Raw genomic sequence first — 57,531 nt, forward strand, 5'->3', positions numbered from 1 at the left:
TATATTATCTAAACATTCTTTATTTTCTTGCTTTGCTTGATATAAAAAATATTTAGAAAATTGTGTTGCATTATGACTTAAAATTTGAGCTTGAAGGTAGTAATAACTATCTTGGATTATTTTTGGAGTGTAGCTGGATATGTTTAAGGTTAAGCTCATCCATAGACTTATTAGTAATATTAAAAAAATTGTCCAAATTAAAACATAAGCTTTTTTCATAGTAAAATTCTTTTTTCAAGGCAAAATGTTGTTTGTCTTTTTAGGCAAATTTTTAATTTATTGTTTTGCAGGTTAAATGAGCTTATGTTTTTAGAAATTAATCCTTGTTGGTTTAATTGTTCATTAAATTTTGGCTTTATTTCATATATAAGTCCTTCATTTTGCAATTTGATAACTAATTGAGCTTGCAAAGGAATAAAACTACCTGTAAAATTTGCAGATATACCATTTTCCAAGATGGATATTTTTTCAATCTTATTAATTTTATAAGCATAGCCAATATGTTCATTGTCGTTATATAAATCTTTTCTGTTTTGGAGTTGTGTTTTAAAATCAGAATGAGGTGAATAAAGTGTATGATTATTTTCTAAAATAAGAGCAGAGTTAATAAGATAAAGTTTATTATCTTTTAGGCTAATTAACTCATCTTTTAAAAGACATTTTAATGTATTTTGTGAAAATGTAATATTAATACAGTTTTGTATTAATTTTTCTATTTTAAGCAAGTTTAAATGTGTTTGAGTGATAAGATTGTTTGTATGTAAAGCAGTGAAATTTAAATGATAAAAATCCATTAAAGGTTTTGAAAGTAAGCTAGTTATAAAAGTAAAAAGTATTAGTGATATTATAAGTTCAAAAAGTGTAAAAGCTTTGCTCATTCTTTAAAATAAACGCTATAATTTTGATCTTGAAAGTATAATTTTTGAAATTGAAATATACCATCATTAACAAACTGTTCTTGTAAAACTATAGGTTTTAAGGCTGAAGTTTGAAGTATGATGGTTTTAAAAATGGGCTTTTCATATAATTCTTCTTGAAGTTTATAGAGTCTTTCAAAAATATTTAAATTTTCATAGTTTTTGTAAAGTTGAGTATAGTAATAAAAAATACCAATGAAAATTAAAGATATGATCGTTATAGCACTAATACTTTCTATAAGTATGAAAGCCTTTTTCATTTAGCGCTGCTAGCATTTATGGCTTCAAAAAAACTTCCGCGAATTCCTTTTTGTTCGAGTATTTTTATGCCTTTTATTGTAACTCCGCCAGGGGAGCAAATATTTTCTTTGATAATAGCTGGATGTTCATGTTCTAGTAAAGTACTAGAGCTTTTAAATAAAGAGCGCGTAAGATTGAGACTAAGTTCTTTTGACAAACCTTCATAAACTCCAGCATTAGCAATACTTTCTGCTATAAGTGCTAAAAAAGCAGGAGCGCAGCCGCTAATCGCCATAGCTGCATTCATTTGTATTTCATTATCTAATTTATAAGCCGAGCCAAAAGTTTTTAAAATGTCTAAAATTTCATTTTCAAAATGAGAGTTTTTAAGTATATATGGTGTGGTTGAAGCCTTGTATTTAGCTGCTGTATTAGGCATTATTCTAACATAATTTTGAGCTTTGATGGTTTGTAGTTTTTCAAAATCAACATTGGCTAAAACAGAGATTAAGATACGTGCTTGTCCTTTTAGTATTTGAGCAATATTTTCTAAAGCATAGGGTTTAAATGCTAAAATAACATCTTTACCTTCTATGTTAAAATCTTTGTAAAGTAAGGTTTTAAAGCCTTCTTTGGTGAGGGCTTGAAGTTTTTCTATACTTCTTCCTACTATACAAATTTCATAATCATCTTTTAATCCATAGGCTAAGGCTGTTGCCATAGCTCCATTTGCAAGTATATAGAGCATTATTTTTTAATATAATTAGCAATTTGATCAGCTTGAAAAAAGTCCGGATAATTAACTGTATCTAGTATCACTTGTACCATAGTATTATTATCAAGATTAATGACTACTGGAGCTAGAAAATTCACTGTCGATTCTTCAATGCTTTTTGCTATGGCTACTATATTAAAAATTTTCATATTAGATTCAGGTGTTAAAGAAAGAAGCTCTTGATAATAAGTTGGTATATCAAATTCATAATCAGGTCTAATTAAATAAGGATTAATTAAAACAAAAGAAAAGTCTTTACCATCAAGACTTTTAAGTCTTACAAATACTTCATCGATAGTTGAAAATTCCATATTTTTGGTTTCTTCAAAACCTAAGATAGGGCATTTAACAGCTAGGGTCATGTTTTCTCCTCAAGTTATAATGTTTAATATTTTAACATAAAATAAGCAATAATCATTCCAAAATTTTAAATTATTTAATTAATTTTATTATAATTTTAGAAGAACATAATTATAAAATCGTTAAAATATAGATTTTTGAGAATATAAATCAAGGTGAAGTATGAAAAAAGGTATTTTTTTATTGGTTTTTTTATTGGTTTTTTTTAATGCGTGTAGTACGAAAAATGATGAAGGTTTATACAATCTTAGTGCTAGTGAGTGGTATAAGCAAATTATTAAAGATTTGCAGGACAAGGATTTGGAAAAAGCCGATGATCATTATAATGGTATGGCAAGTGAGCACGTTGCCGATCCTTTATTGGAAACTACTTTAATTATTTTAGCACAAGCTCATATGGATGAAGAGGAATATAAGTTAGCTGAATTTTATTTAGATGAATATAATAAAAAATTTGGAAATTCACGCAATGCTGATTATATTCGCTATCTTAAAATTAAAGCAAAATTTGATGCATTTGCAGTGCCAAATCGTAATCAGGCTTTAATGCTTGAAAGCCAAAAAGAAATAGATACTTTTTTGAAAGATTATCCTTATACAGAATATGAACCTTTGGTTCAGACAATGCTTACAAAATTTAATTTAGCGGTTTTTTATCTTAATAGTACTATAGAAAATCTATACCAGCGCATAGGGCATGATGAAAGTGCACAAATTTATAAACAAAGACTTCAAGAAAGTGAATTTTATCAGCAAAGTATTATCAAACCTGAGCTTCCTTGGTATAGAAGTATATTTGAAAGATTTTAATAAACAAGGAAAATAAATGCAGATTGAAGAGATACAAAATTATCCAGCAAATTTACCAGTATTGGTTGAAGATGAATTATTTTTATATCCTTTTATGATAACTCCTATTTTTATTAACGATTCATCCAATATGAAAGCTTTAGATCTTGCGATTAAAAATGATAGTATGCTTTTTGTTGCACCTTCAAGGTTGGAAAATGGAAGAAATTTTGATGAAATCTATAATTGTGGAGTGATTGGGACTATCATGCGAAAAGTTCCTTTACCTGATGGAAGAGTGAAAATACTTTTTCAAGGATATGCTAAGGGTAAAATTATAGAGCAAGTTTCTAATAAACCTTTGGAAGCCAAGATAGAACTTATAAAAGAAGACTTTTTAGAAGGAACTAAAAAAGAAGCACTTCTTGAAGTTTTAAAAGAGAAGGTAAAAAATTTGGCAAATATTAGTCATTATTTTTCTCCGGATCTTTTAAGAACAATTGAAGAAGGCTTTGATGCATCTAGGATTTGTGATTTGATTTTAAATACTGTGCGTATTAAAAAACAAGTTGCTTATGAGTTTTTTGTTTTAACAGATCTTGAGCAAAAATTAGTAAAATTAATAGATTTAATTGCTCAAGAAATAGAAGCCAATAAAATTCAAAAAGAAATTAAAAACAAAGTACATTCTCGTATTGACAAGGTAAATAAAGAATATTTTTTAAAAGAACAATTAAGACAAATTCAAAAAGAGCTTGGTTCTGATACACAAAAAGAAGATGAGGTTAGAGAATATCAAAAGCGTCTGGAGTTAAAGAAGAAATTTATGCACGAAGACGCTTATAAAGAAATCAAAAAACAAATTGAAAAATTCGAACGCATTCATCAAGATAATTCCGAAGCATCGATGATTCAAACTTACATAGAAACAGCATTAGATATTCCTTTTGAAAAAATTTCTAAGAAAAAACTTGATATTAAAGAAGTTTCAAAACAGCTCAACCATGATCATTATGCATTAAATAAACCAAAAGAACGCATAGAAGAATATTTTGCAGTTAGGGAACTTTTAGAAAAAAGAAAAATAGCAGAAAAAGATGGTGCTAAAGTTATACTTTGTCTTTATGGGCCTCCTGGCGTGGGTAAAACTTCACTGGCAAATTCTGTTTCAAAAGCTTTAAAAAGAGAGCTTATTCGTATAGCCTTAGGTGGACTTGAAGATGTTAATGAGCTGCGTGGTCATCGTAGAACTTATATAGGCGCTATGCCTGGACGTATTACCCAAGGACTTATAGAGGCAAAACAAATTAATCCTGTAATTGTATTGGATGAAATTGATAAATTAAATCGCAGTTTTAGAGGAGATCCAAGTGCGGTGCTTTTAGAAATTTTAGATCCAGAGCAAAATTCTAAATTTAGGGATTATTATTTAAATTTTAATATTGATTTAAGTAAAGTCATTTTTATAGCAACGGCAAATGATATTAGCAATATTCCTGCACCTTTAAGAGATAGAATGGAATTTATAGAACTTAGCTCTTATACTCCAAGTGAAAAATTTCATATAATGAAAAAATATTTAATTCCAGATGAGCTTAAAAAACATGGCTTAAAATCCAATGAATTATCTATTGGTGATGAAACTATAGAGTTAATCATTAGTGATTATACTCGTGAATCAGGAGTTAGAAATTTGCGTCGCAAAGTGGCAGAGTTGTGTCGTAAGAGTGCTAAAAAACTACTTTTAGAAAATATTAAAAAAGTCATTATTAATACAAAAAATTTGAATGAATTTTTAGATAAAAAAGTTTTTGAAATAGAAAAAAATAATGGAGAAAATCAAGTAGGTCAGGTTAATGGTTTGGCTTGGACAAGTGTAGGTGGAGATGTTTTAAAAGTAGAGGCTGTAAAAATTAAAGGTAAAGGAGAATTAACGCTCACGGGAAGTTTGGGTGATGTAATGAAAGAATCAGCTAGAATTGCTTTTAGCATGATAAAAGTTTTAATCGATGAAGGAAAAATAAAAATACCTAAAAAAATAATTATCGATCCTAAAGTTAATGTTTATGATAGTTATAATATTCATATACATGTGCCAGATGGAGCTACTCCAAAAGATGGCCCAAGTGCAGGCATTACGATAAGCACAGCTATTGCTTCTATTTTTAGTGATAGAAAGGTTAAAGCAGATATTGCAATGACAGGTGAAATAGATTTAAAAGGAAAAGTTTTACCAATAGGTGGATTAAAAGAAAAATTAATTGCAGCTTATAAAGCAGATATAAAAATAGCTTTAATCCCAAGAAAAAATTACGAAAGGGATTTAAAAGATATTCCTAGTGAGGTTAGAGACAATATGGAAATCATTGCTGTTGATACTTTTAGTGATGTTTTAGAATATACTTTGGTTTAATTTTATTTTGAGAATAAATGTATATAAAAGCAAACTTTTTACAAGTTTGCTTTTAAAAGATTATAGTCCTTCAAAAGGATTATTGATTACTTCTTTTCTATCCACTATATAAGGGATAAGAGCTACATGTCTTGCACGTTTGATTGCAACTTCTACCATTTCTTGGTATTTTTTGCTTGTACCTGTTAAACGGCGTGGCATGATTTTAAATCTTTCAGATAAAGCATGTTTTAACATTGCTGTATCTTTATAATCAATAAATTCAACTTTTGCTTCAGTGTATTTGCAATATTTGCGAGAGTATTTTCTTTTTTCTGCCATAGTTTATCCTTTAAAATGGTAAATTAGTATCATCGCTATCATAAGCATCGATATCAATTTCTTTTAATTTTTCTTCGTGTTGTGGGTTTTGGTTTCTTTGTGGAGCAGGGTTTGTTTTTGCTTTATTAAAATTTTGATTTTCACTCATATAAGGATCATAGCTTTGATTTTCATAGTTTCCACTATAATTGTTGTTTGAAAAGCTATTATTGCCAATTCCACCTTGTTGTGGAGCATTGGAATTGCCAAGCATTTCCATATTTTCAACTTGAATGCTATGTTTAGAGCGATTTTGTCCATTTTGATCACTCCATTGTTCAAATCTTAAACGTCCTTCTATGAGTACTTTTGAACCTTTTGTAAGGTATTGGTTTGCAACTTCTGCGGTGCGACCATAAAAGCTTATATCAATAAAGCAAGTTTCTTCTCTTTTTTCTCCATTTGTGGTAAATCTTCTTGTTACTGCTATAGCGGAAGCTCCAATAGCACTACCGCTTTGTGCATAACGCATTTCTATATCACGTGTAAGATTTCCAACCAAAACAACTTTGTTAAACATCTTTTTCCTTATTGAATTTCAGGAGCATCTAAAGGTTTGATTTCTTTTTTAGATTGCTTAATCCCGTGGCTTAGTTTTTCCCAAGCTGCAATTTCTTTTTTGCTTTCATATTTTACGATTAAAAATCTTATTACTTCTTCAGTGATTCTTAACACCCTTTCAAGCTCAGCGATCAAATTTGTAGGAGCTTTGAAATAAATCACAAAATAAGTTCCTCTTTCGTATTTTTTGATTTTATACGCTAATTTTCTAGTGCCCATTGGAACAACAGTTTCAATTTCTGCACCATTTTTGGTTAGGACTTCTTTAACGAATTCCAACTTCGCATTCACTTCCTCTTCGGTAAGTGTTGGTTTTAAGATAAATAAAACCTCATAATGTTTCATCTTTTCTCCTTATGGATATTAAAGCCCATTTTCATGAGCAAGGATTTTGCATAAAGCAAGATTAAATTATATCAAAATATACTTAATTTATACTTCAATAAGTGTTGTAACTTTTTGTAATTACTGTTTATAATTTAAAGGTGAAATTTTAACCTTTTATCTTAATCCGTGATATAATTAATTTAAGTTGCGAATTGTTAAAAAAGGAGGGTGGATATGAATAGTACGAAACCTATTCGTTGGTTTACTTTTATGTTTTAGTTATTGGCGGAGGAACTGTTTTTAAACTTTCCTCTTTAAAAGATGCCTTTTATGTGCCTATGCAAGAATTTATGAATCTTAGCAATACACAAATTGGACTCGCGCTCTCAGTTTATGGCATAGTGCAAACGGTAGGAAATTTTGCATCTATTTATATAGCAGATAGATTTTCTAAAAAAATACTCATTCCTTTTTCATTGGTTTGTGTGGGTTTGGTTGGAATTTATATTTCTACTTTTCCTTCTTTTTATGGAATTTTAATAGCTTGGGGTTTGCTTTCTTTATTTGGAGAAGTTGTGTATTGGCCTGTTTTGCTTAAAGCCATTCGCTTGCTTGGAGATTCTACTCAACAAGGAAGACTTTTTGGATTTTTAGAAGCAGGACGTGGTGTTATAGATACTATAGTTGCTTTTAGTGCTTTGGGAATTTTTTTACTTTTAGGGTCTGGCGCAGGTGGACTTAAGGCTGCTATATTATTTTATAGCGCTTGTGTGATTATAGCAGGTATTTTGGCATATTTTCTACTTGAAGATGACAAAATTAATACCCAAGATGAGCAAGGAAATGAAATCAGTAAAAACAAAGTCGCTTGGAATGGAGTTATCAAAGCGATTAAAACTCCTGAAATTTGGGTGGTATCTTTGACCATTTTTACTATTTATTCTGTGTATTGTGGTTTGACTTATTTTATTCCATTTTTAAAAGATATTTATGGTATGCCTGTGGCTTTGGTCGGTGCTTATGGTATTATCAATCAATACACTTTAAAATTAGTAGGTGGGCCAATTGGGGGATATTTAGCAGATAAAACCTTTAAATCTTCAACAAGATATTTGCGTTTTGCTTTGATTTTAGGAGCCTTGGCCATATTAATTTTTGTTTTTATGCCTCATGAGAAATTAAATATTTATTTTGGTATGAGTTTAACCTTAGGTTTTGCCGCTCTTGTTTTTACTATGCGTGCGACATTTTTTGCACCTGTGGATGAGATAGAAGTACCTAGAGAAATTAGCGGAGCTGCTATGAGTATAGCTTGTATTTTTGGTTATTCTCCACAACTTTTTTGTTTTGCACTTTATGGTTTTATGATCGATCGTTTTAAAGGTTTATTAGGCTATCAAATTGTTTTTGCGTTAATGGGGATTTTTGCTATTTGTGGTGTGATTGTAACTACGATTTTGCTTAAGATGATAGCTAGAAAAAAAGCATTAAAAGGAGTGGTATCATGAAAATAGGTTTAGAAACTGAAAGCATGCATTTATGGTTTCAAAATGGTAGGATGGATATATTTTCTTATATCGATTTTGCTAAAAATTTGGGCTGTGAGGGTGTGATTATAAATATCATTAAAGATTTTGGTTTGGATGAAGAATGGGGATGCTTAGGAAGCGATGACGAAAATCATCTTAAAAAAATTAAAGCCAAATTGGATGAATACAATATGTATTGTGAGATTGACTCTAAGGGTTTTAATAAAGATAAATTTGAAAAAATTGCTAAAGTAGCTTCTATTTTAGGTGCTAAAATTATACGCTCTTATGTGCCCTTAACCGATAAAAATAAAAAAGTTAAACATGCTAGCGATGGGGCTTATGATGATTCTAAAATTACTACTAGATTCGATAAAGAAGATTTTTTAGCTACAAAGGATGAAATAAAAGCTTTGATACCGATTTTGGAAAAATATGATTTAAAACTTGCTATAGAAAATCATGAGTATCAAACTTCAGAGGATTTGCTTGATTTGTTGAAATTGATCAGTCATCCTAAAATAGGATTTTTATATGATTTTGGAAATTCTATGATGGCCTATGAAGATCCTATAAAAGCTTGCAAAGACATGGCTAAATATACTTTTAGCACGCATTGTAAAGATCATATAGTTTTCATTGAAGAGGGTGTAGAATATGTTTGCGGCGTTCCTTTGGGAGAAGGAAATTTAGACATTAAAACTTGTGTAGAAATTCTTAAAAAAGAAGGACTTGACCGTATTAATGTAGAGCAATGTTATCCTTATTGTGCGACTTTTAAAAGAGAAAAAGGAACAGGCGGGGTTAAAGAATTAGGTAAAGGGGCTTTTAAGATAGAAAAATCTTTGTTTGAAGATTTAAAAGCTATGCAGTATTATTATCCTCAAGAAGTATCTCAAGAATGCTTAGAGAGGCTTTTAAAACTTCAAAAAAAAGGTTGCGAGAAAAGTGTAGAATATTTAAAAAGTATTATTTAGATAAAATTTGGAATAAATTTTGTTTAATATTTTCAAGCATGGCAAAACGTTTTTTATACATGGAGCGTTTTTGTGAAGGGATTTCTTCTAGGTTTTTTTGCGAGTGGTGGAGCTTGTAGTATTTGTGTTTATCGATTTTTATCAATTCTCCACCATTTTCTAGCCAAATTTTTTGATAATCTACAAAATAGCCTTTTTCTTTTCCTTTTTGAGAACGGATTTGATTTTTTTCATGTACACCTAAAGTAGCTTGAAGTTTTAAAATTTCACAAAGCATCTTAGAGCATTCTATAAGCAAAGCAACAGGGCGCAAACCATGACATTTTTTAGTTAAAATTTTATTAATTTCTAAAATATTAAAATCTTTGTATTTATATCCTTGTATGCAAGAAAGTAGAAGATTATTTTCTAAAGTAAAGCAAAAATTACATTGTGAAATAGTGTATTTTTTAAATTTTAAAGAAAAAGCCCAAAAACCTTCTTCGTAAACATTATGATTATATCCTAAAAAAAGCTCAAAATCTTCATCAAAAGAAAAAATCATTTGTTCTTCGGGAAGAAATTTAAAACAAGTAAGTCCCTTATCAACATCATAAATAAGTGTTTTAACGCGTTCATTTGCTTTAAAACTTTTATCGCAAAATCTTCTTATAGCATTGTAGCAAGCATAGGGTCTTTGAGAGAAAAAGTCTTTTAAATGTTTATTTTTTTCCTCATTAAGCGTTTTTTCTAGAAGCCTTACTTGAGGAAAATATAGAATTTTTCTTGCTTGAAAACGTAAATAGCGCCAAAAGATGATACTTTTTCTTCTATCAGTAAAATTTGGAATAGGGTAGGAAAATTTTTTATTCACCTGCAATCCTTGATATATCGTTATAAGTTGCAAAGAGCATCAAGCTTAAAAGTATTGCCATGCCTGCATAACTTAGATATTCAAAAGCACGCTGTGGAACCTTGCGTCTAAAAATCATTTCATAAATATTAAAAAGTATATGTCCTCCATCAAGCATAGGAATAGGCAAAAGATTTAAAATGCCTAAATTTATAGAAATTAAAGCAGTGATAAATAAAAGTAAAGTAAAGCTATTTTGTGCAGCCTTTGAGGTAATTTCAGTCATGGTAATAATACCACCTAAATTTTTTGCTTCAACTTCACCACTTATGAGTTTTACTATACCCTTGATGATGAGTGTAGAAGCTTGAAAACTTTCTTGTGCGGCATATTTAAAACTTTCTAAACCTTGATGTTTTACAAGAGTGCTTGTACCATTTGGACTGATTCCAAGTTGAGGTTTTTCAATAATTTGCCCAAAGTCATTATATCCTTGTCCTATTTTTGGAGTTAAAATAAATTCTAAATTTTTTCCTTCTCTATTGGTTAATATTTTCAAAGGCTCTAAACTTAAATGTTTTGAAATTTCATCAAAGCTTTGAATTTTTACACCGTTGATTTCTAAGATAGTATCATTTTTTTGAAGTCCTATGTCTTGTGCAGCAGAGTTTGGCGCTATGTTTCCTATTTGTGGAGCAAGTTTGTTTAGACCTAAATTTCCTATGATAATATAAAGAAAAAAAGCTAAAATCAGGTTGAAAAATGGTCCAGCAAAAAGAATATAAATCTTTTTTAAGGGGCTTAAAATGCTATAGCTATCTTTGTCTAGATTTTCAAAACCAGGACGCATATCATCTTGTCCTTTAAGTTTAACATATCCTCCAAGTGGTAAAGTGCTTAAGCGATAGTTTGTGCCTTTAAATTCACGTTCTATAAGACTTTTTCCAAATCCTATGCTAAAGACTTCAACTTTTACACCCAAAGATCTTGCAGCTAAAAAATGTCCTAATTCGTGAAAGAAGATTAAAAATGAGATGACTAAAACAGTTGCTAAAAATTCAATAGAATAAAATTTAATTCCTAAAATCAAAATAATAATTAAAAACAATAAAGATCTCATTTTTCTCCTTTTTTTTGAGCTTTTGTATAAGTATAGATGTATTCAAATCCAGAATAAAGAGTTAAAATCAAAGCTATGTAAAGTAGAATTTCTCCGCCTATCCACTCCATGATTAAAAATCCTATCGCAGTCATTTGAAAAGCGGTTTTAAGTTTGCCTGCAAAAGAAGCATTGACATTTAAATTTTCACTGATCATTACAACTCTAAAACCCGTGATAAAAAATTCCCTTACTAATATAATATAAATTACCCATTCATTAGCTTTTCCTGTGAGTAAAAGCCCTAAAAAAGCTGCTAAAACAAGCATTTTATCAGCTAATGGATCTAAGATTCCGCCCAGTTTTGTAGTTTGTTTCCAAGTTCTTGCGATGTATCCGTCAAAAAAATCACTTAAAGCTGCTAATGAAAAAGTTAAAGCAGCAAAATAGTTAATCCAACTTTGATGAATGTTTTCAAATTTATGAATTAGTAAAAAAAATAATAAAGGCGCTAAAACCATTCTAAAAATCGCCAAGATATTGGGTAAATTCATAACAAGCCTTGTGAAATTAAATGTAAAATTATAATCAAAATTGTATAAAATTTAAGCAAAGACTTAGTAAAAATACAAAAAAGAATCAGTTTATTTTTATTTAAATTTTGCTTAAAAGCAAAATTTAAATAAATTTTACAACTTCATCAAAACTAAAACGATTTTTTTGAGGATTTTTTTTATCGTTGCAATATCCTAAAGCCACCACCAAACTTGATCTTTCTTTTTGAATATCAAGTGATAAATAAGAATCAAGCTTTTCTTTATCAAAACCACCTATAGTGCAGCTTGCTATATTTAAAGCATTAGCACTGTAAAGTATGCTAGCTAGAGCTATATGAGCTTGTTCTCTTGCATAAGATATTTTTTGTTCTTGATTTAGAGATTTTAAAAAAGGCATATAAGTATCTAAGCGTTTTTGAATTTCTGTTTCGCTCATATCTCTTTTTCTAAGTTTTTCTTCAAAATAATCCAAAAAATCAAGTCTTGAAATGATGATAATTAATGCAGCACAATCTTTTACATGTTTTTGTTGGTTGCAAATTTTAGAAAGTTCTTCTTTTCTTTTCTCATCTTGCACTACTATAAATTTCCAAGGTTCCAGTCCTAAGGAGCTGGGGCTTAATCTTGCTATTTCTAAAATAGAATTTAAATCCTCTTTTTTGAGTTTTTCATTTTTAAAATTTCTACAAGAATATCTTGAGCTAAAAATTTCAAGTTCTTTTTTCATTATTTTTCCTTGTAAAATTCGACGACTTCATTAAAATTTAAGCGTTGAGTAGAATATTTTGGTTCGTGGGCTTTATATCCTAAGGATAAAATTACAGCAGTTTCAAAAGGATAAGTTAAATGAAGAAAATCATCAACCCTAGCTTTTTCAAAGCCACCTATCATACAAGAATCAATACCTAAGCTCATTGCAGCTAGCGACATTTGCATCATAGAAAGATAGCATTGAAGTTGTGCGTAATGATAGAGTTCATTATCATTCATTGCATTGGTTTTATGGGTGTAAATTTCTAAAATTTTTTGAAAATTTTCTTCGCTAGAACCTGAGAAACGACGCACTTGTTTTTGTGCAAATTCATCTTTGCTTTGAAGATCTTTTCTTGCTAGAAAAATGATATTATGACTCGCACTTGCTACATTTTGTTGATTGTAACATAGAGTTGAGAGTTTAAGATTGTGTTCTTTTTGTTCTAATACTACAAATTTCCAAGGCTCAAATCCATGTGAGCTTGGGGTTAAGACTCCACTTTCTAAGATAAAATGCAAATCCTTTTCATTGATTTTTTTATCATTAAAAAGTTTACAAGCTCTGCGTTTTGAAATTAGTTCTTTAAAATTCATTTTATTCCTTAAAATCAAAAAATAATAATATTAATTATAAAATGCAAAGCTTAATCAAAAAATATTATAGTTTGATATTTTTCTTAAAAACAAAACCGGATTTTTCAAAACCCATTTTTTGGATATAAAATTCATGAGCTTGTGTTCTAAAAAACTTGAACTTAGTTCTAATTCTTCATATCCTTGATTTCTTACTCAAATTTGGATTTTTTAAGAAAGCTTGACACCCATGCCTTTTCCTCTTAAAGTTTCATCTACGACAAAATCACAAATATAAAGACAATGGTTATGATAAAGTACATTAAAAGGCATGATTCCACAAGCTGCTTTGTAGCTTCCCTCATTTTCATAGGCAAAAAGTTTATAATGTTGAGTTTGTGTAGCAAGTTGGATTTTGTCTAAAAAATCTTTCAGAGATAGGTTATTTCTTAATTGTTTTATCAAGGGATAAATTTTTTCCAAGTCTTCTTTTAGCTTAATTTCTTTCATTTTTAAATCCCTTAAATTTCAAAAATCTCAGGTTTTAATTTTAAAAGTAGGCAAAAAGTTGCCAAAACAGCTTGTTCTTGCATAAATTCACGATCTCCATCTAAATAAAGCGTTTCTTGGATAAAAGTTCCATCTCTAAACATTGCACCTATATAAATAGTGCCTGATTTTATTTTTCCCTCATCTTTTTCGCCAACTACTCCGCTAATAGCTAAGGCAAAATCAGGATTAGCTGTTTTAAAAATACCTTTTAGCATAAAATAAACACAACGTTCACTGTATTCGCCATTATTTTCTAAGACGCTTTCGCTAATTCCAAGCCATTCGTGTTTGATGCGGTTGGAATAACTTACAATAGAACCTTCAAAAATTTCACTTACACCTGAAATTTTGGTTAAGGTGCTTGCACAAAGTCCACCTGTGCAACTTTCAGCAAAAGAAATTTTTAATTTTTTTTCTAAAAGTTTAGAGCTTATAAAATGTATAGGATCTTTACCCAAAAACACCTTTTGTCCAAAAAGATTTTTTACGCTATTTAAAAAACCATCAAGTTTTCCAAAATTAGCGCAAGTGGCCTTAATAAGCACAAGATTATCTAAAAGCTTGGTTGATTTTATACTTATCTCATAAGATTTTGTTAGGGTTTGCAGTAGCAATATAGCGCTTTCATCATCCATACCAAAAATGCAAAAATATGCAAAATTTAATTTTATATGCCCAAGAAGATTGGGTAATTTTTCGCTTGGATTTATTTTAACGACATTGATTTTTGAATTTGAAAAATTACACACAAAGCTATTTTTACTAAATTCTGCTTTATCTGGAACCAAGGTATCATCTTTTAAGATAAGATTATCATCATTTAAAGTTGCTAAAATTTTAGCAACAGTCGCATAATGCAAAGGGCTTGTAAATAAAGTGATAAAATCATACTGATTTAAGAGGTTTTCAAGCAAAAAGGGTAAATCTTTATCGGTTTTATTTTGTATGCGAATTTCGTTAATTTCTTTAAATTTTTCTTCATAAGTTCTATAAATATAATTTTTGAATTTTTCGTTTATAGTAAGCTCATCTCCTATAAGATAAAGCAAATGTTTCATAAATTTTCCTTTTTTTCTTATAATTATAGCCAAAAACAAAGTAGAAATTAAAGCTAATTTGAGTAGAATTTAAGATTATTAAAAATTAGGTGGAAAAAATGGACTACAAAGAAACTCTACTTTTGCCCAGCACTACTTTTGCTATGCGGGCGAATTTAGCGGAACTTGAACCGCAAAGATTTAAAAAATGGTTTGAGCAAAGTTATGCTTATGAAAAAATGAAAGAAAATCGCAAAAATGCGAAAAAAAGTTTTACCTTACACGATGGCCCCCCTTATGCTAACGGACATATCCATATAGGACATGCTTTAAATAAAATTTTAAAAGAAACTATTATCAAAACGCATTATTTTAAAGGTGAGAGTGTGCGTTTTACTCCAGGGTGGGATTGTCATGGTTTACCTATAGAGCAACAAGTAGAAGTAAAGCTTGGAGAAAAGAAAAAAAGCTTAAGTAAAAAAGAAATTCGTGAGTTTTGCAGACAACATGCGAGTGAATTTGTAGATATCCAAAGAGAAGAATTTAAAAATTTAGGCATTATTGCAGATTGGGATAAGCCTTATTTGACTATGAAATTTGAGTTTGAAGCAGCGATTTATAGAACTTTATGCGAGATTGCTAAAAAAGGCTTACTTTGTGAGCGTTCTAAACCTGTTTTTTGGAGTTGGGCGGCAAAGTCAGCTTTAGCAGAAGCTGAAGTAGAATATCAAGATAAAGAGGATTATTCTATTTTTGTGGCTTTTGATTTGGATATAAAAGCTTGTGAAAAATTAGGCGTTTCAAAAGCAAGTGCAGTGATATGGACAACTACGCCTTGGACTTTGGTGGCTAATCAAGCTATAGCCTTAAATCCTAACGAAAATTATGTGATCACTAAAGAAGGTTTGATTTTTGCAAGTGCTTTACTTAAAAGTATGGTAGAAAAAGGACTTACAAGTGGAGAAATTCAAAAAGAATTAAACGCAAAAGAATTTGAAAAACTTGAAGCTATCAATCCTTTAAATGGAAGAAAATCTGTTTTAATTATGGGCGAGCATGTATTGATGGATGGTGGAAGTGGACTTGTACATACTGCACCAGGACATGGCGAAGATGATTACTATGCTTGTTTGAAATATGACATTGAGGTTTTAATGCCTGTTGATGATAGCGGATGTTATGATGAAACTTTAAGAGCTAAAGGGCTTTTGCCTTCTCATTTGCTTGAAGAGTTTATAGGTCTTCATATTTTTAAGGCCAATGAAAAAATTTTAGAACTTTTAGGCGAAAAACTTTTACATTCTTCTAAATTTATACACTCTTATCCATTTTGTTGGAGAACGCATAAGCCTGTGATTTATAGAGCTACTAAACAATGGTTTATTTTAATGGATGAACCAAAACTTCAAGGAAAAACTTTAAGAGAGTGTGCAAAAGAACAACTTTTAAAAACAACCTTTTATCCGCAAAGCGGAGTAAAAAGAATAGGTTCTATGGTGGAAAATCGACCAGATTGGTGTATTTCAAGACAAAGGGACTGGGGAACGCCTATAGCCTTTTTTAGAGATAAAAACACTAAAGAAGTGATTTTTGATGATGAACTTTTTGACTTTGTAGTAGCTATTTTTGAAAAACACGGTGCTGATGCGTGGTGGGAGTTTGAAATCAAAGATTTAATTCCTGAAAATTCAAAATATAAAGCTGAAAATTTAGAAAAAGTATATGATATTTTAGATGTTTGGTTTGATAGTGGAAGTACTTTTAATGCAGTTTTAAATAGCGGACTTTATGATGCAGGAGAAAAAAGAGCAAGTATGTATTTAGAAGGAAGCGATCAGCATCGGGGTTGGTTTCAAAGCTCTTTGCTTGTAGGTACAGCGATCAATGAAAGCGCGCCTTATGAAAGTATTTTAACTCATGGTTTTACTACGGATGAAAAAGGGCAAAAAATGTCTAAATCTAAAGGCAATGTGATTGCTCCTGAATATGTAGCAAAAACCTATGGAGTTGAAATTTTAAGACTTTGGATACTTTTAAGTGATTATTCAAGTGATTTAAAAATTTCAGACAATATCTTAAAACAAGTGGGTGAACAATACCGCAAAATAAGAAATACTATAAGATTTTTACTTGCTAATACAAATGACTTAAAAGATTTAGAAGTTAAAGAATTTAGTTTTATTGATAAATGGATATTAAGCCGTGCAACTAAAGTTTTTAAAGCAAGCAAAGAGGCATTTTTTGCTTATGAATTTGCTAAAGGTTTTAGTTTGCTTTTAAATTTCTTAAGTGCGGATTTAAGTGGGATTTATCTTGATATTAGTAAAGATAGGCTTTATTGCGATAATGAAAATGCTCAAAGAAGAAAATCCGCTCAAGTGGCTATGGCTTTGATAACAAAAGAGCTTTTAAATTTACTTGCTCCAAATTTAAGCTATAGCGTAGATGAGGCTTTAGAACATGCCAATGTTTTAATCAAAGGCGATGCAAAAGATGTATTTGATCTAAGTTTAACTCAAGATTTTGATTATGATTTTGGTATAGATGATACATTTTTAATGAGTGCTAGAGAGAAATTTTTTGAACAAATTGATATGCTTAAAAAAGATAAAATCATTAAATCTACTTTGGAATTAAATTTAAACATCAGTTTTAATAAATTCCCAAATGAGGAATTAGCCGATTGGTTTATGGTAAGTCAAATCAGTAATGAAAATGAAGAAATTTTGGCTGAATTTGAAGTAGAGAATGAGAAATTTAAAATCACCAAAGCTTCACTTTGTAAATGCCCAAGATGTTGGAAACTTCAAAGTAAAGATGAAGAAACGCCTTGTTTAAGATGTGAAGAAGTTTTAAAAGGGATTCAATGCTAGAAAATCCTATTTCAAATAGTATTATCATCACAACTATAGCGGTGGTTTTGGCTTTTAGTGCTTTAGCGGTATTTTTGATCAAAAAAACAAAGGAAAATAAATGACAACTTTAAAAGAAGCTTTAAAATACTCCAAAGAAGAACTTGAAAATTTAAAAAAAGAACTCAATGAAAAAGCAAAAAAAGAAAAAAAAATAGGTGCTTATATCGAACAATTTTTAGATAAGGACTTAAGTGTTTCAGGTGAAGGTGTGCCTGTAGCTATAAAAGATAATATCAGTGTAAAAGGTTGGGAGCTTACTAGTGCGAGTAAGATTTTACAAGGTTATATCGCTCCTTATGATGCAAGTGCGATTGTTAATTTAAAGGCTAACGGTTTTTCTCCTTTTGGGCGTTGTAATATGGATGAATTTGCTATGGGAAGTTCAACAGCGAGTTCTTGTTATGGAAAAACTTTAAATCCTTTAAATTTTGAGCGTGTTCCAGGTGGGTCAAGTGGTGGAAGTGCTGCTGCGGTAGTGGGTGGCTTGGCTTTAGCAAGTTTAGGTTCTGATACAGGAGGATCTGTACGCCAACCTGCGGCTTTTTGTGGTTGTGTAGGATTTAAACCGAGTTATGGAAGAGTAAGTCGCTATGGTTTGGCTTCTTATTCTTCAAGTTTGGATCAAATCGGGGTTTTAACGCAAAATGTAGAAGATGCGGCAATTTTATATGATGCGATCGCAGGATATGATAAAATGGATAGCACGAGTGCAAATATCGAGTTTATCAAAACCGCTCCAAATTTAAATGCAAATAAAAAATTAAAAATTGCAGTGATTGAAAATTATGTCAATGATGCAGATAGCGAAGTAAAAAACGCACTTTTAAAAACCATAGATATATTAAAAGCTAATGGACATGAGATTGTATATAAAAATTTGCTTGATTCTAAGTTTGATATCGCAGCGTATTATATCATCGCAACAGCTGAAGCAAGTGCAAATTTAAGTCGTTATGATGGGGTGCGTTATGGCAAGCGTTCTGAAAATATCCAAAATTTAAAAGAAATGTATGTAAATACACGCAGCGAAGGTTTTGGCGAAGAAGTAAAAAGAAGAATTTTGTTAGGAACTTTTGTTTTAAGTAGTGGATATTATGATGCGTATTATATCAAAGCACAAAAAGCTAGAGCTTTTATCAAGGCAAAATATGAAGAAATTTTGCAAGATTGTGATCTTATTTTTATGCCTGTAACTCCTACAACGGCTTTTAAATTTGATACTCAAAAAAGCCCTATGCAAACTTATTTAGAAGATGTTTATACTATCTCTGTAAATTTAGCAGGACTTGGAGGCATTAGTGTGCCTGTTGCAAAAGATAAAGAAGGGCTTAATATATCAGCACAACTGATTTGCAAAGCTTATGATGAACAAACCTTGTTAGATGGGGCTTTAAGTTTAGAACAAATGATTAAAAATTAAGGATGAAAGATGAAAATTGTAAAAAGAGCTTTAACTTTTGAAGATGTATTACTGCGTCCTGGGTATTCTGAAGTTCTACCTAAGGAAGTAAAAATTCACACTAAACTAACAAAAAATATCACTTTAAATATGCCTTTAATCTCTGCGGCTATGGATACAGTTACTGAACACAGAGCTGCTATCATGATGGCAAGACTTGGAGGACTTGGGGTAATTCATAAAAATATGGATATAGCTTCACAAGTTAGAGAAGTAAAAAGAGTGAAAAAAAGTGAAAGTGGAGTGATTATCGATCCTATTTTTGTAAGTCCTAAAGCAAGTGTTGCAGAGGCTTTAGAAATCATGGCAGAGTATAGAATTTCAGGTGTTCCTGTAGTAGATGAAGATAAGAAACTAATAGGCATACTTACCAATCGTGATTTAAGATTTGAGAGTGATTTTTCAAATTTGGTTGAAAATGTTATGACTAAAATGCCTTTAATTACTGCTCCAAAGGGTTGTACTTTAGATGATGCAGAAAAAATTTTCAGCACCAACAAAGTAGAAAAACTTCCTATAGTTGATGAACAAGGACGCTTGGAAGGACTTATCACTATAAAAGATCTTAAAAAACGCAAAGAATATCCTGATGCCAATAAAGATAATTTTGGAAGATTACGCGTGGGTGCGGCTATAGGAGTAGGGCAAATGGATCGTGTGGATGCTTTAGTTGAAGCAGGCGTTGATGTTGTTGTGCTTGATTCTGCGCATGGACATTCTAAGGGTATTATTGATACGATAAAAGCAATTAAAACTAAATATCCAAATTTAGATCTTATCGCAGGAAATATCGCTACTGCAGCCGCAGCAAAAGCACTTTGTGAAGCAGGAGTAGATGCGGTTAAAGTAGGTATTGGGCCAGGAAGTATTTGTACTACGCGTATTGTTTCAGGTGTGGGTGTGCCTCAAATTTCGGCCATTGATGAGTGCGTGGAAGAAGCAAATAAATTTGGCGTTCCTGTCATAGCTGATGGCGGGATTAAATATTCAGGTGATATTGCAAAAGCTTTAGCTGTGGGTGCGAGTTCTGTTATGATAGGATCGCTTTTAGCTGGAACGGATGAAAGTCCAGGAGAGCTTTTTACTTATCAAGGAAGACAATATAAGTCTTATCGTGGTATGGGTTCGCTTGGGGCTATGCAAAAGGGAAGTTCGGATAGATACTTTCAGCAAGGTACCGCTCAAGATAAACTCGTTCCTGAAGGTATAGAAGGGCGTGTTCCTTATGTGGGAAGTATAAGAAGCGTGGTGCATCAACTTTTAGGAGGTTTGCGTTCTTCTATGGGTTATGTTGGGGCTAAAGATATAGAAGATTTTCAAAAAAGAGCTGAATTTGTTGAAATTACCACTGCAGGGCTTAAAGAAAGTCATGTACATGATGTTACTATCACTCATGAAGCACCAAATTACAAGGTTAATCATCAATGAGTTTTGAAGAAAATTTAAAACACGCTAATGAATCTTTGGAAAAATTAAACAATCAAGAGCTTGCCTTAGATGAAAGTGTAAAAATTTACAAAGAAGGTTTAGAGAGTATCAAAAAAGCAAGACTTGAGCTTGAAAAAGCAAAATTAGAAGTGGAGCAAATCGATGAGTAAAATAGCGGCTTTACAGTTTCCAACTTTAGCTTTAAGTGAATCAAGGCTCGATTATTATCTTAAAGCTTCAAAAGACAATGGGGCAAATTTGGTAGTTTTGGGCGAATATGTGATCAATAGTTTTTTTACAGAACTTTTACACATGCCAAGAAATATGATAAAAGAACAAAGCGAAGCCAAAAAAGAAAGTTTAATTAAATTTGCTAAAAAATATGAATTAGAAATCATCGCTCCTTATGTAAGCGTTGAAGCTAAAAATTATAAAAAACTTTGCTTAAAAGTTGCTCCAAATGGTGTTAAAAGCTATGAACAGCAAATTTTAATGCCTTATGAACATTGGAATGAAGAAAAATTTTTCAGCAACAAAACTCCATCAGAATTAAAAATTTTTACTTTTAATTATGAAAAATTAAAATGTGCTTTGCTTTTTGGTTTTGAGACGTATTTTGATATTTTTTGGCAACAGATTATGGCGAAAAAAATTGATTTGGTTATCGTTCCTAGTGCTTGTACCTTTGAAAGCAAACAAAGATGGGAAGAACTTTTAAAAACAAGAGCTTTTTTAAATTCTACAAGCATTTTAAGAGTAAATCGCATAGGCAAAACAAAAGATGAGTGGAATTTTTACGGTGATACTCTGTTTATCAACGCTTTTGGTGAGATAGAAAGTAGATTAGGTTCTGAAGAAGAAATGCTTATTATAGAGCCTAAAAAAAGTGATGAAGCAAGAAAACTTTGGGGTTTTGATAAAATTCTTAAGAATTTTTAAAGAAGGTAAATATGAGAAAAATTTTACTTCAAATTTTTATTTTTAGTGTATTATTTATAGTAATTTTTACCATTAATCGTATTTTAATGCAAAATTCTTTTATCCCTACTGGTTTAATTAGTGATAAAAATGAAATCTTTTTAATGTTTCTTTTAGGTATTTTTCATGATATAAGATTTTTAAGCGCAGCATTTTTGCCACTTTTACTTTGTGGTTTTTTAAGTTTAATTTTTTCTAATATAAAAATAAATAATAAGTTAGTAATATATAGTAAAAATTTTTATTTCATTTTTTCAAGCATTTATATAATTGTTCTTTCTTGTCTTTGTATAGGATTTTCTTATGCAAAATACTATTATTACGAAATTTATAAGACTAAATTTGATATTTTTATGTTTACTCTAAAAGATGATAATACAAAAACTATTTTAAGTATTATTTATCATGATTATCCAATTTTAAAAATTTTAGCTTTAATGTTGATTTTTGGAATTTTTTGTATTTTTTTAAATTTGAAAATATTAAATTTAAAGTTAAAACCTATTAATTTAAGATTGTTTCCCTTGATAGCTTTAAATTTAATATTAATTATTGTTTATGTTATAGCCTTAAGGGGTCCATTTAAGCACGTGGCTATAAATGTACAAAATTATTCTTTTAGTGAGTATAGTGTTGTAAATGATACAATGTTAAATCCAATTATGGCATTTTCTTGGGCTTTAAAACAATATAAAGAAGAAGCGGCTTTGAAGGTTATCACACCTTTGAAAGCACAAGAACTTAAAGAAAAACTTTTTGATTATTTGCATCAAAGTCCTATAAATCTAAAAGCTGAAAAGAATCATCCTAGTGTATTTGTTAACTTAATGGAAAGTTTTGGGCTTAATTTGGCTGATTTTACAAATACAGAACATAATTTTTTGGGTTCGTTAGATAAACATTTTAAGCAAGATTTTTTATTCAAACGTTTTTTGAGTTCTAGTAATGGAACTATACCAAGTTTTGCAAACTTATTTTTTGTAAGTCCATTTTCTAATATTTCTACAAGTAAATTTCAGAAAACTTATTTAGATTTAACACCTATTGCTGTTTATAAGAAAGCAGGATATAAGGTGATTTTTGTAAGTGCAGGTAATGGATCTTGGCAAAATATTAAAAATTATCTCAGTATTTTGGGAGTAGATGAGATTATAGATGAAAATATTTTAATGAAAGAGTATAATGGAGCAAAAGATAGCGAAAATGGTTATGGGATTGCTGATGAGTTTTTATATAAAAAAGTTTATGACTTACTTCAAAAAAATCCACACAACACCCTTATAATTGCTCTTACTATTTCTAATCATCCACCTTATAAAATTCCGCAAAATGATTTGCCAAAATTACAAAACATTCCACAAACTTTGCTTAATATGCTTCCTTATGAAAAAGATAAACAAGACAATATTATCAAAGCTTATGTTTATGCAAACAATGAATTTGGAAAATTTCTAGATAAAATAAAACAGAGTTCTTTTAAAGATAGTGTCATTATAGCAGCAACTGGAGATCATAGAGTACGCGAAATGAGTATGGATTTAAATTCCCAAAAAGCTTTTGCTTATAGCGTGCCTTTTTATCTTTATATTCCTAAGGATTTGCAAGATAATATTTATTATGATAAGAATCGTATAGGATCTCATAAGGATATTTTTCCAACTCTTTATGCTTTAAGTTTAAATAATGTTAAGTATTTAAGCGTAGGCGGAAGAAATATATTAGCAAGACCAAGTGATGAGAAATTTGAATTTGGGATCAACGATGCTGTATGGATTGATAAAAATGGAGTATATAGCGGTGCTAAGGGGTATTATTTTGAAAATAATAATACCTTAAAAGATACAATCATGCCTTTGAGCTTGATGAATACCATAAAAATTTCGCTCAATTTTATAAAGAATTAAATCTTTATCAATTAAGTCAGCGTCTAGGCATTTCAAAATAGGATTTATATTTTCTTTTTAGTAAAAAAGTGCTAAAATTTAGCCTTTAAAGTATAAAGGTTTAAATGATGCAAAATATCCATTTTATCGGCATAGGTGGTATAGGAATTTCCGCTTTAGCAAGATTTTTAAAAGAAAAAGGCTTTAAGATTAGTGGGAGTGATCTTAAGGAAAGTAAAATTACTAAAGAACTTGAAAAAGAAGGGGTTAAGGTCAGCATCCCTCATCATAAAGACAATATTTTAAACAAAGATTTAGTTATTTACTCTGCTGCAATTAAAGAAGAAAATCCTGAATTTAAACACGCTAAAGAATTAGGCATTAAATGTCTTTCACGCAAGGAGGCCTTGCCTCTTATTTTAGAAGATAAGTGTGTTTTTGCAGTTGCAGGAGCACATGGAAAAAGCACAACTTCAAGCATTTTAGCTTCTTTGCTCGATGATGCTTCTGTGATTATCGGAGCGATTTTAAAAGAATTTGGTTCAAATATGATTTATAAAGAAAGCCAAAACCTTGTTTTTGAAGCTGATGAGAGCGATAGTTCTTTTTTAAATTCAAATCCTTATTTGGCTATAGTTACCAATGCAGAAGCAGAGCATTTAGATCATTATGGCAATGAAGTTTCAAAACTCCATCATGCTTATGTGGAGTTTTTAGATACGGCTAAAATTCGTGTGATTAATGCTGAAGATGAGTTTTTGAAAAATTATAAAAATGAGTCAATCAAGCTTTATCCGAGCAAAGATATCAAAAACTGCACCATGTGTATAGAAAATTTCAAACCTTTTACAAGTTTTGAGTTGAAAGATTTAGGTGAATTTAAGGTTTTTGGTATGGGATATCATTTAGCCCTTGATGCGTCTTTGGCGATTTTGGCGGCTTTAAATTTCTTAGATATAGAAACGATAAGAACCAGGCTTAAAAATTATCAAGGTATTAAAAAGCGTTTTGATATTTTACATGCTGATGAAAATTTGGTTTTAATTGACGATTATGGTCATCATCCTACCGAAATAAAAGCGACTTTAAGTGCAGCACAAGAATACGCAAAATTAGGTGGATATAAAAAAATCACAGCCATTTTTGAACCTCACCGCTACACGCGTTTGGCCGCAAATTTAAAGGAATTTGCAAAGGCTTTTGAAGGTGTTGATGAGCTTGTAATTTTACCTGTTTATGCCGCAGGAGAAGAGTCTATAGAACTTGATTTAAAGGCGGTTTTTCCTAAGGCTTTGTTTGTAGAAGATATTAAAAGAGAGGGTAAATTTTTGGTAGCTTCTAAGGGGCAGGTTTTTGAAGAAGGGCTTATTATAGGTTTTGGTGCGGGAGATATTAGCAATAAATTAAGGCAAAAAAATGAGTAGGTTTTTTTTATATCTTTTAATTATCTTAATTTTAGCCTTAATCACTTTTGCTTTGCGTGAAAAATTAGGCAAAAAAACCAAACCTTTTTTTTGTATTTTGCTTGTGATTTTTATCATTTTAGCGGTATTTTTTGAATTTGAAAATACGCAAAAAAGTCGTTTAAGAACAGATATTATCGTAGCTTTTAATCAAAATAAAAATATTTTATGTAAAGATATCAATGTTTCTAAGGCGTATTTTAATTATGAATTTGGTACAAGAAGTTTTATTTCAAAAGATAATAATCAAAGTTTTAATTCTTTAATCATAGATATTAAAGATTGCAGGTTAAATGATGAATGATGCAAAAGAAGAATTGATCTCAAAGCTTGATTTAAACGGCTATTTAGAAGAATTTAAAGGCCTTTTTGCAAGAGATAAGGAGATTTTTTTGCAAGGAGATTCTAATCTTCATTTTAAACGCATACATGAGCTTTGCGAGGTGGAATTTCCTGCTATGCCAGAGCTTGGCAATCTTGATAAAGCCTTAGTGCATTTAAGTAAGCAAGGAATTTTGCATTTAGATGAAATTTTTGAATTTGTAAAAATTTTTCGTTATTTTGAAAAGCTAAAAAAAATAAAATTAGGAACAAATTTAGACTCTTGGTTGCAAAAGATAGAATTTGTTAGCGGGGCTTTGGAGCTTTGTTTGAATTTCGATGAGAAAGGAGAATTAAAAGAAAGTTTAGATGAAAGACTTGTAAATCTTAATGCCGCTCTAAGATTAAAAAATGAAAGCATAATAGCTGAGTTTAAGAAATTTTGCTACACAAAAGCTTTGATGCCTTATCTTATCGATACACAAATCCATCTTATAAACAATCTTGAAGCCTTGCTTGTAAGAGGTGGGTTTAATCATGCTATTAAAGCAAAAATCATAGGCAGGAGTAGTAGTGGCGGCTTTTATATCGTGCCTTTAAGTGTTGAAAATTTGCAAAATGATATAGAAAAAATCAAAAATCAAAAAGAAGAAATTTATTATGAATACGCTAAAAATTTCTCAGCTTTTTTAGCAAAAAACCTACCTTTTTTAAAATTTATCAATACAGCCTTTGATCTTTTTGATCATTATAGTGCTAGGGTTTTGCTTGCTAAAAAAAGGGATTTTGAATTTGTTTTGTGTGATCAAAGTACGGATTTAGTGCTTAAAAATTTCGCTCATCCTGCCTTAAAAAATCCAAAAAGCGTGAGTTTGGAATTTAAAAAACAAGTTTTAATCATCACAGGGGTAAATGCAGGTGGAAAATCCATGCTTTTAAAATCCATGCTAAGCGCAGCATTTTTAGCTAAACATCTTTTGCCTATGCATATAAAAGCAAGTGAAAGTAAAATCGGCACTTTTAAAGAATTTGATGCCATCATAGAAGATCCGCAAAATGTTAAAAATGACATTTCAACTTTTGCAGGAAGAATGTTGCACTTTTCCAGGCTTTTTTCTAAGAAAAATTTGCTTTTAGGTATCGATGAAATAGAGCTTGGAACAGATTTTGAAGAAGCGGCTTGTTTGTATAGTGTGTTAATTTCAAAACTCATAGCTAATAATCTTAAAATCATCATCACCACGCACCACAAACGCCTTGCCATGCTTTTAGCAAAGAATGAGCAAGTTGAACTCATCGCTGCTTTATATGATGAAGAGCTTTCACGCCCAAAATATGAGTTTTTAAAAGGTACTATAGGAAAATCTTATGCCTTTGAAACCGCTTTGCGTTATCAGATTCCGCCGAATTTAGTTAGCGAGGCTAAAAAGCTTTATGGCGAGGATAAAGAAAATTTAGAAGAGCTTGTGGGTAAAAATATCAATCTTGAATTAGAATTAAAAGCTAAGCTTGAAAATGTCGAGAAAAAAGAGCAAAAAGTCGATGAAATTTTACTTTCCTTAAAAGAGCAAAAAGAAAAAAATGAACAAGAATTTCGTACGAGTTTGAGAAATTTAGAATTTAAATTTCACAAAGCCATAGAAGAAGCTAAAAAAACCATACAGCTTAAAGACACAAAAGACAAGCAAAGAAGCCTTAATAAAGCCAATGAGCTTAAAAAAGAAATCATTTTGCCAAGTATGGAACAAAATGAAGAATTGCGTGTGGGAGATTTTGTAAAATATGAAAAAATTAAGGGTAAAATCATAAGCATTTCTAAAAACGATGCTATGGTTGAAAGCGATGAGATCAAACTTCGCGTGCCTTTAAAACTGCTTAAAAAAAGTGGTGCAATGCCAAAAAAAGTAGCAAAAACAAGTATAAGCGTAAGTAAACCAAGCAATCTAAGCGTAACTTTGGATTTGCATGGACTTAGGAGTGATGAGGCTATTTCAAGGCTTGATAAATTTATTTCAGATGCTTTGATAGCGGGATTTGATGAGGTTTTGATCTATCATGGTATTGGCACAGGAAAGCTTGCCTTTGCGGTAAGAGAGTTTTTAAAAACTCACAAAAGTGTCAAAGGCTTTAATGATGCACCGATCAATCAAGGTGGTTTTGGTGCTAAGGTGGTAAAATTATGAAAAATATAATGATATTAAGCGGAGCGGGTTTGTCTGCTCCAAGTGGGCTTAAAACTTTTAGAGACAATGATGGACTTTGGGAAGAATACGATGTGATGGAGGTTTGCTCTGCAACAGGTTTTAGAAAAAATCCTAAAAAAGTACTTGATTTTTACGATGCAAGAAGGGCGCAACTTCAAAATGTAAAGCCAAATTATGCTCATGAAAAAATCGCACAATTAAAAGAAAAATGGGGTAAAAATCTTTTTGTCATCACGCAAAATGTAGATGATTTGCTAGAGCGTGCAGGGTGTAAAGATGTGATTCATTTGCATGGCTTTTTGCCTGAACTTCGCTGCTTAAAATGCGAAGAAATTTTTAATATAGGCTATGAAATAATCACAGATAAACAATGCCCAAAATGCAAAAGCAAGGATTTAAGACACAATATAGTCATGTTTGAAGAGCAAGCTCTTGCTTATGCTACGCTTTATTCTTTGTTAAATCAAACTTCGCTTTTTATCAGCATAGGCACAAGTGGGGCGGTTTTGCCTGTAGGGCGTTATGCTTCAATGTGTGAAAAAAGTATTTTAAATATCTACGAAAAAGATGCGAATTTAGAGCGGTATTTTGATAAAATCTACATAGAAGATATTATAAGCGCTATTGATAAAATCGCACTTGATATAGAAAATTTTATGAAAGATGGTAATGTTTGATTCTTTTTTAAGTGGAGTTTTTTTGGGCTTTGGAGTGAGTGTGCCTTTTGGACCTGTAAATATTTTGATTTTAACTTATGCACTAAAAGCTTTTAAAAATTCCATAGCTGTAGGACTTGGAGCATTTAGTATAGATATGCTTTATCTTTTTTTGCTTCAATTTGGGCTTTTAAATTTTTTAGACAATGTTATTTTTATGCGTTCTTTGGCGATTTTTGGTTTTTGTTTTTTAACTTATATGGCGTACTTGATGCTAAGAAAAAAGAAAGAAAGCTTAAATTTAGAGCATAAAGAATTTAAAGAAAGTCTTTTGAAAAGTTATATTAAAGGAGCTTTTTTAAATGGTTCAAATCCTTTTGTGATAGGATTTTGGCTTAGTGCTGCAAGTGTGGTTTTAAATAGTGATCATGCTTATTTGATGACTTTAGGGCTTGTTGTGGCTATACTTTTTTGGGTAAGTGCTTTAGCCTTTGTGGTGGCAAGATATAGTCATATTTTTAGTGCAAAAGTTGTTTTTATAATCAATATAATTTCAGCTATAATTATAGAGTATTTTGCTCTTAATTTATTATATAAAACTTTCTTAGGATAAAAAATGAATGCAAAAGAATTTTTAATCGAACTTTTAAAATTTAAATCTGTTACGCCAAATGATGATGGAGCTTTAAATTTCATCGCTATGGAACTGAGTGATTTTGAAGCTTTTTTTATAGAAAAAGAAGGCATTAAAAACCTTTTACTCACTAAAAAATTTAAAGATGAAGGCGAGCATTTAGCTTTTGGTGGGCATGTAGATGTGGTGCCTGCAGGCGAGGGTTGGAGTAGCGATGCTTTCGTGCCTATAGAAAAAGAAGGCTTTATCTATGCAAGAGGTGCTCAAGATATGAAAAGCGGAGTAGCAGCCTTTGTAGATGCGACAAAGAATGCGGATTTTAAAGGAGCTAGGCTGAGTCTTATTTTAACAAGTGATGAAGAAGGCGAAGCTATATATGGAACTAAGGCTGTTTTAGAATGGATGCAAGAAAGAGATATACTACCTGATTATGCCGTGGTTGCTGAGCCAACCTGTGTTAAAAAAATCGGCGATAGCATTAAAATAGGGCGTCGTGGTTCTATTAATGGAAAGCTTTTAATCCGCGGAAAACAAGGGCATGTTGCTTATCCTGAAAAATGTATCAATCCTGTGCATGATTTTGCACCGGTTTTAAAGCTTTTAGCGGGTTTTGATCTTGATCCTGGAAGTGCTGAATTTAGTCCTTCAAAAATTGTTATTACCGATATTCGCGGAGGTATGGGGGTATGTAATATAACGCCAAATGATTTAAAACTTATGTTTAATGTACGCAATTCCCCTGATACAAGCTTAGAAGATGTAAAAAGCTATGTAGAAAAAATTTGTCATGGTTTAAACTATGAGTTAGAGCTAAAACAATCAAGCGAAGCTTTTTTGACAAATATCGACAATAAAATCGTTCAAAAAATGAATGAAAGCGTTCAAAAAATCACTCATGAAGTGCCAGAGCTTAATACTAAAGGCGGTACAAGTGATGCAAGGTATTTTGCAAAATACGGTGTAAGGGTAGTGGAATTTGGGGTTTGTAATGATAGAATTCATGCTATTGATGAAAGAGTAAGTATAGAAGAATTTGAAAAACTTTGTCTTGTTTTTAAAGACTTGATAGAAAATTTTTAAAGGTTTAGAATGATTATCAATGGACAAAAGCTTGAGTTAAAAGAGCTTAAATTTATGGATTTTATCAAAGAAAAAGGTTTTAAAATCGAACTTATTGCTTTAGAATTAAATGGAGAAATCATACCAAAAAGCGAATTTGAAAATTTGATTTTAAAAGAAAACGATAAAGCTGAAATCGTAAGCTTTGTAGGAGGTGGATGATGAGAGTGAAATTTAATGGCAAAGAACTTGATACAGACTTTAAAACAAGTTTGGAATTTTTTGAAAATATCAGCAAAAATGAAAATGATGTATGGATTATCAATGGTTTTGCAACAAAAGAGAATATCGCTTTAAACGAAGATGATGAGCTTTTTTGCATAGAAAGAAATACTTTACCTCCAAAAGATGCACTAGATGCTATGATGAGAGCAAGACACACTCCAAAACTTCATGATAAACTTAAAAATGGGCGTGTGGCAGTTTGTGGTTTGGGCGGACTTGGATCGCATATAGCGATAAATTTGGCAAGAAGTGGTGTGGGATTTTTAAAGCTGATTGATTTTGATGTGATTGAGCCTAGTAATTTGAATCGTCAAGCTTATCGTGTAAGTGATTTGGGTAAATTTAAAACCGAAGCTTTAAAAGAGCAAATTAGCGAGATTAACCCTTATATCAGTGTTGAAATTTGCACTTTAAAAATCGATGAGGATAATTTAAAGTCTTTGCTTAAAGATATAGATATAGTTTGTGAAGCCTTTGATAGTGCTATCGCAAAAGCGATGATGGCGCAAAATTTTCATAGATTTTACAAAGATAGTATTTTAATCTGTGCTTCAGGGCTTGCGGGCTATGGCGATAGCAATAGCATACAAACAAGAAAAATTGCTAAAAATTTCTATGTGTGCGGGGATTTGGTAAATGGTGCTAAGGTGGGAAATGGACTTATGGCACCAAGGGTAAATATTTGCGCTGGACATCAAAGTAACCTTGTTTTAGAGCTTTTAGCAAATAAGGAGTAAAAATGCAAGAAAATTTAAAAAATGATAAATTAAAAATAGGCAAATACGAGTTTGATTCAAGATTTATTTTAGGTTCTGGAAAATATTCGCTAGAGCTTATAAAATCAGCCATAGAAGAAGCTAAAGCGCAGATTATCACTCTAGCTTTACGCCGTGCAAATACAGGGGAAATTGCTAATATACTTGATTATATCCCTAAAAATATCACACTTTTACCCAACACTTCAGGCGCAAGAAACGCCGATGAAGCTTTACGCATTGCAAGGCTTTCAAGAGAGCTTGGTTGTGGAGAACTTATCAAGATAGAAGTGATAAGCGATAGTAGGTATTTGCTGCCTGATAATTATGAAACGATTAAAGCCTGCGAGCTTTTAGCCAAAGAGGGTTTTGCGCCCCTACCTTACATGCATGCTGATCTTTACGCAGCTAGAGCTATGCGTGATGCAGGAGCTGCGGCTATCATGCCTTTGGCAGCACCTATTGGGAGCAATAAAGGCTTATGCGCTAAGGAATTTATACAAATTTTGCTTAATGAAATTGATTTGCCTATCATTGTAGATGCGGGTATTGGAAGTCCTGCACAAGCTTGTGAAGCTATGCAAATGGGAGTAAGTGCGGTGATGGTAAATACAGCTATAGCTGAAGCTAAAGATATAGCCTTGATGGCTAGAGCTTTTTCTTTGGCGGTAAATGCAGGAAGAGCGGCTTTTTTGGCGGATTTGGCAAGTGTGAGCGAGGCTAAAGCAAGTTCTCCATTAACAGGCTTTTTAAGGGATTAATCATGCAAGATTATATGCAGCATTTACCTCACATGCAGGAAATAAAAAGCGAAATTTTAAACAAGGTTTTAACTCAAGTTCAAAGCTATGATGAGAGTCAATTTAGCGCCAAGGATGTTAAAAATGCTTTAAATCAAACGCATTTAAGTATAGAGCATTTAAAAGCCTTGCTTTCAAGTACAGCAGAAGATTTCATAGAAGAATTAGCCTTTAAATCCGCCAAAGTCAAGCAAAAATATTTTGGAAATTCTATCTCTCTTTTTACCCCACTTTATTTGTCAAATTATTGTAATTCTAAATGTGTTTATTGTGGTTTTCAAAAAGGAAATAAAATCGCAAGAGCTAAGCTAAGTGAAGCTGAAATTCACGAAGAAATGCAAGCTATTGCTAAAAGTGGTTTAGAAGAAATTTTAATGCTAACAGGTGAGGGTAGGGAGTTTGCAAGTGTAGAATATATAGCAAATGCTTGTAAAATAGCTAGAGAGTATTTTAAGGTTGTAGGCGTTGAAATTTATCCTATGAATGAAGATGAATATAAAATTTTACATGAAAAGGGTTGTGATTATGTGACTGTTTTTCAAGAAACTTACAATCCTTTAAAATATTCTAAAATTCATTTAGGTGGCGAAAAACGCATTTTTCCTTATCGTTTTAATGCTCAAGAAAGAGCTTTAAAAGCGGGTATGCGTGGAGTGGCTTTTGCGGCACTTTTGGGTATAGATGATTTTAGAAAAGACGCTCTTGCTACGGCACTTCATGCGCATTTTTTACAACAAGCTTATCCGCATGCTGAAATTTCTATTTCAGTGCCTCGTTTAAGACCTATTATCAATAATGCCAAAATCCATCCTAAAGATGTGAGTGAAAAACGCCTTTTGCAAGTACTTTGTGCTTATAGACTTTTTTTACCTTTTGCGGGTATTACCATTTCAAGTCGTGAAAGAATAGGTTTTAGAGATGAGGTTATCAAGCTTGGTGCTACTAAAATGAGTGCAGGAGTGAGTGTGGGTATAGGTGAGCATAAGGGCGAGAAAAAGGGTGATGAGCAGTTTGAAATTTCAGATGATAGAAGCGTAGATGAAATTTTAGCCATGCTTAAAAGATCCAATTTGCAAGCTGTGATGAGTGATAGCATTTATGTGGGATAAAAAAATCATCGCCATAAGCGATAGAAAATGTGTGCAAATAGACTTCTTAAAGCAGATTGAAAAACTTGCTAAGGCCAAGGTAGATGCTATAGTTTTAAGAGAAAAAGATTTAAGCGAATTTGAGTATTATGACTTAGCAAAAGAAGTTTTAAGCATTTGCACAAAGCAAAAAGTGACTTGTTTTTTGCATTCTTTTGATAAGGTTTGTTTAAAATTAGGACATCGTTATTTTCACGCACCGCTTTCTTTATTAAGAAAAGAGTCTAAATTAGTAAAATATTTTCATATACTTGGCACTTCAGTCCATAGCAAAGAAGAGCTTTTAGAGGCGATGAGTTATAAGGTAAATTATGCTTTTGTAGGGCATATTTTTGAAAGTTCTTGTAAGGTGGGTTTAGAACCTAAAGGGCTTGATTTTTTAAAATCCTTGCTTGAATTTAGTCAAATTCCACTTTATGCTATAGGCGGTATCAATGCTCAAAATATGGAAAATTTTAAAGATATAAATATAGCAGGCGTTTGTATGCGTGAAATTTTAATGAAAGAAAAAGATTTAAAAACATATATCCAAGTTTGCAAAGAAAGATTATCTTATGAGTAGTATTCAAAAAAAGATTTTTTGGCTTAATTTTTTCATCGTTGTGATTGTAGCTTTTAATCTGCGTGCTCCTATTACGGCTATAGGGCCTATGATAGATGTGATTAAAGATGCGTATGGCTTAAATTCTACTTTCGCAGGAGTGCTTACAAGTTTACCTTTGATAGCCTTTGGAAGTATTTCTTTTATAGTGGGATATTTTTCACCCATTAGAGCGATTATCGTAGGGATTTTTTTAATCTTTATTGGCGAAATTTTGCGTTCTTATACAGGGATATATGGCTTATTTTTGGGTATGTTAGGCATAGGTTGTGGTATAGCAATCGCTAATGTTTTATTGCCTAGTTTTATTAAAGAGAAATTTCCTAAAAAAATAGCAAGTATGATGGGGGTTTATAGTCTTATTTTAAGCATTTCTTCTATAGTAGGTGTTGCTTTGACTATACCTTTGCTTAGCGTGTTTGATTTAGCAGGTGCTATGTTTTTTTGGGCGATTTTTTCTTTTATAGCTTTGGTAGTTTATTATCCTCAAGCTAAAAATGGTAGATTTTTTCGTGCTAAGAAAAAAAGTTCTAAAAAAATCAATCTTTTTACAAATGCAACCACTTGGAAGATCACTCTTTTTATGGGATTTCAAAGTTTTTTAGCTTATTCTTTGTTTTTTTGGTATGTTCAAATCGTTGTAGAAAAAGGTTTTGATAAAGAATTTGCTACAAATATGGTTCTTTTTGCTCAGCTTGTTGCAGCCCCAGTGTCCCTTTTTGGCCCATTGCTTTTAGGAAAATTAAGGCAAAAATTACATACTCCTTATATAGCAAGTTTATGTAGTATGTATGTAATCGCTTTTGCTATGCTTTTTGTTTTTGATAGTAAAACTTCTATTATCATTAGTGCTTTTATCATGGGCTTTCCATGGGGTGGGGTTTTTGGTATTGCATTGCTTTTTATCGCACAAAAAAGTTCAAATACCCAAGTAGCAGCAAAGCTTTCTGCTTTAGCTCAAGGTTTTGGGTATTTAATCGCAGCACAAGGGCAGTGGATTATAGGCTTTTTACATGATAAATTTGAGAATTTTTCACTTGCTATTTTGATGTTGATTTTTGTAGGGATTTTGGTAAATATCTTTGGATATTTATCGTATAAAAGCCAAGTTATCAGATAGTGCTTTTTCTAGTAAAATATCCCCACCATTTTTTTGTGCTATATTTTGCAATCTTGTGGAAATATCTTCTAAGTTAAGTTTTAACATTGCTTTGAAAAAATCATCAAGATTGATCGAATCTTGCGTGAAAATTTGACATAAAGCTTGATCTTGTAAAAATTTAGCATTAAAGTATTGATGATTTTTAGCTGCATGAGGATAAGGTATGAAAATAGCAGGCAAGGTGTTAGCACAAAGTTCAAAAAGGGTGCTTGCACCTGCTCTTGATATAGCTAGATCTGCATTTTTCATTTTTTCTTCCAAATTTGAACTAAAGTCAAAAACATCAGCTTGGATATTTAAGCTTTGGTAGTGTTTTTTGCATTTTTCAAAATCATTTTTTCCACATTGATGGATGATTTTGATATTTTGTTCTTGAAGCTTTGGGGCGAGATTTAAAGCTAGTTCGTTTATAAAACTAGCTCCTTGTGATCCTCCTAGGAAAATAATATTTTTTAATTCTGTGCGAGTCCTAGCATTATCAAAAAATTTATTTGCCACAGGATAAGGACTAAATTCTTTTTCAAAGGCGCTAAAAAATTTTGTAGCGAAAGGTTTTAAAAGCATGTTTAAAGAGCCACTTTTTGAATTTTGCTCGTGTATAAAAAGAGGCAAATGTGAGAATAAAGCCGCAAAAGATGCAGGAGCTGCACTATATCCACCTACACTAAAAACGGCTTGGATGTGGTATTTTTTAAAAATTTCTCTACAATCTTTGGAGAGTTTTAAGGTGTGGAGTAAAGAACTAATTTTGCCAAATTTGTTTTGATTAACCACTCCTTTAGAGCTTAAAAAAAATTTTTCCTTAAAACGTACTTCATTTTCAAACCAAGCTTTATCTTGACCATTTTGACTACCTATGTATACACATTCTATATTTTTTTTAATCGCACTTTCTAATAAGCAACGCACTATGGCCAAATGTCCTCCAGTTCCGCCACCTGTTAAAGCTATTGTCATAATTTAACCTTTTTTGAAATCATTAATACATATCCTATACCTATACAAATTGCCCACATTGAACTTCCTCCATAACTTAAAAGTGGAACAGCCACACCTTTTAGTGGAGTAAGAGAAATAATACCAAAAGCATTCATAAAAAAGGAAAAAAGTAAAAGTAAGGCTATGCCTGAACAGAAAATAAAATCTTGTTTAGCTTCGCATCTTCCTGCAATTCTAAAAATTCTTAAAATCATCCAAAGATAAATATAACAAATAACTCCAAGACCCAAAAGTCCTATTTCTTCAGTAATTCCTGAAAGAATAAAGTCAGTATGTACTTCACTTAAAAAGCCTAATTTAAAAGTTCCAAGTCCTAAGCCTTCGCCAAACATTCCTCCATGGGCTATAGCATTTAAAGAGTGCGAAATCTGATAAGGTTCGCTGTTGCTACTTACTCTTAAAGCATTTGCCAACCAATCAGGAAGCATAGGTAAAAAAGCATCTTGTATATTCCCCCACCAAGAAGCAATTCTTTGAATTCTTCTTTGATTACTAGAAATTACCATTATACCTATCATCATAATGATTAAAGTTCCAAAAGCAAAAAGTCTTTTACTAGCTCCTGCAAAAAAAGCTAAAGCTAGAATTAAAAAGAAAGAAATTATACTTTGTCCTAAATCGTTTTGAGTGATATAAATATATCCTATAACTATAGAAGCTAAGATACAATAAGGCAGAAGAATTAGAGCCTCGTGTCTGATAGCTTTTTTGCTATCATCAATACGCCTTGTATAGCTCCATGCTAAAAAATAAATCAATCCTATTTTAAAAAATTCCACAGGAGAGATAGAGAGTGGGCCTAAGCGTATCCAGCGTTTAGCTCCTCCGCTAGCTGTTGCTAGTGCAGAAGGTAAAAATGGTAAAATGATGATAAAGATAAAAGAAACAATCAAAATAGCTAAAATAATTTTTTTAGAAAGTGCTTTATCAGGATCCAAACGAGAAATAAAAAACATTATAAGTATGCCACTAATTCCAAAAAAAAGCTGACGAATAAAAAAATGAAACTCGCTATAGTCAAGAAAAAGAACAGTAAAAGCTGTAAGAGAGTATGAAAATACTATTCCTATGGTGATTAAAATACAACTTAAATAAAATAATCTTTTATCAGCAACCATTATAATTATAACTTTTCTTTATTGGAATTAAAATTTTAAAAAGTTTTATTATAACTAAAATAAATTAAATTTTTTGCTAAGTTTTTGTAAGGAAAATTTGCTAAAATTAACAATAAAAATATAACAAAAAAGGCAAATTATGAATCAAATCCATAAAATTCTCATAGCAAATAGAGCTGAAATAGCTGTTAGAGTAATCCGCGCTTGTAGAGATTTGCATATTAAAAGTGTTGCAGTTTTTACAGAGCCTGATCGTGAATGTTTGCATGTAAAAATCGCAGATGAGGCTTATCGCATAGGAACGGATGCTATAAGAGGATATTTAGATGTTGCTCGCATTGTCGAGATTGCTAAGGCTTGTGGTGCTGATGCGATCCATCCTGGTTATGGATTTTTAAGTGAGAATTACGAATTTGCTAAGGCTTGTGAAGATGCTGGAATTATTTTTATAGGTCCAAAATCTGAAGTAATCCATAAGATGGGAAATAAAAATATCGCTCGTAAGTTAATGGCTAAAAATGGCATACCTATTGTTCCAGGGACTGAAAAATTAAATTCCTATAGCATGGAAGAAATTAAAATTTTTGCTGAGAAGATTGGTTATCCTGTTATTTTAAAAGCTTCAGGTGGTGGAGGTGGACGTGGAATTCGCGTTGTTCATAAAGAACAAGATCTTGAAAATGCTTTTGAATCTTGCAAAAGAGAAGCTTTAACATACTTTAATAATGATGAAGTATTTATGGAAAAATATGTAGTTAATCCTAGGCATATAGAATTTCAAATTTTAGGAGATAACTATGGAAATATTATCCATCTTTGTGAAAGGGATTGTTCTATCCAAAGAAGACATCAAAAGGTAATTGAGATAGCGCCTTGCCCTGGAATTTCAGATAATCTTAGAAAAACCATGGGTGTTACAGCTGTGGCAGCTGCTAAGGCTGTAGGTTATACAAATGCTGGAACTATAGAGTTTTTGCTTGATGATTATAATCGCTTTTATTTTATGGAAATGAATACAAGAATTCAAGTTGAACATCCAATTACTGAAGAAATTACAGGTATTGACCTTATTGTAAGACAAATTCGTATTGCAGCAGGAGAAATTTTGGACTTAGAACAAAGCGATATTAAACCTAGGGGTTTTGCTATTGAAGCTAGAATTACTGCTGAAAATGTATGGAAAAATTTTATTCCAAGTCCTGGAAAAATAGGAGAATACTACCCAGCTCTTGGACCATCTGTTAGGGTTGATAGTCATATTTATAAAGACTATACTGTGCCGCCTTATTATGATTCCATGCTTGCAAAGCTTATTATTAAAGCAACAAGTTATGATTTAGCGGTTAATAAACTTGAGCGTGCTTTGAAGGAATTTGTGATTGATGATATTAGAACAACGATACCATTTTTAATTGCCATTACAAAAACAAGAGAATTTAGAAGAGGGTATTTAGATACCTCTTTCATAGAAACACATATGCAAGAATTATTAGAAAAAACAGAAGATCGTCATCAAGAAAACAAAGAAGAAGTTATAGCTGCAATAGCTGCTACGCTTAAAAAAATACGAGAAAGTAGAGAATAATAGATGGATTTTTTAGACAGTCTTAAAAGTATTAAAAAAGAAATGCAAGCTAACGCCAATACTCCAAAATTAGCGAAGAAATCAAGCAAGAGTGGTGCAAGTGTAAAAAATTTAGAAAAACTAGCTAAAGATATTCGCGAAAAAAATCAAGAAACAAACATAGATAAGGAAATGCAAGAAATTTTCTTAAAGCAAGAAAAACTACAGGATGAATTTTCCGAATTTATCAAAAATGCAGATATTAAGAAAATTTAATGCTTGAGATTGGTTTTTGTACTCTTGAAGATCAGTGTCCTTACTTAAAAGATAAACGCTCAAGAATAGAGTATAAATACATTGAAAATTGCCCTAAAGAAATCAATAATGGGCTAATAAAACGAGGTTGGCGTCGTTTTGGTAGGTATTTTTCACGCCCTATTTGTAAAGATTGTGATGAATGTTTAAGTCTTAGAATTTTAGTTAATGAATATAATTTTTCAAAAAGTGAAAGAAGGGTTATAAATAAAAATATTAACACCAAAGTTATGCTTAGAACACCCAATTTAAGCAATGAACATTTGTTTTTATATGATAAATACCATCGTTTTATGGAAGAAAAAAAGAACTGGAAGCGTTATGATTTAAGCTTTAAGCAGTATTATAATCTTTATGTCGATGGTTTTATGAATTTTGGATATGAGCTTGCATTTTATATAGAAGATAAGCTCGTTTGTGTTGATTTGATTGATATTTTAGAGGATGGAATTTCAAGCATTTATTGTTTTTATGATCCTGATTTTTCGTATTTTTCTTTGGGTAAATTTTCTTTGCTCAATGAAATACAAATAGCTAAAAAAATGAACTTAGATTATATTTATCTTGGGTATTTTGTAAAAAAGTGTCAATCTTTATCTTATAAAGCCGATTATACACCCAATGAAATTTTAAAAGGCACTAAAGAGCTTTTTGAAAATGAGGTTTTATGGGAGAAATAGATGCAAATCGTGCAAACTTTAGAAACTATCAATGTTAATACAGATGATATTAGCGTATTTCAGTATTTTAAAGACTTGATTACCAAAAATTTCACAAAGGTCATAGGACGAAAAAATAAAATTTTTTCTTTTTTTGAAGAAAATGAAATTCCACAGCGTCGTTATTTCTTAAAAGTTTTAGATCAAAAATATCGCAAAAGTACAAATGAAGGTATAGAGAATTTACAAGATGCTCATTTTAAAACTTTTAGATTAAATTTTGAGCAAAATAATATGCTTAAGCCTATGTTGTTTATCAAGATTGATTTTGCTGCGGGTAGAATTTTGATGAAGTTAAGCTCTAATGAAAAATTATTTGTTACTTATATAAGAAATTATTTCCAAGATCATAATATAGAATATAATGAAATGACAAATATTCTAATTTTAGAATATAAAAACGAAAATACCCTTGAACTTTTTGAAGCTTTTGCAGATGAGAGCGAGCATTTAAAATATTGCGTGAATTTTGAAGTTGACCGAGAAGAGTATAAAAAATTTCGCCAAAATATTCACAATAAAGAAAATATGAAATGGAAATTTAATGCTTTAGCTAAGCTTTTTAGTAATTATTTTAATACTTTAGAATGCACTCCGCAAAATGATCTTAGTGAAATCAGACAAAAATATTTGATTTTGGTAAAACTTTATCATCCTGATTTTCATCAAGGAAAAAGTGCAATAGAAAAAGCTTACGCAAGAGAGCAGTTCGAAAAAATACAAATTGCCTATGATAACTTAAAAGCACTTTATAAGAATAATACTTAAAAAAATTAAATTAATCATTTTGGTTAATTTAATTTTTCTCTCTCATAAATTTTTCTTAATTTGCTATCTAGTTTAAAACAAAATTTAAAAAGTGCAGGTACTACGAGTAAGGTAAGCAAAGTCGAACTTATAAGCCCAAAGATAATGGCTATTGCCATAGGAGAATTGGCTTCATAGCCCGCACCCCTTGAAAGAGCAAGTGGGAGCATAGCAAAAATCATAGCAAAAGTTGTCATCAATATAGCCCTTAAGCGTGATTTTCCAGCGATTAAAAGAGCTTTATCGGGATCTAAACCTTCATGACATTTTTTATTAGCTACATCCACAAGCAAAATAGCATTTTTCCCCACCATACCAAAAAGTAAGATGATGGCAATAAGTACAAAAAGCGAAAAATTATGCCCTGTGATAAAAAGCCCTATAGATGCTCCTCCAAAGGCTAAAGGCATGGTTATCATGATGATTAAAGGCAGAATAAAACTTTCATAAAGTGCGGCTAAAACAAGATAAATTAAAACAAAAGCAAGTACTACTGCCATAGCAAAACCTTGCACGGTTTCACCTAAAAGATTGATAAAGCCTGAAAAAGCATAGCTAAGACTTGCATTCTTATTTAAAATTTTATCCATATTATCTAGTAAAAGTTTTTGCACCGCTCCTAAGGAAAGATCATTTACTCCAGCTGTGATTTTCACAGAGCGGTTTTTATTGTAACGATTGATAGTTTTTAAATCCTTACTGTATATAAAATCCACCACGCTTGAAAGTTCTAAATTTACACCTTGGTTGTTTTTAATACTAATGCGTTTTAAAGCTTCTATGTCTTTTTTAAATTCTGGAACAAAACTTAGGATAATATCATCTTTTGAATTGCCTCTATCCATACTTCCTACGCTAAGTTGCGAAAAAGAATACCCTAAAACCCCAGCGATATATTCAGGATTGACATCTAAAAGTTTAGCTTTTTCTTTGTTGATGTGTAAGGCTACTTCATCTTTTGTAGCATTAGCATTGTCGCTTATATCTACAATGCGTGCATTAGTGCCTAAAATTTCTTTTGCTCGAGAAGCAGCTTCTTTTAGAGTGTTTAAATCATCTCCTAAGATTAAAAACTGCACGGGATCATCAATGCCTGCACCCTCTATCTTTGGAAGTTCTAAAATTTTGATTTTTAAACTTTCATCTTGAAATTTTTGACGATATAAACTTACTATAGCACTTTGTCTTAAATTTCTTTCGTCTAAATTTTTAAGTTTAATATAAATTTTAGCCTTTGTAGCATCTTTGGCATCATCATAGCCTACAAGTAAAAAAGCGTATTTGACATTGCTATCATTTTTGATTTTTTCAAGCAAATTTAAACTTTTTTCTTTCATGGCTTCTAAACTTAAATCCTTTTTGCTTTCAAACAAAACTTGAATTTCGCTATCATCTTCCATAGGTAAAAAATCAAGCCCTATGCGAGTAGCTAAAGCAAAAGAAAGCCCTACAAAAACAAGAGTGGCTAGGATAAATTTTGCTTTATTTTGTAAAATTTTATAGAGTAAATTTTCATACTTTTGCTCTATTTTTTCAAAAAAAGCTTCTGTTTTTTCATAAAACTTGCTTTCTTTTGGATTTAAAAATCTTGCTCCAATACTAGGTATTAAAAATACAGAAACCAAAAAGCTTATCACTATCCCACTTGCAACGCTTATGCCTAAAGCATTGAAAAAAAGCCCTGGTATAGAGTTCATATAAGAAATAGGGATAAAAACACAAAGTAAAACTATACTGATGCTTAAAACGCTAAAACCTATTTCATTGATACCTAAAAAAGCAGCTTGTAAAGGCGGATAAGTTTTTAGTTTTTTAGCAATATTTTCAATCACTACTATAGCATCATCGATAAAAATTCCTATGCTTAAGGTTAAAGCTATGAAAGTTAAGCGGTTTAAATCATAGCCTAAAAGATCGATAATAAAAAAAGTTGAAATGATAGAAGTAGGTATAGCTATGCAAGCAATGAGAGTTGCACTTAAATTTCTTAAAAATAAAAATACAATTACAAGGGTTAGAAAAATTCCCAAAACCATATCAAAAATCACTTGAGAAAGGTGCTTGTGGATATTTAAGCTTTTATCGTAAAGCACATTAATACTTATATCTTTTGGAATTTGTTTTTCTAAAATAGGCAAGGCATTTTTGACATTTTTAATCATTTCAAGGGTATTATAATTTGTGATTTTTCCGAGTTCTAAAAGCACCCCTTCTTTACCTTCGTATAAAGCACTTTGTTTTTCATCTTCATAAAGGCTTGAAATATTAGCAATATCGCTTAAAAATACCCCTGTTTTTATGCGAAGATTGCTAAGTTCTTCTAAATTTGTGGCTTCAAAATAGCCTTTGATGATATAGTTATCTTGATTGTTATTAAGTTCGCCAAGGGCTTGTTTAAAATTTTGACTTTTGATAATATTTGCTACATCAAGAGCATTAAGATTGTATTTTCTAAGTTCATTTGGTTTTAATTCTATGCGAATTTGGGGTTCTAAAAACCCTTTAGTTTCGATTTTGCCTACTCCTTCAACTCTTTGCAAAAAAGGTTTTATTTTGTCATTGATTTCACGCATGAGTTGTAATTTATCTTTAGAATATAAAAAAAGCGAAATAGCAGAACCAGAATCTGAACTGATTTTTTCAATTTCAGGCTTAGAAGGTAGGCTTAAAGTTCCTATTTTATCACGCACATCATTGGCAGCTACTTCAAGATTTTTACCTAGTTTAAACTCGACTACACTCACACTAAAATTATCATACGCAGCTGAGGTTATGGTCTTTACTCCATCGATTTCACTTAGAGCATTTTCTATTTCTTTGGTGACTTTTGATTCTACGAAATTTAAATCTCCATTTACCTTGCTTGTAATCTTTATAAGAGGTATGGAAACATTAGGAAATAAATTTACACTCATGCTAAAAGCAGAGATTAGTCCAAAAATCATAAGAGCTAAGAAAAACATTAGCACGGCAATAGGTCGGTTTATAGCTAGTTTAAACATTTTTAATCTTTAGTGATGATTCTACCTTCGCCAAAAAGCCCAGGTGTTAGATTTGTAGTTTGCACTTCAGCATAAATTTTTCTTGTTTTTACTTCTATACTTGGATAGATAAGGCTGATTTTTCCTTTCAGTTCTGTACCATTTTGATCAATTTTGTAAAAGAAATCATCGCCTAATTTAACCTTATCTTTGTATTTTTCATCAAAACTTAAAATCAGTTTGCTTTGTGGATAGGAAAAAATTTCTATTAAAGGTTGAGCTACTCCTCCTACTCCTTCACCCACTTGTATAAATTTATTTGCGATAATAGCATCATAAGGTGCACGCAATTCTTTTTTTGTCATGATATTTTTATAATAAGCTATATTGATTTTTGCTTTGTTTAAATTTAAATTAGCTGCATCAAACTTAGCTTTCATATCTTCATAGCTTTGTTTGTCTATAACATTTTCTACAGCTTTGATTTTTTGCATTTTGCTTTTGGTATTTTCGTATTCTACAAGAGCAAGTTGATAAGAATTTTGGGCATTTTGAAGAGCTATTTTTTCACTTTCTTGATCAAGAGCAAGTAAAAGTTCTCCTTTGCTGACTTTTTGTCCAATTTCTACAGGAATTTTTTGAACTAAACCTATGCTTTCAAGGGCAAGTTTGCTTTGTTTTGATGCTTCTACATTGAAACTTGCATAAATTTCTTCGCCAAAGGCGCAATTAAAAGCAAGAAGTAAAAATAGAATTTTTTTCATTCTTTAACCTTTGAATTAAGATCTATACCTGCATTAAAATAATAATTTGCTTTGGTAATTTCAAATTCATTTTTAGCAAGCTCTAAATCGCTTTGTGCTTTAAATTTAGCCTCTAAAGCTTGAAGATATTCCACATAAGAAACAAGTCCTGCTTGGTATTTTTTATCTACACTTTCAAAAGCTAAATTTGCAGCATTTAAGCTAAGATTAAGAGCTAAAATTTGTTCTTGTAAAACTTTTAAACTTTTGTCTAAATAATTTAATTCTTCTTTATTTTTTCTCTCACTAAATCTTGCATTTGCATTGGCTATTTGAACGTTTAAACGCTCTTTTTCAACTTCTTTAGCCCTTGCATTGAAATCAAAAATTTTCCATTCCATACCTAAAATAAACTGATTACCTTGAGAATATTTTTCTAAGAATTGATCTGCTAAGTTTACAAAAGGAGCTGGAACTTTTGGATTATAATTGTTTTTATAAAAGTTAAAATTATCTTGAATATAAAATTTTGGAAAATATTCAGCTTTTGCTAAATTTACACTTTCTTTAGCAAGATTGATTTGTTCTTTAGCTATCATTACTTCATAGTTTTGACTTTTTTCTTGTTGCGGATTTTCTAAAAAAGCATTCCCTTGCACTTTAAAATCTGTATTGCTTAAAATTTTAATCTCTTTTTGTATATTGGCAAGTTTTAATTCATTTTGACTGAGCTCTAATAAGCTTAAATGATATTTGGCTTTAATGCTTTCAAGTTCATCTTTAGGGCTAAGTCCTGCATCGTAAAATTTTTGCAATCTTTCAAAAGTTGATTTTAAAAAAGCTACTTTTTGTTGATTGGCTAGTAAAATTTTTTCAAGACTTAAGGTGTTAAAATAAAGTGTGATTGCATTTAGGGCAAGGTAATTTTTATTTTGTTCTTTATCTAAAAGGCTTAATTTTTCTTTGCTTTCTAAAGCCCTTAAATTGGCTTCTCTAGCACCCCCATCAAAAAGCAAAAAATTAAGAGAGACTTTAGCAAATAAACTTTCTTGTGGATCGATGATGAAGCGATCTTTATTATTGGCTACATAAGCTGAGTTTAGACTAAGAGAGGGTAGGTAATTTCTAAAAGCTTGTTCTTTGTCCAAATTTGCTTGTTCGCTTTGCATTTGTTTAATGAGATAGGATTCATTATTTTGACTTAGTGCTATAAATTCGTGCAAATTAGAAGCTAACATTGCTAAGGGATAAAGAGCTAAAAATATAGCTGATTTTAAATATTTTTCAAACATTTGATATTTTAGTATGCTTTATATAAATTTCAATTGAAGTTTTTTATATAAAATAAAATTTATTTGTTTTAAACATAAATTTTGTTAAAATCCTAGCTTTAAAATTTTATATTTAGGATGAAATTTTGTCGGTAAAAAATATTAGAAATTTTTCTATTATAGCTCATATAGATCATGGAAAATCTACTCTTGCAGATAGGATTATTAGCGAGTGTGGTGCTATTAGCGATAGGCAGATGAGTTCACAAGTTATGGATACTATGGATATAGAAAAAGAGCGTGGTATCACCATAAAAGCACAATCAGTGCGTTTAAATTATAAATTTAATAATGAAAATTTTGTTTTAAATCTTATTGATACTCCTGGCCATGTGGATTTTTCTTATGAAGTGAGTCGTTCTTTGGCAAGTTGTGAAGGGGCTTTACTTGTAGTAGATGCTTCTCAAGGTGTTGAAGCACAGACTATAGCTAATGTTTATATAGCACTTGAAAATAATCTTGAAATCATTCCTGTAATTAATAAAATCGATTTACCTAATGCTGATGTTGAAAAAGTCAAGCATGAAATCGAGCATATTATAGGCATAGATTGTAAAGACGCCATTTGCGTGAGTGCAAAAACAGGAGTGGGTATAAAAGAGCTTATAGAAACAATTATCACTAAAATCCCTGCGCCAAAAACAGATGATGAAGCTCCTACTAAGGCTTTAATTTATGATTCTTGGTTTGATAATTATTTGGGTGCTTTGGCTTTGGTTAGGATTTATGAAGGAAGTATTGCTAAAAACGATGAAGTTTTAGTCATGAGTACAGATAAAAAACATATAGTTCAAGATCTTTTTTATCCCCACCCTTTAAGTCCAATTAAAACTCAATCTTTACAATCAGGTGAAGTAGGCGTGGTGGTTTTAGGGCTTAAAACTGTAGGCGATGTACAAGTAGGCGATACTATTACTTTAGTAAAAAACAAAGCTAAAGAAGCCATAGGCGGTTTTGAAAAGGCTAAAGCTTTTGTGTTCGCAGGACTTTATCCTATAGAAACGGATAAATTTGAAGATTTAAGAGATGCTTTGGATAAGCTAAAGCTTAACGATAGTTCTATTACCTATGAGCCTGAAACTTCTTTGGCTTTAGGCTTTGGTTTTAGGGTAGGGTTTTTAGGACTTTTACACATGGAAGTGATTAAAGAAAGGCTTGAGAGAGAATTTAATCTTGATTTAATTGCTACAGCTCCAACTGTGACTTATGAAATTTATCAAACCGATGGAGAGCTTGTTAAAATTCAAAATCCTAGCGAACTTCCTCCTGTTAATAAAATCGATCATATAAAAGAGCCTTATGTTAAAGCCACTATCATTACTCCAAGTGAATTTTTAGGGAATTTAATCACTCTTTTAAATCGCAAAAGAGGAGTGCAGGTTAAAATGGACTATATTACACCTGAGCGTGTTTTATTAGAATATGATGTGCCTTTAAATGAGATTGTGATGGATTTTTATGATAAATTAAAGTCCTTAACAAAAGGCTATGCGAGTTTTGATTATGAACCTATAGAATTTAGAGTAGGGGATTTGGTAAAACTTGATATTAAGGTAGCAGGTGAAAATGTTGATGCGCTAAGTATTATCGTGCCTAATGAAAAAGCACAAAGTAAAGGAAGAGAACTTGTTAGCGCTATGAAAGAAATAGTTCCTAGACAGCTTTTTGAAGTAGCCATTCAAGCAAGTATTGGAAATAAAATCATCGCAAGGGAAACCGTTAAATCCATGGGTAAAAATGTGACAGCAAAATGCTATGGTGGGGATATTACTAGAAAAAGAAAGCTTTTAGAAAAGCAAAAAGAAGGTAAAAAAAGAATGAAAGCTATAGGTAAGGTAAATTTACCTCAAGAAGCTTTTTTGAGTGTTTTAAAGATAGATTGATGATAAATTTAAAACTTGGCTTGAAATTTGCTTGTATTTTTAATACAATTTTAAAATAATTTTCTAAGGAGAAAAAATGTTTAAAAAATTTTTGATTTTTATAGTGCCTATTTTATTTTTGAGCGCTTGTGCAACTAAACAAGATACTTTTGCTCAAGTTAATCAAATTTCTAAAAATTCTCAATGTAGTTCTTGTGAAAGTCCTGATGGCTTTGAAGCAAAGATTAAAGGGCTTTTATACATTAGCGATGTTGGAATTCAATGTTGTGCCAATAAACGCACTTTAGATACCGGTATTGCTTTAAAAAAGGTTTATTTGCATAGATTTTATGATTTAAAAGAAGGACAAAAAGTTTTAAATGCTAAAGGGAAAAAGTTATTTGTTGATGTGAATTTTAATGCGGTATTTTATACTTATTTAAAACAAGAACTTGAAGCTAGAGGAATAGTTGTGCTTGACAATAATGATCAAAATTCACCTTATGTGAGTAAGATTGATTTAGAATTTATATCTTATGGAGCAACTCAAGATACTACAGGATTACATTCAAAACTAGTAGGAGTTTTACAAGTTAGCGATATAAACAAAAATAAGAAATTTACAATCCGCACCAAGCAAGATGTACAAGGTTTCGATGATCTAAAAGAAACAACTTTTTATACTCATTTGTTAATAAAACAAATGGCAAATAAAGCAGCTAGTTTAATTTCTGAACTTTGAGGTGTATAAATTGCGGAGCTTTTGCTCTGCTTTGCTTTTGTGATTTATGTGAGCTAGAGCTTTCTGAATTTTCCTTAAATGTAAGAAAGCTTGATAATAATTTCAAAGTCTATTCTTTTTATAAATACCATGAAATACAACACTTACTTCACTCTAAACATTATTTTTATGGTTATTTTGTTTATAAAATGCTTGCTAAATTAAGTTTTGCAAAATTTAAAGATTTTTTTGATCCTAGAATGACAATCAATGTTATAGCCTTAGATGATAAGGTTGAAGATATGCTTTATTCGCATTCTGCTATTTTAGCTAGATATCTTAAAACAAAATTTGTAAAACCTGTTTTTAATGTTTTAAAAGCACAAAATCATATTAAATATTCTGGAAAAAGTTTAGAATTTCGTCAAAAACATAAAAGAAATTACAAACTCTTAAAAACCATTCACGAACCTGTAATTTTAGTAGATGATATTGTAACGACTGGTTCTAGCCTTTTGGAAGCTAAAAAAGTTTTAGAAGAAAATAAAATTTCTGTACTTTTTGCTCTTGTTTTAGCTGATGCAAAAGTTTAATATGCTATAATCAAAACTTTGAACTAATAGAAGGATTTTTATGGAGAATATTTTTAGCAAAGATTCTGATATTGAACTTGTAGATATAGAAAATTCTATAAAAAGTAGTTATTTAGACTATTCTATGAGTGTTATTATAGGTCGTGCTTTGCCTGACGCAAGAGATGGTTTAAAGCCTGTTCATAGAAGAATTTTATATGCTATGCAAAATGATGAGGCAAAAAGTAGAACAGATTTTGTCAAATCAGCCCGTATAGTGGGTGCTGTTATAGGTCGTTATCACCCACATGGAGATACAGCAGTTTATGATGCTTTGGTTAGAATGGCTCAAGATTTTTCTATGAGATATCCAAGTATTACAGGACAAGGCAACTTTGGATCTATAGATGGTGATAGCGCCGCTGCGATGCGTTATACTGAAGCAAAAATGAGTAAACTTTCTCATGAACTTTTAAAAGATATAGATAAAGATACGGTCGATTTTGTTCCAAATTATGATGGTTCAGAAAGTGAACCTGATGTTTTACCTTCTAGGGTTCCAAATTTATTATTAAATGGTTCAAGTGGTATAGCTGTAGGTATGGCGACAAACATCCCGCCTCATAGTTTAAATGAGTTGATAGATGGACTTTTATATTTGCTTGATAATAAAGATGCAAGCTTAGAAGAGATTATGCAGTTTATTAAAGGTCCAGATTTTCCAACAGGTGGAATAATTTATGGTAAAAAAGGTATTATAGAAGCTTATCGCACAGGGCGTGGTCGCGTGAAAGTGCGAGCTAAAACTCATATTGAAAAAAAGACAAATAAAGATGTTATTGTTATAGATGAGCTTCCTTATCAAACCAATAAAGCTAGGCTTATAGAGCAGATTGCAGAGCTTGTTAAAGAAAAGCAAATTGAAGGAATATCTGAAGTAAGAGATGAGAGTAATAAAGAAGGAATCCGCGTTGTTATAGAGCTTAAACGTGAAGCTATGAGTGAAATTGTTTTAAATAATCTATTTAAATCTACCACTATGGAAAGTACTTTTGGTGTGATTATGTTGGCAATTCACAATAAAGAACCTAAAATTTTCTCTTTGTTAGAACTTTTAAATCTTTTCTTAACCCATAGAAAAACAGTTATTATTAGAAGAACGATTTTTGAACTTCAAAAAGCAAGAGCAAGAGCTCATATTTTAGAAGGTCTTAAAATTGCACTTGATAATATAGATGAAGTGATTGCTTTAATTAAAAACAGTTCTGATAATAATACCGCAAGAGATTCTTTGGTAGCTAAATTTGGTCTTAGTGAGCTTCAAGCCAATGCTATTTTGGATATGAAACTGGGTCGTTTAACAGGACTTGAAAGAGAAAAAATCGAAAATGAACTTGCAGAATTAATGAAAGAAATTGCAAGACTTGAAGAAATTTTAAAAAGTGAAACCTTGCTTGAAAATTTAATTTGCGATGAATTAAAAGAAATTAGAAGTAAATTTGATGTGCCACGTATTACTCAAATTGAAGATGATTATGATGATATTGATATTGAGGATTTGATTCCTAATGAAAATATGGTTGTAACTATTACCCATCGTGGTTATATTAAGCGTGTGCCTAGTAAACAATATGAAAAGCAAAAACGAGGCGGAAAAGGAAAATTAGCCGTTACGACTTATGATGATGATTTTATAGAAAATTTCTTTACGGCAAATACACATGATACGCTTATGTTTGTAACAGATCATGGACAGCTTTATTGGCTTAAAGTTTATAAAATTCCTGAAGGCTCAAGAACGGCTAAAGGAAAAGCAGTGGTAAATCTTATCAATTTACAAGCTGAAGAAAAAATCATGGCTATTATTCCAACCACGGATTTTGATGAAAGTAAATCTTTATGTTTCTTTACTAAAAATGGTATTGTAAAGCGTACAAATTTAAGTGAATATCAAAATATTAGAAGTGTAGGAGTTAGAGCGATCAACTTGGATGAAAATGATGAGTTGGTAACTGCTATTATTGTTCAAAGAGATGAAGATGAAATTTGTGCCAGTGGTGGTGAAGAAAATTTAGAAAATCAAGAAATTGAAAATTTAGGTGATGAAAATCTTGAAAATGAAGAAAGTGTAAGCATACAAGGTAAAATGCTCTTTGCAGTAACCAAAAAAGGTATGTGTATCAAATTCCCGCTTGCTAAAGTGCGTGAAATTGGCCGTGTAAGTCGTGGGGTGACGGCTATTAAGTTTAAAGAGAAAAATGACGAATTAGTAGGTGCAGTTGTTATAGAAAATGATGAGCAAGAAATTTTAAGCATAAGTGCAAAAGGTATAGGAAAACGCACAAATGCTGGAGAATATAGATTGCAAAGTAGAGGTGGTAAGGGTGTAATTTGTATGAAACTTACAGAAAAAACCAAAGATCTTATTAGCGTAGTTATAGTGGATGAAACTATGGATTTAATGGCTCTTACAAGTTCAGGTAAGATGATACGTGTTGATATGCAAAGCATTAGAAAAGCAGGGCGTAATACGAGTGGTGTCATTGTAGTTAATGTGGAAAATGACGAGGTGGTTAGCATCGCTAAGTGTCCTAAAGAGGAAAATGATGAGGATGAGTTAAGCGATGAAAACTTTGGTTTAGATTTGTAATAAGTTTAAAGTTGGAACGCTTATTGCTTTTTATTTTACTAATTACAATATTTTGAAGGTGTAAAAATGAAAAAAATTTATTTTATGCTAGTAATAGCAGGAATTTTCGCTGGTTGTGTACCAAGTGCAAACAGTGCAACTAAAAATTCAAGTGCAAATAGCACTGCTCCATCTCAAGATGTTATCGTGCAAAAAGTCGATAAAGATGATGTGCGTGATATTATCAGAGAAGAAAAAATGTTGGCTCCAGATGCTAGCGAAACAGAACTTAGTTTTACAGCAGTTGGTGAAGGAATTGCTCCAATGAATACAGTTTCTACTGCTCAAGCCCTAGCTTTAGCAAAAAGAGCAGCGATTACAGATGCTTACAGACAGCTTGCAAGTAAGCTTTATGGTGTGAAAGTAAATGGTAAAGACACTGTAAAAGATGCAATGCTTAGAAGTTCAACTATTACTGCGCAAGTAAATGGTTTGATTAAAAATGCAAGTATTATTGATGAGAATTTTAATCAAGGGCTTTATAGAGTAAACTTAGAACTTAAAATCGATGCAGACAAGTGGAAAGAATTGTTTGCTTATTAATCTTTTTTAGCTTTAAGCTTTTTGCCCAAGATGAATTTATTTTTTGGGCAGAGCTTTCTAGTAAAAATTTCATTCTCTTTCATCAAAATCAAAATTTATCCTTAGCAATGACGCAAAGTGAAAATACTGAAGAACAATGGGTATGTGAAATTTCTTATAGTGTTCAAGATTTAAAAGTTTTACCTCGAACTTCTTTAGGATTGATTGATGATAATATGCCAAAAATAACTAAATTTAATTTTTTAAATTCTCATAAAGATGAGTTAAGTGATTGCTTTATAGGAGCTAGAATCAGTGTTAAGGATATTGTTAATACCGACTTATTACGTGCCCAAAGTGAAACCTATGTTAAAATTTTACCCTTACGTTTTACCGTGGAATTTGGCGAACAAAATGCGATAATTTATTATCTTAAAAAAAAGTAAATTCAAAATTAAGCGCAAATTAGATACTATAGCAGAAATTTTTTAAAAGGCTTAGGATGAATTTAGTCATAGTAGAAGATGATATTAATATGCGTAAATCCTTAGAAATTGCATTAGCAGAGTATGAAGAATTTAATATTAAATCTTACAAATCTGCCACTGAGGCTTTAAAAAAAATAGATGAGAATACAGATTTGATTATTACAGATATTAATATGCCAGGAATTGATGGCATAGAATTTGTTAAAGCCTGTAAAAATAAATATGATTTTATTATTATGACAGGAAATGCTACTTTAAGCCGTGCTATAGAAGCGGTTCGTTTGGGAGTAAAAGATTTTCTAACCAAGCCTTTTGATGTTGATACTTTAGTCGAGGCTATTAAGCGTGCTAAAATCATAAGAGAAAAAACAGCCGATAAAAAAAGCAAAAAAAATGAAAAAAAAGAAGAAAATAAAGATTTTTTTTCAACTTCTCCTAATTTAGAAAAAACATTAAATTTAAGTCAAAAAGCGGCTAAAACTGATGCTTCTGTAATGTTTTTTGGAGAGAGTGGAGTAGGAAAAGAGGTATTTTCTCGTTATATTCACACTCATTCTAAACGCTCTAATAAGCCTTTTGTTGCTATTAATATGGCAGCCATTCCTGCAAATTTGATTGAAAGTGAGCTTTTTGGTTTTGAAAAAGGTGCTTTTACTGATGCCAATGCAACTAAAATAGGGCTTTTTGAAATGGCTAATGAGGGCACTTTGTTTTTAGATGAAATTGGCGAAATGCCTTATGAAATTCAAGCCAAACTTTTAAGAGCTTTGCAAGAAAAAGAAATCACACGACTTGGAAGTACGAAAAGCATCAAAATAGATGTAAGAATTATCAGTGCAACTAATGCAAATTTAGATGAAAAAATAAAAAATGGCGAATTTCGTTCAGATTTATATTATCGTTTAAACACTGTTCCTATTAATATCCCGCCTTTAAGAGAGCGCAAAGAAGAAATTTTAGGTATAGCTCAAAAGGTTTTAGAAGATACTTGTAAAGAATATGATTTTAAGGAAAAACAGCTCAGCCAAGAAGCTAAAAATGCTTTACTTGAATATGATTTTCCTGGTAATATTAGAGAATTAATATCCGTTGTACAAAGAGCTTGTATTTTAAGTGAAAATGATGAAATTTCAAGTGAAGATTTGTTCTTAGAAGCTAGAAGCATAAAAAAAGATGTAAAGAATTTAGAGAAAGAATTGATTTGTGAAGTTCTTTTAAGTGTAGATTATGATAAGGATCAAGCTTCTCAAATTTTAGGTATGGATATAAAAATTTTAAATGAAAAAATTAAAAAATATCAAATAAAGGATAAGTAATGTCAAAAAAACAAAAAATAGCCATTGTGGGTGCTACTGGTGCGGTTGGGGAAGAGCTTTTAAATGTTTTAGATGAACTTGATTTCCCAGTGGAAAGTATTTTACCTTTAGCAAGTGCAAAAAGTGTAGGTAGTGAAGTAGAATTTAAAGGCAAAACTTATAAAGTCAAAGAACTTACTGAAAATGTATTTAAAGAAAATCCTATTGATATTGCTTTTTTTAGCGCAGGTGGAAGTGTGAGTGAAAAATATGCTAAATTTGCAGTAGAATCGGGTGCTGTTGTTATTGATAATACAAGTCATTTTAGAATGGAAAAAGATGTTCCTTTGGTGGTTCCTGAATGCAATCCTGAGGATATTAAAGATTGGAAAAAAACAGGGATTATTGCTAATCCAAATTGTTCTACTATACAAATGGTACAAGTTTTAAAACCTTTAAATGATGCATTTAATTTAAAGCGTGTTGATGTAAGTACCTATCAGGCTGCAAGTGGAGCAGGAAAAGAAGGAATGCAAGAATTGGTTGAAGCCATGCAAAGTTTTTTTGCTTTTAAACTTGATGAATTTGAACCTCAAACTTTTCCTTATACTTTAGCACTTAATCTTATTCCACAAATTGATGTTTTTATGGATAATGATTACACTAAAGAAGAACTTAAAATGGTCAATGAAACTCAAAAAATTTTACATAAAAATTTAGAAGTTTCAGCAACTTGTGTAAGAGTGCCTGTTTTAAGAAGTCATAGCGAAGCCATTACTATGCATTTTGAAAAAGAAATAGATGTAAAAAAAGCTAAAGAAATTTTAGAAAAAGCACCAAGTGTTGTTGTCATAGATGATCCTAAAAATAAAAAATACCCTATGCCTTTAATGACTAGCGATACTAATGAAACTTATGTAGGAAGAATTCGTGCTGATGTGTATGATAAAAAAATACTCCATCTTTGGTGTGTGGCAGATCAAATTCGTGTAGGTGCTGCAACAAACGCTGTGCGTATTGCGCAAAAATGGTTAGAATTAAAAAATAAATAAGGAAAAAAATGTTAGAGAAAATATTTGAATCTTTACTTGTTAGAAGTCGTATTGTTACAATTTTACCCGTAATTTTTGGTTTAATTGGAGCTTTTGTATTGTTTTTTATTGCAAGTTATGATGTTTTAAAAGTTATATTTTATACTTATAATTATTTTTTTGATGCAGGTTCTAATGTGGATTTGCATGAGGATGTGGTGGCTTTGATTATAGGAGCTGTTGATCTTTATCTTATGGCTTTAGTTTTGTTTATTTTTTCTTTTGGAGTTTATGAGCTTTTTATCAGTGAAATAGAAGAATTTAAACAAACAAAACAAAGCAAGGTTTTAGAGGTGCATAGCTTAGATCAATTAAAAGACAAGCTTGCAAAAGTTATCATTATGGTCTTAGTGGTAAATTTCTTTCAAAGGGTTTTACAGATGAAATTTGCTACTCCTGTGGATATGGCTTTTCTTGCTGGATCGATTTTAGCTCTTTGTGTAGGACTTTATTTTTTACATAAAGGTGGTCATTAACAAGGATTATCTTTTTTTGATATAATCGTTTTTTGTGTTTAAAGAATAAAAATGAAAAAAATGTTTTTAATTGGTATGATTTTAAATCATTTTGTTTTTGCAGCTCCGTTAGATGAAGTCTTTAAAGATATAGAAGTTTCAGGGACTGTTCGTTATCGCTATGATATTAAAAAAGAAAAAAAATACAACAAAAAAACACATAGATATCAAAATAAAACACAAACGGAAATTACAATAAAATAAGGAAAATCATGATTATACGATGGTTGTTTATTAGTTCAATATTTGTTGTTGCGCTTTTTGGTATTAACTTGAAATCATTTTTTACTTATACCTTTGATGCAAATAAGCAATATGATATGGAAAAAACGAAGGCTTTGTATTTTCAAAATAAATGCAATACTTGCCATGGAGATAATGCTGAAAAGAGTGTTATAGGATCTAGAATTTTAAAAGAGATGTCTCCTGAGGATATTAAAGGAGCTTTGATAGGTTATACTCTTGATAGTAGCAGTTCTACAACAGCTTCTCAAATGGCTTTTTATGCTAGAAATTTAAGCCACGAGGATATAGATAATATTATTGCTTATATTAAAGGTGGAAATTTTGCGCTTGATTTGCAAGTAAAAGACCTTCTTGAAGAAGAACCTGCGCAAAAAACAAAACATAATATATTTCTAAAATAAAATGTAAAAACTATAATTAAAAGGAATGCTATGAAAAAACTAACTTTAACTTTAAGTGTTTTAACTATGGTAAATTGCTTATATGCTAAGGATATTAATATAGGAGTAGTTTTACCTTTAACTGGAACTGTGGCAGCTTATGGGCAAGATGTTTTTAACGGAATTGAACTGGCTAATAAGCTACAACCAAAACTTTCAAATGGAGATGTTATTAAACTTATCACAATAGATACAAAAGGAGATAAGCTTGAAACTTCAAACGGAGTTAATCGTTTAATAGCAACAGATAAAGTCCTTGGGATTATTGGTGAAGCTACAACTCCAAATACTATTCAAGCTATTTCTATAGCAGAAGAGAAAAAAATTCCCCTAATAGCTCCAGTGGCATCTGGAGATAAATTGCTAGATAAAAAGAAATATGCAAGTAGAGTTTGTTTTAAAGACAGTTTTCAAGGAGATAAATTTGCTACTTATGTATCTAAGGATTTAGGGCTTAAAAATGCTGTTATCATCATAGATCAAAGCAATGTTTATTCTTTAGGTTTGGCAAGAGCTTTTGAAAATTCTTTTAAGAATAATGGTGGGAAAATTATAAAAAAACTTGTTATTAATTCAGGAGATAAAGATTTTAGAGCTGTGGTTTCTCAACTTAAGAGTTTAAATCCTGATTTTGTTTATATGCCTATTTATCATCCTGAAGCTGCTTTAATTGCGAGACAAGCAAGACAAATTGGTTTTGATAAACTTTTAGCAGCAGGAGATGGTGTTAATAATCAAACTTTTATAGATCTTGGCGGGAGTGCTGTTAATGGAGTAATTTTCACTGATAGTTTTGATTATAACAATCCATTTACACAATTAGGAAAAGATTTTGTTGTAGCTTATGAGAAAGTTAAAGGAACAAAAGAACTTCCAGCATTTTCGGCTATGGGTGCTGATGCGTATTTTGTGATGTTGAATGCTATGAATGCTTGCGTTGATAATCTTAGCAGTGAATGTATTAATAGCAAAATTCATCAAACTAAAGATTTTCAAGCTGTTGGTGGTGTGATTAGCATAGATGAAAGCGGTAATGCTATTCGTTCTGTTGTGATTAAAGAAATTCAAAATCAAAAACAAAATTATAAAACAATTATAAATCCATAATTACTAAAATAAAGGTAGAGAATGAAAAAAAGTTTAATTTTAGCAAGTATTCTAGGTTTAAGTTTAAGTGCTGCGGAAGTCAAAATAGGAGTTGTTTTACCACTTAGCGGAGCTACTGCAGCATATGGACAAAGTGCACTAGAAGGGATTAAACTTGCAAATTCAATGCAATCAACTTTAAGTAATGGAGATAAGGTTTCTCTTGCTATTATTGATACTAAGGGTGATAAATTAGAATCTTCGAGTGGAGCAAATCGTTTAATTTCTCAAGATAAAGTTATAGGTCTTATAGGGGAAATGGTTACTGCTAATACATTGCAAGTTATGCGCGTAGCAGAGGATAATAAAATTCCATTGATCGCTCCTGCTGCAACTGGCGATAGATTGCTTGATAAAAAAATATATTCTTCTCGAGTATGTTTTATGGATAGTTTTCAAGGTTCATCTTTAGCAAAATATGTTTTTTCAAAACTTAATTACAAAAGTGCTGTTATTGTGGTAGATCAAAGCACTGACTATTCTTTAGGTTTAGCAAAAGCTTTTGAAAAACAGTACAAGTCTAATGGTGGTCAAATTCTTAGAATTTTAAGAGTTAATTCAGGTGATAAAGATTTTAGAGCTATTGTAGCTCAAGTTAAAAGTTTAAATCCAGAATTTATTTTTTTACCGCTTTATTATAGTGAAGCTTCTTTATTTGCAAGACAATCAAAACTCGCAGGTTTAAATATTCCTATGGGTTCTGCAGATGGAGTTGCTGATCAAACTTTTATTAGTTTAGCTGGAGATGCAAGCGAGGGTTATATTTTCACAGATAGTTTTGATGCTAATAATCCAACTACAAAATTAAGCAAAGAATTTATTAGTGTTTATGAAAAAGCTAAAGGAACAAAAGAAGTTCCAAATTTTTCGGCTATGGGTGCTGATGCGTATTTTGTAATGCTAAATGCTATGAATGCTTGCGTTGATAATCTTACTAGTAAGTGCGTCAATGAAAAAATTCACCA

Annotated in this window: 57 protein-coding genes and 3 pseudogenes (2 of these 60 cut by a window edge); 40 read left to right on the forward strand and 20 right to left on the reverse strand. The window is 31.0% G+C overall.

The window, feature by feature from the left end:
• The 5 genes in view from ELQ12_RS01190 to fliW are tightly spaced (each overlapping or abutting the next) and all read right to left on the reverse strand, a layout consistent with a single transcriptional unit that may run on beyond the window.
• A protein-coding gene (locus ELQ12_RS01190) for a hypothetical protein (protein ID WP_002870542.1) crosses the window boundary here: on the reverse strand, nt 1-219 show its 5' end (the start). It extends 234 nt beyond the left edge of the window; only the first 219 of its 453 coding nucleotides appear in the window; the start codon lies at nt 217-219; its stop codon lies beyond the left edge, outside the window.
• Entirely contained in the window at nt 216-878 is a 663-nt protein-coding gene (locus ELQ12_RS01195; RefSeq protein WP_070242927.1) for a hypothetical protein, read from the reverse strand. The genes ELQ12_RS01190 and ELQ12_RS01195 overlap by 4 nt, the downstream gene beginning before the upstream one ends.
• Nucleotides 875-1,177, reverse strand: a complete 303-nt coding sequence (locus ELQ12_RS01200) for a transformation system protein (protein ID WP_002855822.1) — start codon at nt 1,175-1,177, stop codon at nt 875-877. Before ELQ12_RS01200 ends, ELQ12_RS01195 begins: the two co-directional genes overlap by 4 nt.
• A complete protein-coding gene (locus ELQ12_RS01205) occupies nt 1,174-1,905 on the reverse strand; it encodes a pyrroline-5-carboxylate reductase (protein WP_002870544.1) in 732 nt (243 codons plus the stop codon). The genes ELQ12_RS01200 and ELQ12_RS01205 overlap by 4 nt, the downstream gene beginning before the upstream one ends.
• Nucleotides 1,905-2,294, reverse strand: a complete 390-nt coding sequence (gene fliW, locus ELQ12_RS01210; RefSeq protein ID WP_002852982.1) for a flagellar assembly protein FliW — start codon at nt 2,292-2,294, stop codon at nt 1,905-1,907. The genes ELQ12_RS01205 and fliW overlap by 1 nt, the downstream gene beginning before the upstream one ends.
• Before the next feature lie 160 nt (nt 2,295-2,454).
• Between fliW and ELQ12_RS01215 the strand changes: the two genes are divergently transcribed.
• Both ELQ12_RS01215 and lon read left to right on the forward strand, forming a co-directional pair.
• On the forward strand, nt 2,455-3,102 hold the full coding sequence (locus ELQ12_RS01215; protein ID WP_002870545.1) for an outer membrane protein assembly factor BamD: 648 nt from the start codon (nt 2,455-2,457) through the stop codon (nt 3,100-3,102).
• A 16-nt stretch (nt 3,103-3,118) separates the two neighbouring features.
• Nucleotides 3,119-5,494 (forward strand): endopeptidase La, encoded by a 2,376-nt coding sequence (gene lon / locus ELQ12_RS01220; RefSeq protein WP_070261224.1) that lies wholly within the window; start codon nt 3,119-3,121, stop codon nt 5,492-5,494.
• A gap of 60 nt (nt 5,495-5,554) precedes the next feature.
• On the opposite strand, the gene rpsR is transcribed toward lon, so the two are convergent.
• From rpsR to rpsF, 3 genes are read right to left on the reverse strand one after another with little or no spacing between them, the layout of a single operon-like run.
• Nucleotides 5,555-5,815 (reverse strand): 30S ribosomal protein S18, encoded by a 261-nt coding sequence (gene rpsR, locus ELQ12_RS01225; RefSeq protein WP_002853032.1) that lies wholly within the window; start codon nt 5,813-5,815, stop codon nt 5,555-5,557.
• 10 nt (nt 5,816-5,825) lie between these two features.
• On the reverse strand, nt 5,826-6,374 hold the full coding sequence (locus tag ELQ12_RS01230; protein ID WP_134264516.1) for a single-stranded DNA-binding protein: 549 nt from the start codon (nt 6,372-6,374) through the stop codon (nt 5,826-5,828).
• Between the two features lie 8 nt (nt 6,375-6,382).
• The gene (rpsF, locus tag ELQ12_RS01235; protein WP_053872673.1) at nt 6,383-6,760 is read right to left on the reverse strand and encodes a 30S ribosomal protein S6; all 378 of its coding nucleotides are present in this window, start codon (nt 6,758-6,760) and stop codon (nt 6,383-6,385) included.
• A 216-nt stretch (nt 6,761-6,976) separates the two neighbouring features.
• Between rpsF and ELQ12_RS01240 the strand changes: the two are divergent.
• Nucleotides 6,977-8,250, forward strand: a pseudogene (locus tag ELQ12_RS01240) (MFS transporter).
• Complete coding sequence (locus ELQ12_RS01245; RefSeq protein WP_053872671.1) at nt 8,247-9,248, forward strand: TIM barrel protein; 1,002 nt, start codon at nt 8,247-8,249, stop codon at nt 9,246-9,248. The pseudogene ELQ12_RS01240 and the gene ELQ12_RS01245 overlap by 4 nt, the downstream one beginning before the upstream one ends.
• Here ELQ12_RS01245 and ELQ12_RS01250 read toward each other — a convergent pair.
• The 7 genes and pseudogenes from ELQ12_RS01250 to ELQ12_RS01280 all read right to left on the reverse strand — a co-directional run bounded on the left by ELQ12_RS01250 (nt 9,241) and on the right by ELQ12_RS01280 (nt 14,672).
• Nucleotides 9,241-10,101: a VirK family antimicrobial peptide resistance protein gene (locus ELQ12_RS01250; RefSeq protein ID WP_002882614.1), complete on the reverse strand. Its 861-nt coding sequence runs from the start codon at nt 10,099-10,101 to the stop codon at nt 9,241-9,243. The two genes, ELQ12_RS01245 and ELQ12_RS01250, sit on opposite strands and share 8 nt — an antisense overlap.
• On the reverse strand, nt 10,094-11,200 hold the full coding sequence (rseP, locus tag ELQ12_RS01255; protein ID WP_053872670.1) for an RIP metalloprotease RseP: 1,107 nt from the start codon (nt 11,198-11,200) through the stop codon (nt 10,094-10,096). Before rseP ends, ELQ12_RS01250 begins: the two co-directional genes overlap by 8 nt.
• Nucleotides 11,197-11,733 carry a CDP-diacylglycerol--glycerol-3-phosphate 3-phosphatidyltransferase gene (gene pgsA, locus ELQ12_RS01260; RefSeq protein ID WP_002871789.1) on the reverse strand — a complete coding sequence of 179 codons (537 nt, stop codon included), beginning with the start codon at nt 11,731-11,733 and terminating at the stop codon, nt 11,197-11,199. Before pgsA ends, rseP begins: the two co-directional genes overlap by 4 nt.
• 124 nt (nt 11,734-11,857) lie before the next feature.
• Entirely contained in the window at nt 11,858-12,463 is a 606-nt protein-coding gene (locus ELQ12_RS01265) for an NAD(P)H-dependent oxidoreductase (protein ID WP_070252702.1), read from the reverse strand.
• Nucleotides 12,463-13,083 (reverse strand): nitroreductase family protein, encoded by a 621-nt coding sequence (locus tag ELQ12_RS01270; protein WP_070261222.1) that lies wholly within the window; start codon nt 13,081-13,083, stop codon nt 12,463-12,465. The genes ELQ12_RS01265 and ELQ12_RS01270 overlap by 1 nt, the downstream gene beginning before the upstream one ends.
• Before the next feature lie 64 nt (nt 13,084-13,147).
• Nucleotides 13,148-13,572, reverse strand: a pseudogene (locus ELQ12_RS01275) (GNAT family N-acetyltransferase).
• 11 nt (nt 13,573-13,583) lie between these two features.
• A complete protein-coding gene (locus ELQ12_RS01280; RefSeq protein WP_002852915.1) occupies nt 13,584-14,672 on the reverse strand; it encodes a CinA family protein in 1,089 nt (362 codons plus the stop codon).
• Between the two features lie 98 nt (nt 14,673-14,770).
• On the opposite strand from ELQ12_RS01280, the gene ileS reads away from it, so the two are divergent.
• From ileS to ELQ12_RS01375, 19 genes and pseudogenes are all read left to right on the forward strand, one after another.
• Nucleotides 14,771-17,524 carry an isoleucine--tRNA ligase gene (gene ileS, locus ELQ12_RS01285; protein ID WP_070242931.1) on the forward strand — a complete coding sequence of 918 codons (2,754 nt, stop codon included), beginning with the start codon at nt 14,771-14,773 and terminating at the stop codon, nt 17,522-17,524.
• Nucleotides 17,518-17,628: a hypothetical protein gene (locus tag ELQ12_RS01290; RefSeq protein WP_002870558.1), complete on the forward strand. Its 111-nt coding sequence runs from the start codon at nt 17,518-17,520 to the stop codon at nt 17,626-17,628. The genes ileS and ELQ12_RS01290 overlap by 7 nt, the downstream gene beginning before the upstream one ends.
• Nucleotides 17,625-18,986, forward strand: a complete 1,362-nt coding sequence (gatA, locus tag ELQ12_RS01295; RefSeq protein WP_070261220.1) for an Asp-tRNA(Asn)/Glu-tRNA(Gln) amidotransferase subunit GatA — start codon at nt 17,625-17,627, stop codon at nt 18,984-18,986. The genes ELQ12_RS01290 and gatA overlap by 4 nt, the downstream gene beginning before the upstream one ends.
• Before the next feature lie 9 nt (nt 18,987-18,995).
• Nucleotides 18,996-20,453: an IMP dehydrogenase gene (gene guaB, locus ELQ12_RS01300; protein ID WP_002870560.1), complete on the forward strand. Its 1,458-nt coding sequence runs from the start codon at nt 18,996-18,998 to the stop codon at nt 20,451-20,453.
• A complete protein-coding gene (gene xseB, locus ELQ12_RS01305; RefSeq protein ID WP_002853034.1) occupies nt 20,450-20,623 on the forward strand; it encodes an exodeoxyribonuclease VII small subunit in 174 nt (57 codons plus the stop codon). The genes guaB and xseB overlap by 4 nt, the downstream gene beginning before the upstream one ends.
• Nucleotides 20,616-21,392: a carbon-nitrogen hydrolase family protein gene (locus ELQ12_RS01310; RefSeq protein WP_070242933.1), complete on the forward strand. Its 777-nt coding sequence runs from the start codon at nt 20,616-20,618 to the stop codon at nt 21,390-21,392. Before xseB ends, ELQ12_RS01310 begins: the two co-directional genes overlap by 8 nt.
• An 11-nt stretch (nt 21,393-21,403) precedes the next feature.
• Nucleotides 21,404-23,376: pseudogene (locus ELQ12_RS01315) on the forward strand (LTA synthase family protein).
• Nucleotides 23,377-23,439: 63 nt separating this feature from the next.
• Nucleotides 23,440-24,738, forward strand: a complete 1,299-nt coding sequence (murC, locus tag ELQ12_RS01320; RefSeq protein WP_074486932.1) for a UDP-N-acetylmuramate--L-alanine ligase — start codon at nt 23,440-23,442, stop codon at nt 24,736-24,738.
• On the forward strand, nt 24,731-25,081 hold the full coding sequence (locus ELQ12_RS01325; RefSeq protein ID WP_070242935.1) for a hypothetical protein: 351 nt from the start codon (nt 24,731-24,733) through the stop codon (nt 25,079-25,081). The genes murC and ELQ12_RS01325 overlap by 8 nt, the downstream gene beginning before the upstream one ends.
• Nucleotides 25,071-27,281: an endonuclease MutS2 gene (locus ELQ12_RS01330; RefSeq protein ID WP_079264234.1), complete on the forward strand. Its 2,211-nt coding sequence runs from the start codon at nt 25,071-25,073 to the stop codon at nt 27,279-27,281. The genes ELQ12_RS01325 and ELQ12_RS01330 overlap by 11 nt, the downstream gene beginning before the upstream one ends.
• On the forward strand, nt 27,278-27,979 hold the full coding sequence (locus ELQ12_RS01335; RefSeq protein ID WP_002870567.1) for an NAD-dependent deacetylase: 702 nt from the start codon (nt 27,278-27,280) through the stop codon (nt 27,977-27,979). The genes ELQ12_RS01330 and ELQ12_RS01335 overlap by 4 nt, the downstream gene beginning before the upstream one ends.
• Entirely contained in the window at nt 27,972-28,571 is a 600-nt protein-coding gene (locus ELQ12_RS01340) for a LysE family translocator (RefSeq protein WP_002870568.1), read from the forward strand. Before ELQ12_RS01335 ends, ELQ12_RS01340 begins: the two co-directional genes overlap by 8 nt.
• A gap of 3 nt (nt 28,572-28,574) precedes the next feature.
• Nucleotides 28,575-29,672: a succinyl-diaminopimelate desuccinylase gene (gene dapE / locus ELQ12_RS01345; RefSeq protein WP_002870569.1), complete on the forward strand. Its 1,098-nt coding sequence runs from the start codon at nt 28,575-28,577 to the stop codon at nt 29,670-29,672.
• Between the two features lie 9 nt (nt 29,673-29,681).
• Nucleotides 29,682-29,873 carry a sulfur carrier protein ThiS gene (gene thiS, locus ELQ12_RS01350; protein WP_002830937.1) on the forward strand — a complete coding sequence of 64 codons (192 nt, stop codon included), beginning with the start codon at nt 29,682-29,684 and terminating at the stop codon, nt 29,871-29,873.
• Nucleotides 29,870-30,673 (forward strand): thiamine biosynthesis protein ThiF, encoded by an 804-nt coding sequence (gene thiF, locus ELQ12_RS01355; RefSeq protein ID WP_079264235.1) that lies wholly within the window; start codon nt 29,870-29,872, stop codon nt 30,671-30,673. The genes thiS and thiF overlap by 4 nt, the downstream gene beginning before the upstream one ends.
• A gap of 2 nt (nt 30,674-30,675) precedes the next feature.
• Nucleotides 30,676-31,452 carry a thiazole synthase gene (locus ELQ12_RS01360; protein ID WP_002870571.1) on the forward strand — a complete coding sequence of 259 codons (777 nt, stop codon included), beginning with the start codon at nt 30,676-30,678 and terminating at the stop codon, nt 31,450-31,452.
• A gap of 2 nt (nt 31,453-31,454) precedes the next feature.
• Entirely contained in the window at nt 31,455-32,600 is a 1,146-nt protein-coding gene (thiH, locus tag ELQ12_RS01365; RefSeq protein WP_002870572.1) for a 2-iminoacetate synthase ThiH, read from the forward strand.
• Entirely contained in the window at nt 32,590-33,201 is a 612-nt protein-coding gene (locus ELQ12_RS01370) for a thiamine phosphate synthase (RefSeq protein ID WP_002870573.1), read from the forward strand. The genes thiH and ELQ12_RS01370 overlap by 11 nt, the downstream gene beginning before the upstream one ends.
• Entirely contained in the window at nt 33,194-34,360 is a 1,167-nt protein-coding gene (locus tag ELQ12_RS01375) for a CynX/NimT family MFS transporter (RefSeq protein WP_002870574.1), read from the forward strand. Before ELQ12_RS01370 ends, ELQ12_RS01375 begins: the two co-directional genes overlap by 8 nt.
• Here ELQ12_RS01375 and murG read toward each other — a convergent pair.
• Both murG and ftsW read right to left on the reverse strand, forming a co-directional pair.
• Entirely contained in the window at nt 34,331-35,359 is a 1,029-nt protein-coding gene (murG, locus tag ELQ12_RS01380; protein WP_002870575.1) for an undecaprenyldiphospho-muramoylpentapeptide beta-N-acetylglucosaminyltransferase, read from the reverse strand. The genes ELQ12_RS01375 and murG overlap by 30 nt on opposite strands.
• Nucleotides 35,356-36,519, reverse strand: a complete 1,164-nt coding sequence (ftsW, locus tag ELQ12_RS01385) for a putative lipid II flippase FtsW (protein WP_002870576.1) — start codon at nt 36,517-36,519, stop codon at nt 35,356-35,358. The genes murG and ftsW overlap by 4 nt, the downstream gene beginning before the upstream one ends.
• 139 nt (nt 36,520-36,658) lie before the next feature.
• Here ftsW and ELQ12_RS01390 point away from each other — a divergent pair, with 139 nt between their 5' ends.
• Genes ELQ12_RS01390 through ELQ12_RS01405 form a run of 4 tightly spaced genes read left to right on the forward strand, consistent with a single transcriptional unit; the run spans nt 36,659 to nt 39,885 of the window.
• Nucleotides 36,659-38,104 carry an acetyl-CoA carboxylase subunit A gene (locus tag ELQ12_RS01390; protein WP_002856595.1) on the forward strand — a complete coding sequence of 482 codons (1,446 nt, stop codon included), beginning with the start codon at nt 36,659-36,661 and terminating at the stop codon, nt 38,102-38,104.
• A gap of 3 nt (nt 38,105-38,107) precedes the next feature.
• Entirely contained in the window at nt 38,108-38,359 is a 252-nt protein-coding gene (locus tag ELQ12_RS01395) for a hypothetical protein (RefSeq protein WP_002870577.1), read from the forward strand.
• The gene (locus tag ELQ12_RS01400) at nt 38,359-39,078 is read left to right on the forward strand and encodes an arginyltransferase (protein ID WP_002870578.1); all 720 of its coding nucleotides are present in this window, start codon (nt 38,359-38,361) and stop codon (nt 39,076-39,078) included. The genes ELQ12_RS01395 and ELQ12_RS01400 overlap by 1 nt, the downstream gene beginning before the upstream one ends.
• Nucleotides 39,079-39,885 carry an adenylosuccinate lyase gene (locus ELQ12_RS01405; protein WP_002861764.1) on the forward strand — a complete coding sequence of 269 codons (807 nt, stop codon included), beginning with the start codon at nt 39,079-39,081 and terminating at the stop codon, nt 39,883-39,885.
• A gap of 23 nt (nt 39,886-39,908) precedes the next feature.
• On the opposite strand, the gene cmeF is transcribed toward ELQ12_RS01405, so the two are convergent.
• Genes cmeF through cmeD form a run of 3 tightly spaced genes read right to left on the reverse strand, consistent with a single transcriptional unit; the run spans nt 39,909 to nt 44,940 of the window.
• On the reverse strand, nt 39,909-42,926 hold the full coding sequence (gene cmeF / locus ELQ12_RS01410) for a multidrug efflux RND transporter permease subunit CmeF (protein ID WP_134264519.1): 3,018 nt from the start codon (nt 42,924-42,926) through the stop codon (nt 39,909-39,911).
• Between the two features lie 2 nt (nt 42,927-42,928).
• On the reverse strand, nt 42,929-43,669 hold the full coding sequence (gene cmeE / locus ELQ12_RS01415; protein WP_070210233.1) for a multidrug efflux RND transporter periplasmic adaptor subunit CmeE: 741 nt from the start codon (nt 43,667-43,669) through the stop codon (nt 42,929-42,931).
• Nucleotides 43,666-44,940 carry a multidrug efflux RND transporter outer membrane subunit CmeD gene (gene cmeD, locus ELQ12_RS01420; protein ID WP_002870580.1) on the reverse strand — a complete coding sequence of 425 codons (1,275 nt, stop codon included), beginning with the start codon at nt 44,938-44,940 and terminating at the stop codon, nt 43,666-43,668. Before cmeD ends, cmeE begins: the two co-directional genes overlap by 4 nt.
• Nucleotides 44,941-45,065: 125 nt before the next feature.
• Between cmeD and lepA the strand changes: the two genes are divergently transcribed.
• The 13 genes from lepA to ELQ12_RS01485 form a co-directional block, all read left to right on the forward strand.
• Nucleotides 45,066-46,862 carry a translation elongation factor 4 gene (gene lepA / locus ELQ12_RS01425; protein WP_002870581.1) on the forward strand — a complete coding sequence of 599 codons (1,797 nt, stop codon included), beginning with the start codon at nt 45,066-45,068 and terminating at the stop codon, nt 46,860-46,862.
• Between the two features lie 76 nt (nt 46,863-46,938).
• The gene (gene mapA / locus ELQ12_RS01430) at nt 46,939-47,583 is read left to right on the forward strand and encodes an outer membrane lipoprotein MapA (protein WP_002870582.1); all 645 of its coding nucleotides are present in this window, start codon (nt 46,939-46,941) and stop codon (nt 47,581-47,583) included.
• Nucleotides 47,580-48,155, forward strand: a complete 576-nt coding sequence (locus ELQ12_RS01435) for a ComF family protein (protein ID WP_002870583.1) — start codon at nt 47,580-47,582, stop codon at nt 48,153-48,155. The genes mapA and ELQ12_RS01435 overlap by 4 nt, the downstream gene beginning before the upstream one ends.
• Before the next feature lie 40 nt (nt 48,156-48,195).
• Nucleotides 48,196-50,784 carry a DNA gyrase subunit A gene (gene gyrA / locus ELQ12_RS01440; protein ID WP_134264520.1) on the forward strand — a complete coding sequence of 863 codons (2,589 nt, stop codon included), beginning with the start codon at nt 48,196-48,198 and terminating at the stop codon, nt 50,782-50,784.
• 66 nt (nt 50,785-50,850) lie between these two features.
• A complete protein-coding gene (flgP, locus tag ELQ12_RS01445; protein WP_002870585.1) occupies nt 50,851-51,366 on the forward strand; it encodes a flagellar assembly lipoprotein FlgP in 516 nt (171 codons plus the stop codon).
• Nucleotides 51,342-51,791, forward strand: coding sequence for a flagellar assembly protein FlgQ (flgQ, locus tag ELQ12_RS01450; protein WP_002870586.1), 450 nt, complete (start codon nt 51,342-51,344; stop codon nt 51,789-51,791). The genes flgP and flgQ overlap by 25 nt, the downstream gene beginning before the upstream one ends.
• 56 nt (nt 51,792-51,847) lie before the next feature.
• Nucleotides 51,848-53,149, forward strand: a complete 1,302-nt coding sequence (gene flgR / locus ELQ12_RS01455) for a fla regulon two-component system response regulator (RefSeq protein WP_134264521.1) — start codon at nt 51,848-51,850, stop codon at nt 53,147-53,149.
• A complete protein-coding gene (locus ELQ12_RS01460) occupies nt 53,149-54,180 on the forward strand; it encodes an aspartate-semialdehyde dehydrogenase (protein WP_002870587.1) in 1,032 nt (343 codons plus the stop codon). The genes flgR and ELQ12_RS01460 overlap by 1 nt, the downstream gene beginning before the upstream one ends.
• Nucleotides 54,181-54,188: 8 nt before the next feature.
• The gene (locus ELQ12_RS01465) at nt 54,189-54,695 is read left to right on the forward strand and encodes a YqhA family protein (protein WP_002852919.1); all 507 of its coding nucleotides are present in this window, start codon (nt 54,189-54,191) and stop codon (nt 54,693-54,695) included.
• 51 nt (nt 54,696-54,746) lie between these two features.
• Nucleotides 54,747-54,938 (forward strand): mini-MOMP protein, encoded by a 192-nt coding sequence (locus tag ELQ12_RS01470; protein WP_002861753.1) that lies wholly within the window; start codon nt 54,747-54,749, stop codon nt 54,936-54,938.
• Between the two features lie 8 nt (nt 54,939-54,946).
• Entirely contained in the window at nt 54,947-55,381 is a 435-nt protein-coding gene (locus ELQ12_RS01475; protein WP_134264522.1) for a c-type cytochrome, read from the forward strand.
• A gap of 30 nt (nt 55,382-55,411) precedes the next feature.
• Nucleotides 55,412-56,527 carry an ABC transporter substrate-binding protein gene (locus ELQ12_RS01480; protein ID WP_070242938.1) on the forward strand — a complete coding sequence of 372 codons (1,116 nt, stop codon included), beginning with the start codon at nt 55,412-55,414 and terminating at the stop codon, nt 56,525-56,527.
• A 21-nt stretch (nt 56,528-56,548) separates the two neighbouring features.
• Nucleotides 56,549-57,531, forward strand: the 5' portion of a protein-coding gene (locus ELQ12_RS01485; protein ID WP_070242939.1) for an ABC transporter substrate-binding protein. 127 nt of this gene lie beyond the right edge of the window; only the first 983 of its 1,110 coding nucleotides appear in the window; it begins with the start codon at nt 56,549-56,551; the stop codon falls past the right edge of the window.

The organism is Campylobacter sp. US25a (assembly GCF_004379075.1).
Lineage (GTDB): Bacteria > Campylobacterota > Campylobacteria > Campylobacterales > Campylobacteraceae > Campylobacter_D > Campylobacter_D jejuni.

Bases quoted from the DNA above. Each gene is read 5' to 3' on its own strand.
- ELQ12_RS01195 (WP_070242927.1), bottom strand. From the start codon at position 878: ATGAGCAAAGCTTTTACACTTTTTGAACTTATAATATCACTAATACTT.
- ELQ12_RS01200 (WP_002855822.1), bottom strand. From the start codon at position 1,177: ATGAAAAAGGCTTTCATACTTATAGAAAGTATTAGTGCTATAACGATC.
- ELQ12_RS01205 (WP_002870544.1), bottom strand. From the start codon at position 1,905: ATGCTCTATATACTTGCAAATGGAGCTATGGCAACAGCCTTAGCCTAT.
- fliW (WP_002852982.1), bottom strand. From the start codon at position 2,294: ATGACCCTAGCTGTTAAATGCCCTATCTTAGGTTTTGAAGAAACCAAA.
- ELQ12_RS01215 (WP_002870545.1), top strand. From the start codon at position 2,455: ATGAAAAAAGGTATTTTTTTATTGGTTTTTTTATTGGTTTTTTTTAAT.
- lon (WP_070261224.1), top strand. From the start codon at position 3,119: ATGCAGATTGAAGAGATACAAAATTATCCAGCAAATTTACCAGTATTG.
- rpsR (WP_002853032.1), bottom strand. From the start codon at position 5,815: ATGGCAGAAAAAAGAAAATACTCTCGCAAATATTGCAAATACACTGAA.
- ELQ12_RS01230 (WP_134264516.1), bottom strand. From the start codon at position 6,374: ATGTTTAACAAAGTTGTTTTGGTTGGAAATCTTACACGTGATATAGAA.
- rpsF (WP_053872673.1), bottom strand. From the start codon at position 6,760: ATGAAACATTATGAGGTTTTATTTATCTTAAAACCAACACTTACCGAA.
- ELQ12_RS01245 (WP_053872671.1), top strand. From the start codon at position 8,247: ATGAAAATAGGTTTAGAAACTGAAAGCATGCATTTATGGTTTCAAAAT.
- rseP (WP_053872670.1), bottom strand. From the start codon at position 11,200: ATGAGATCTTTATTGTTTTTAATTATTATTTTGATTTTAGGAATTAAA.
- pgsA (WP_002871789.1), bottom strand. From the start codon at position 11,733: ATGAATTTACCCAATATCTTGGCGATTTTTAGAATGGTTTTAGCGCCT.
- ELQ12_RS01265 (WP_070252702.1), bottom strand. From the start codon at position 12,463: ATGAAAAAAGAACTTGAAATTTTTAGCTCAAGATATTCTTGTAGAAAT.
- ELQ12_RS01270 (WP_070261222.1), bottom strand. From the start codon at position 13,083: ATGAATTTTAAAGAACTAATTTCAAAACGCAGAGCTTGTAAACTTTTT.
- ELQ12_RS01280 (WP_002852915.1), bottom strand. From the start codon at position 14,672: ATGAAACATTTGCTTTATCTTATAGGAGATGAGCTTACTATAAACGAA.
- ileS (WP_070242931.1), top strand. From the start codon at position 14,771: ATGGACTACAAAGAAACTCTACTTTTGCCCAGCACTACTTTTGCTATG.
- ELQ12_RS01290 (WP_002870558.1), top strand. From the start codon at position 17,518: ATGCTAGAAAATCCTATTTCAAATAGTATTATCATCACAACTATAGCG.
- gatA (WP_070261220.1), top strand. From the start codon at position 17,625: ATGACAACTTTAAAAGAAGCTTTAAAATACTCCAAAGAAGAACTTGAA.
- guaB (WP_002870560.1), top strand. From the start codon at position 18,996: ATGAAAATTGTAAAAAGAGCTTTAACTTTTGAAGATGTATTACTGCGT.
- xseB (WP_002853034.1), top strand. From the start codon at position 20,450: ATGAGTTTTGAAGAAAATTTAAAACACGCTAATGAATCTTTGGAAAAA.
- ELQ12_RS01310 (WP_070242933.1), top strand. From the start codon at position 20,616: ATGAGTAAAATAGCGGCTTTACAGTTTCCAACTTTAGCTTTAAGTGAA.
- murC (WP_074486932.1), top strand. From the start codon at position 23,440: ATGATGCAAAATATCCATTTTATCGGCATAGGTGGTATAGGAATTTCC.
- ELQ12_RS01325 (WP_070242935.1), top strand. From the start codon at position 24,731: ATGAGTAGGTTTTTTTTATATCTTTTAATTATCTTAATTTTAGCCTTA.
- ELQ12_RS01330 (WP_079264234.1), top strand. From the start codon at position 25,071: ATGATGAATGATGCAAAAGAAGAATTGATCTCAAAGCTTGATTTAAAC.
- ELQ12_RS01335 (WP_002870567.1), top strand. From the start codon at position 27,278: ATGAAAAATATAATGATATTAAGCGGAGCGGGTTTGTCTGCTCCAAGT.
- ELQ12_RS01340 (WP_002870568.1), top strand. From the start codon at position 27,972: ATGTTTGATTCTTTTTTAAGTGGAGTTTTTTTGGGCTTTGGAGTGAGT.
- dapE (WP_002870569.1), top strand. From the start codon at position 28,575: ATGAATGCAAAAGAATTTTTAATCGAACTTTTAAAATTTAAATCTGTT.
- thiS (WP_002830937.1), top strand. From the start codon at position 29,682: ATGATTATCAATGGACAAAAGCTTGAGTTAAAAGAGCTTAAATTTATG.
- thiF (WP_079264235.1), top strand. From the start codon at position 29,870: ATGATGAGAGTGAAATTTAATGGCAAAGAACTTGATACAGACTTTAAA.
- ELQ12_RS01360 (WP_002870571.1), top strand. From the start codon at position 30,676: ATGCAAGAAAATTTAAAAAATGATAAATTAAAAATAGGCAAATACGAG.
- thiH (WP_002870572.1), top strand. From the start codon at position 31,455: ATGCAAGATTATATGCAGCATTTACCTCACATGCAGGAAATAAAAAGC.
- ELQ12_RS01370 (WP_002870573.1), top strand. From the start codon at position 32,590: ATGTGGGATAAAAAAATCATCGCCATAAGCGATAGAAAATGTGTGCAA.
- ELQ12_RS01375 (WP_002870574.1), top strand. From the start codon at position 33,194: ATGAGTAGTATTCAAAAAAAGATTTTTTGGCTTAATTTTTTCATCGTT.
- murG (WP_002870575.1), bottom strand. From the start codon at position 35,359: ATGACAATAGCTTTAACAGGTGGCGGAACTGGAGGACATTTGGCCATA.
- ftsW (WP_002870576.1), bottom strand. From the start codon at position 36,519: ATGGTTGCTGATAAAAGATTATTTTATTTAAGTTGTATTTTAATCACC.
- ELQ12_RS01390 (WP_002856595.1), top strand. From the start codon at position 36,659: ATGAATCAAATCCATAAAATTCTCATAGCAAATAGAGCTGAAATAGCT.
- ELQ12_RS01395 (WP_002870577.1), top strand. From the start codon at position 38,108: ATGGATTTTTTAGACAGTCTTAAAAGTATTAAAAAAGAAATGCAAGCT.
- ELQ12_RS01400 (WP_002870578.1), top strand. From the start codon at position 38,359: ATGCTTGAGATTGGTTTTTGTACTCTTGAAGATCAGTGTCCTTACTTA.
- ELQ12_RS01405 (WP_002861764.1), top strand. From the start codon at position 39,079: ATGCAAATCGTGCAAACTTTAGAAACTATCAATGTTAATACAGATGAT.
- cmeF (WP_134264519.1), bottom strand. From the start codon at position 42,926: ATGTTTAAACTAGCTATAAACCGACCTATTGCCGTGCTAATGTTTTTC.
- cmeE (WP_070210233.1), bottom strand. From the start codon at position 43,669: ATGAAAAAAATTCTATTTTTACTTCTTGCTTTTAATTGCGCCTTTGGC.
- cmeD (WP_002870580.1), bottom strand. From the start codon at position 44,940: ATGTTTGAAAAATATTTAAAATCAGCTATATTTTTAGCTCTTTATCCC.
- mapA (WP_002870582.1), top strand. From the start codon at position 46,939: ATGTTTAAAAAATTTTTGATTTTTATAGTGCCTATTTTATTTTTGAGC.
- gyrA (WP_134264520.1), top strand. From the start codon at position 48,196: ATGGAGAATATTTTTAGCAAAGATTCTGATATTGAACTTGTAGATATA.
- flgP (WP_002870585.1), top strand. From the start codon at position 50,851: ATGAAAAAAATTTATTTTATGCTAGTAATAGCAGGAATTTTCGCTGGT.
- flgR (WP_134264521.1), top strand. From the start codon at position 51,848: ATGAATTTAGTCATAGTAGAAGATGATATTAATATGCGTAAATCCTTA.
- ELQ12_RS01460 (WP_002870587.1), top strand. From the start codon at position 53,149: ATGTCAAAAAAACAAAAAATAGCCATTGTGGGTGCTACTGGTGCGGTT.
- ELQ12_RS01465 (WP_002852919.1), top strand. From the start codon at position 54,189: ATGTTAGAGAAAATATTTGAATCTTTACTTGTTAGAAGTCGTATTGTT.
- ELQ12_RS01470 (WP_002861753.1), top strand. From the start codon at position 54,747: ATGAAAAAAATGTTTTTAATTGGTATGATTTTAAATCATTTTGTTTTT.
- ELQ12_RS01475 (WP_134264522.1), top strand. From the start codon at position 54,947: ATGATTATACGATGGTTGTTTATTAGTTCAATATTTGTTGTTGCGCTT.
- ELQ12_RS01480 (WP_070242938.1), top strand. From the start codon at position 55,412: ATGAAAAAACTAACTTTAACTTTAAGTGTTTTAACTATGGTAAATTGC.